Source organism: Sphingorhabdus sp. Alg239-R122 (assembly GCF_900537065.1).
Taxonomy (GTDB): Bacteria; Pseudomonadota; Alphaproteobacteria; order Sphingomonadales; family Sphingomonadaceae; genus Alg239-R122.
In genome coordinates this window covers 1-55,006 of record NZ_UNRC01000009.1, presented here as the reverse complement: position 1 = coordinate 55,006, position 55,006 = coordinate 1, and the positions used below count along the sequence as shown (strand labels likewise).

At 54.2% G+C, this 55,006-nt stretch carries 64 protein-coding genes, 1 tRNA gene, 1 pseudogene and 1 riboswitch (1 of these 67 cut by a window edge); of the genes and pseudogenes, 36 read left to right on the top strand and 30 right to left on the bottom strand.

The features are described from left to right. The 3 genes in view from G6Q15_RS09900 to G6Q15_RS12305 are tightly spaced (each overlapping or abutting the next) and all read left to right on the top strand, a layout consistent with a single transcriptional unit that may run on beyond the window. Positions 1-251, top strand: the 3' end of a protein-coding gene (locus G6Q15_RS09900; protein ID WP_164118290.1) for a DUF2975 domain-containing protein. The gene continues 274 nt to the left of window position 1, outside the view; 251 of the gene's 525 nt are visible here — the last part of the coding sequence; the start codon falls outside the window, past its left edge; its stop codon occupies positions 249-251. Continuing rightward, complete coding sequence (locus G6Q15_RS09895; protein WP_164118288.1) at positions 251-472, top strand: helix-turn-helix transcriptional regulator; 222 nt, start codon at positions 251-253, stop codon at positions 470-472. Before G6Q15_RS09900 ends, G6Q15_RS09895 begins: the two co-directional genes overlap by 1 nt. Continuing rightward, positions 469-591, top strand: a complete 123-nt coding sequence (locus G6Q15_RS12305) for a hypothetical protein (protein WP_275897599.1) — start codon at positions 469-471, stop codon at positions 589-591. Before G6Q15_RS09895 ends, G6Q15_RS12305 begins: the two co-directional genes overlap by 4 nt. Positions 592-701: 110 nt before the next feature. Here G6Q15_RS12305 and rplL read toward each other — a convergent pair whose 3' ends face one another. The 3 genes from rplL to G6Q15_RS09880 form a co-directional block, all read right to left on the bottom strand. Further along, positions 702-1,076 (bottom strand): 50S ribosomal protein L7/L12, encoded by a 375-nt coding sequence (gene rplL, locus G6Q15_RS09890; protein WP_164118285.1) that lies wholly within the window; start codon positions 1,074-1,076, stop codon positions 702-704. 89 nt (positions 1,077-1,165) lie between these two features. Then, positions 1,166-1,678, bottom strand: coding sequence for a 50S ribosomal protein L10 (gene rplJ / locus G6Q15_RS09885; protein WP_164118283.1), 513 nt, complete (start codon positions 1,676-1,678; stop codon positions 1,166-1,168). A gap of 380 nt (positions 1,679-2,058) precedes the next feature. Beyond that, the gene (locus G6Q15_RS09880) at positions 2,059-2,892 is read right to left on the bottom strand and encodes a hypothetical protein (protein ID WP_164118281.1); all 834 of its coding nucleotides are present in this window, start codon (positions 2,890-2,892) and stop codon (positions 2,059-2,061) included. A gap of 199 nt (positions 2,893-3,091) precedes the next feature. On the opposite strand from G6Q15_RS09880, the gene G6Q15_RS09875 reads away from it, so the two are divergent. Further along, entirely contained in the window at positions 3,092-3,868 is a 777-nt protein-coding gene (locus tag G6Q15_RS09875; protein WP_164118279.1) for a P44/Msp2 family outer membrane protein, read from the top strand. A gap of 96 nt (positions 3,869-3,964) precedes the next feature. On the opposite strand, the gene rplA is transcribed toward G6Q15_RS09875, so the two are convergent. The 6 genes from rplA to G6Q15_RS09845 all read right to left on the bottom strand — a co-directional run bounded on the left by rplA (position 3,965) and on the right by G6Q15_RS09845 (position 8,515). Beyond that, on the bottom strand, positions 3,965-4,660 hold the full coding sequence (gene rplA, locus G6Q15_RS09870) for a 50S ribosomal protein L1 (RefSeq protein WP_164118277.1): 696 nt from the start codon (positions 4,658-4,660) through the stop codon (positions 3,965-3,967). Positions 4,661-4,664: 4 nt separating this feature from the next. After that, positions 4,665-5,096, bottom strand: coding sequence for a 50S ribosomal protein L11 (gene rplK / locus G6Q15_RS09865; protein WP_164118276.1), 432 nt, complete (start codon positions 5,094-5,096; stop codon positions 4,665-4,667). Between the two features lie 257 nt (positions 5,097-5,353). Beyond that, entirely contained in the window at positions 5,354-5,890 is a 537-nt protein-coding gene (nusG, locus tag G6Q15_RS09860; RefSeq protein ID WP_164118274.1) for a transcription termination/antitermination protein NusG, read from the bottom strand. A gap of 29 nt (positions 5,891-5,919) precedes the next feature. Further along, positions 5,920-6,114, bottom strand: a complete 195-nt coding sequence (gene secE / locus G6Q15_RS09855) for a preprotein translocase subunit SecE (protein ID WP_164118273.1) — start codon at positions 6,112-6,114, stop codon at positions 5,920-5,922. A gap of 148 nt (positions 6,115-6,262) precedes the next feature. Then, positions 6,263-6,655, bottom strand: coding sequence for a VOC family protein (locus G6Q15_RS09850; RefSeq protein ID WP_164118272.1), 393 nt, complete (start codon positions 6,653-6,655; stop codon positions 6,263-6,265). A gap of 132 nt (positions 6,656-6,787) precedes the next feature. Beyond that, positions 6,788-8,515, bottom strand: coding sequence for a fatty acyl-AMP ligase (locus G6Q15_RS09845; protein ID WP_164118271.1), 1,728 nt, complete (start codon positions 8,513-8,515; stop codon positions 6,788-6,790). Between the two features lie 222 nt (positions 8,516-8,737). Here G6Q15_RS09845 and G6Q15_RS09840 point away from each other — a divergent pair, with 222 nt between their 5' ends. The 4 genes and pseudogenes from G6Q15_RS09840 to G6Q15_RS12320 all read left to right on the top strand — a co-directional run. Then, on the top strand, positions 8,738-9,364 hold the full coding sequence (locus G6Q15_RS09840; protein WP_164118331.1) for a RecX family transcriptional regulator: 627 nt from the start codon (positions 8,738-8,740) through the stop codon (positions 9,362-9,364). Then, positions 9,352-9,876 carry a DUF192 domain-containing protein gene (locus tag G6Q15_RS09835; protein WP_164118270.1) on the top strand — a complete coding sequence of 175 codons (525 nt, stop codon included), beginning with the start codon at positions 9,352-9,354 and terminating at the stop codon, positions 9,874-9,876. Before G6Q15_RS09840 ends, G6Q15_RS09835 begins: the two co-directional genes overlap by 13 nt. Positions 9,877-9,985: 109 nt before the next feature. Continuing rightward, positions 9,986-10,381 carry an NADH:ubiquinone oxidoreductase subunit NDUFA12 gene (locus G6Q15_RS09830; RefSeq protein WP_164118269.1) on the top strand — a complete coding sequence of 132 codons (396 nt, stop codon included), beginning with the start codon at positions 9,986-9,988 and terminating at the stop codon, positions 10,379-10,381. A 20-nt stretch (positions 10,382-10,401) separates the two neighbouring features. Further along, positions 10,402-10,788: pseudogene (locus G6Q15_RS12320) on the top strand (DUF2155 domain-containing protein); the annotation flags it as partial. A gap of 35 nt (positions 10,789-10,823) precedes the next feature. On the opposite strand, the gene aat reads toward G6Q15_RS12320, so the two are convergent. Beyond that, complete coding sequence (gene aat, locus G6Q15_RS09820; RefSeq protein WP_164118268.1) at positions 10,824-11,672, bottom strand: leucyl/phenylalanyl-tRNA--protein transferase; 849 nt, start codon at positions 11,670-11,672, stop codon at positions 10,824-10,826. 70 nt (positions 11,673-11,742) lie between these two features. Next, entirely contained in the window at positions 11,743-12,105 is a 363-nt protein-coding gene (locus G6Q15_RS09815) for a PilZ domain-containing protein (protein WP_240330839.1), read from the bottom strand. Positions 12,106-12,301: 196 nt separating this feature from the next. Between G6Q15_RS09815 and G6Q15_RS09810 the strand changes: the two genes are divergently transcribed. From G6Q15_RS09810 to G6Q15_RS09790, 5 genes are all read left to right on the top strand, one after another. Beyond that, positions 12,302-12,377, top strand: a tRNA-Trp gene (locus G6Q15_RS09810). 120 nt (positions 12,378-12,497) lie between these two features. Then, the gene (locus G6Q15_RS09805; protein WP_164118267.1) at positions 12,498-13,286 is read left to right on the top strand and encodes an alpha/beta hydrolase; all 789 of its coding nucleotides are present in this window, start codon (positions 12,498-12,500) and stop codon (positions 13,284-13,286) included. A 183-nt stretch (positions 13,287-13,469) separates the two neighbouring features. Then, positions 13,470-14,651 (top strand): toxic anion resistance protein, encoded by a 1,182-nt coding sequence (locus G6Q15_RS09800; RefSeq protein WP_240330841.1) that lies wholly within the window; start codon positions 13,470-13,472, stop codon positions 14,649-14,651. Between the two features lie 100 nt (positions 14,652-14,751). Next, the gene (locus tag G6Q15_RS09795) at positions 14,752-15,468 is read left to right on the top strand and encodes a hypothetical protein (RefSeq protein ID WP_240330838.1); all 717 of its coding nucleotides are present in this window, start codon (positions 14,752-14,754) and stop codon (positions 15,466-15,468) included. 15 nt (positions 15,469-15,483) lie between these two features. After that, a complete protein-coding gene (locus tag G6Q15_RS09790) occupies positions 15,484-15,969 on the top strand; it encodes a group III truncated hemoglobin (protein ID WP_164118265.1) in 486 nt (161 codons plus the stop codon). Positions 15,970-16,019: 50 nt separating this feature from the next. Here the strand turns inward: G6Q15_RS09790 and G6Q15_RS09785 are convergent, their stop codons facing one another. Continuing rightward, a complete protein-coding gene (locus G6Q15_RS09785) occupies positions 16,020-18,089 on the bottom strand; it encodes a S9 family peptidase (protein ID WP_164118264.1) in 2,070 nt (689 codons plus the stop codon). Between the two features lie 205 nt (positions 18,090-18,294). Between G6Q15_RS09785 and G6Q15_RS09780 the strand changes: the two genes are divergently transcribed. From G6Q15_RS09780 to G6Q15_RS09765, 4 genes are all read left to right on the top strand, one after another. Further along, entirely contained in the window at positions 18,295-18,948 is a 654-nt protein-coding gene (locus G6Q15_RS09780; protein ID WP_164118263.1) for a YqiJ family protein, read from the top strand. 159 nt (positions 18,949-19,107) lie between these two features. Continuing rightward, a complete protein-coding gene (locus G6Q15_RS09775) occupies positions 19,108-20,913 on the top strand; it encodes a flotillin domain-containing protein (protein WP_164118262.1) in 1,806 nt (601 codons plus the stop codon). A 119-nt stretch (positions 20,914-21,032) separates the two neighbouring features. After that, positions 21,033-21,374, top strand: coding sequence for a DUF962 domain-containing protein (locus G6Q15_RS09770; RefSeq protein WP_164118261.1), 342 nt, complete (start codon positions 21,033-21,035; stop codon positions 21,372-21,374). A 42-nt stretch (positions 21,375-21,416) separates the two neighbouring features. After that, a complete protein-coding gene (locus G6Q15_RS09765) occupies positions 21,417-22,334 on the top strand; it encodes a hypothetical protein (protein ID WP_164118260.1) in 918 nt (305 codons plus the stop codon). Positions 22,335-22,349: 15 nt separating this feature from the next. Here G6Q15_RS09765 and G6Q15_RS09760 read toward each other — a convergent pair whose 3' ends face one another. Next, complete coding sequence (locus G6Q15_RS09760) at positions 22,350-23,294, bottom strand: hypothetical protein (RefSeq protein ID WP_164118259.1); 945 nt, start codon at positions 23,292-23,294, stop codon at positions 22,350-22,352. A gap of 150 nt (positions 23,295-23,444) precedes the next feature. Beyond that, a riboswitch (TPP riboswitch) is annotated at positions 23,445-23,553 on the top strand. 53 nt (positions 23,554-23,606) lie between these two features. Here G6Q15_RS09760 and thiC point away from each other — a divergent pair. From thiC to G6Q15_RS09740, 4 genes are all read left to right on the top strand, one after another. Next, positions 23,607-25,532, top strand: coding sequence for a phosphomethylpyrimidine synthase ThiC (gene thiC, locus G6Q15_RS09755; RefSeq protein ID WP_164118257.1), 1,926 nt, complete (start codon positions 23,607-23,609; stop codon positions 25,530-25,532). 52 nt (positions 25,533-25,584) lie between these two features. Continuing rightward, the gene (locus tag G6Q15_RS09750) at positions 25,585-26,061 is read left to right on the top strand and encodes a hypothetical protein (protein WP_164118254.1); all 477 of its coding nucleotides are present in this window, start codon (positions 25,585-25,587) and stop codon (positions 26,059-26,061) included. 25 nt (positions 26,062-26,086) lie between these two features. Then, the gene (locus tag G6Q15_RS09745) at positions 26,087-27,412 is read left to right on the top strand and encodes an NUDIX hydrolase (protein WP_205518146.1); all 1,326 of its coding nucleotides are present in this window, start codon (positions 26,087-26,089) and stop codon (positions 27,410-27,412) included. Positions 27,413-27,572: 160 nt separating this feature from the next. Further along, positions 27,573-28,598 carry a hypothetical protein gene (locus G6Q15_RS09740; RefSeq protein ID WP_164118249.1) on the top strand — a complete coding sequence of 342 codons (1,026 nt, stop codon included), beginning with the start codon at positions 27,573-27,575 and terminating at the stop codon, positions 28,596-28,598. Positions 28,599-28,725: 127 nt separating this feature from the next. On the opposite strand, the gene G6Q15_RS09735 is transcribed toward G6Q15_RS09740, so the two are convergent. Both G6Q15_RS09735 and G6Q15_RS09730 read right to left on the bottom strand, forming a co-directional pair. After that, positions 28,726-29,133, bottom strand: coding sequence for a globin (locus G6Q15_RS09735; protein ID WP_164118247.1), 408 nt, complete (start codon positions 29,131-29,133; stop codon positions 28,726-28,728). Positions 29,134-29,324: 191 nt separating this feature from the next. Beyond that, the gene (locus G6Q15_RS09730) at positions 29,325-29,582 is read right to left on the bottom strand and encodes a hypothetical protein (RefSeq protein ID WP_164118245.1); all 258 of its coding nucleotides are present in this window, start codon (positions 29,580-29,582) and stop codon (positions 29,325-29,327) included. A gap of 377 nt (positions 29,583-29,959) precedes the next feature. On the opposite strand from G6Q15_RS09730, the gene G6Q15_RS12300 reads away from it, so the two are divergent. The 4 genes from G6Q15_RS12300 to G6Q15_RS09710 all read left to right on the top strand — a co-directional run bounded on the left by G6Q15_RS12300 (position 29,960) and on the right by G6Q15_RS09710 (position 33,842). Then, positions 29,960-30,958 (top strand): hypothetical protein, encoded by a 999-nt coding sequence (locus G6Q15_RS12300; protein WP_164118243.1) that lies wholly within the window; start codon positions 29,960-29,962, stop codon positions 30,956-30,958. A 19-nt stretch (positions 30,959-30,977) separates the two neighbouring features. Further along, positions 30,978-31,730: an amino acid racemase gene (locus tag G6Q15_RS09720; protein ID WP_164118241.1), complete on the top strand. Its 753-nt coding sequence runs from the start codon at positions 30,978-30,980 to the stop codon at positions 31,728-31,730. Positions 31,731-31,938: 208 nt separating this feature from the next. Further along, positions 31,939-33,222 (top strand): hypothetical protein, encoded by a 1,284-nt coding sequence (locus tag G6Q15_RS09715; protein WP_164118239.1) that lies wholly within the window; start codon positions 31,939-31,941, stop codon positions 33,220-33,222. A 2-nt stretch (positions 33,223-33,224) separates the two neighbouring features. Then, a complete protein-coding gene (locus G6Q15_RS09710; protein WP_164118237.1) occupies positions 33,225-33,842 on the top strand; it encodes an SOS response-associated peptidase family protein in 618 nt (205 codons plus the stop codon). Here G6Q15_RS09710 and G6Q15_RS09705 read toward each other — a convergent pair. The 5 genes from G6Q15_RS09705 to G6Q15_RS09685 all read right to left on the bottom strand — a co-directional run bounded on the left by G6Q15_RS09705 (position 33,839) and on the right by G6Q15_RS09685 (position 36,062). Next, the gene (locus G6Q15_RS09705) at positions 33,839-34,354 is read right to left on the bottom strand and encodes a lipocalin family protein (protein ID WP_205518145.1); all 516 of its coding nucleotides are present in this window, start codon (positions 34,352-34,354) and stop codon (positions 33,839-33,841) included. The two genes, G6Q15_RS09710 and G6Q15_RS09705, sit on opposite strands and share 4 nt — an antisense overlap. 53 nt (positions 34,355-34,407) lie before the next feature. Then, entirely contained in the window at positions 34,408-34,560 is a 153-nt protein-coding gene (locus G6Q15_RS09700) for a hypothetical protein (protein ID WP_164118235.1), read from the bottom strand. Between the two features lie 61 nt (positions 34,561-34,621). Further along, entirely contained in the window at positions 34,622-35,053 is a 432-nt protein-coding gene (locus G6Q15_RS09695; protein WP_164118233.1) for a DoxX family protein, read from the bottom strand. 78 nt (positions 35,054-35,131) lie between these two features. Then, on the bottom strand, positions 35,132-35,452 hold the full coding sequence (locus G6Q15_RS09690; protein ID WP_164118231.1) for an alkylphosphonate utilization protein: 321 nt from the start codon (positions 35,450-35,452) through the stop codon (positions 35,132-35,134). Between the two features lie 37 nt (positions 35,453-35,489). Further along, entirely contained in the window at positions 35,490-36,062 is a 573-nt protein-coding gene (locus G6Q15_RS09685) for a thermonuclease family protein (protein ID WP_164118229.1), read from the bottom strand. Positions 36,063-36,187: 125 nt separating this feature from the next. Here G6Q15_RS09685 and G6Q15_RS09680 point away from each other — a divergent pair, with 125 nt between their 5' ends. Continuing rightward, positions 36,188-37,096, top strand: coding sequence for an alpha/beta hydrolase (locus G6Q15_RS09680; protein WP_164118227.1), 909 nt, complete (start codon positions 36,188-36,190; stop codon positions 37,094-37,096). Here the strand turns inward: G6Q15_RS09680 and ung are convergent. After that, positions 37,093-37,788, bottom strand: a complete 696-nt coding sequence (ung, locus tag G6Q15_RS09675) for a uracil-DNA glycosylase (protein WP_164118225.1) — start codon at positions 37,786-37,788, stop codon at positions 37,093-37,095. The two genes, G6Q15_RS09680 and ung, sit on opposite strands and share 4 nt — an antisense overlap. 10 nt (positions 37,789-37,798) lie before the next feature. After that, entirely contained in the window at positions 37,799-38,416 is a 618-nt protein-coding gene (locus G6Q15_RS09670) for a hypothetical protein (protein ID WP_164118222.1), read from the bottom strand. 130 nt (positions 38,417-38,546) lie between these two features. Here G6Q15_RS09670 and G6Q15_RS09665 point away from each other — a divergent pair, with 130 nt between their 5' ends. Further along, complete coding sequence (locus G6Q15_RS09665) at positions 38,547-39,404, top strand: helix-turn-helix domain-containing protein (protein ID WP_345940295.1); 858 nt, start codon at positions 38,547-38,549, stop codon at positions 39,402-39,404. Between the two features lie 12 nt (positions 39,405-39,416). Here the strand turns inward: G6Q15_RS09665 and G6Q15_RS09660 are convergent, their stop codons facing one another. From G6Q15_RS09660 to G6Q15_RS09650, 3 genes are read right to left on the bottom strand one after another with little or no spacing between them, the layout of a single operon-like run. Then, complete coding sequence (locus G6Q15_RS09660; RefSeq protein ID WP_164118217.1) at positions 39,417-39,794, bottom strand: hypothetical protein; 378 nt, start codon at positions 39,792-39,794, stop codon at positions 39,417-39,419. A gap of 8 nt (positions 39,795-39,802) precedes the next feature. Continuing rightward, a complete protein-coding gene (locus G6Q15_RS09655; RefSeq protein ID WP_164118215.1) occupies positions 39,803-40,624 on the bottom strand; it encodes a DUF1295 domain-containing protein in 822 nt (273 codons plus the stop codon). After that, positions 40,624-41,262: a lysophospholipid acyltransferase family protein gene (locus tag G6Q15_RS09650; RefSeq protein ID WP_164118213.1), complete on the bottom strand. Its 639-nt coding sequence runs from the start codon at positions 41,260-41,262 to the stop codon at positions 40,624-40,626. The genes G6Q15_RS09655 and G6Q15_RS09650 overlap by 1 nt, the downstream gene beginning before the upstream one ends. A gap of 189 nt (positions 41,263-41,451) precedes the next feature. On the opposite strand from G6Q15_RS09650, the gene G6Q15_RS09645 reads away from it, so the two are divergent. Further along, positions 41,452-42,579: a beta-ketoacyl-ACP synthase III gene (locus G6Q15_RS09645; protein WP_164118211.1), complete on the top strand. Its 1,128-nt coding sequence runs from the start codon at positions 41,452-41,454 to the stop codon at positions 42,577-42,579. Positions 42,580-42,847: 268 nt separating this feature from the next. On the opposite strand, the gene G6Q15_RS09640 is transcribed toward G6Q15_RS09645, so the two are convergent. Genes G6Q15_RS09640 through G6Q15_RS09630 form a run of 3 tightly spaced genes read right to left on the bottom strand, consistent with a single transcriptional unit; the run spans position 42,848 to position 45,027 of the window. Then, positions 42,848-43,750: a MipA/OmpV family protein gene (locus tag G6Q15_RS09640; protein ID WP_164118209.1), complete on the bottom strand. Its 903-nt coding sequence runs from the start codon at positions 43,748-43,750 to the stop codon at positions 42,848-42,850. Positions 43,751-43,802: 52 nt separating this feature from the next. Continuing rightward, positions 43,803-44,261 carry a DUF2141 domain-containing protein gene (locus G6Q15_RS09635; RefSeq protein WP_240330836.1) on the bottom strand — a complete coding sequence of 153 codons (459 nt, stop codon included), beginning with the start codon at positions 44,259-44,261 and terminating at the stop codon, positions 43,803-43,805. Between the two features lie 31 nt (positions 44,262-44,292). Beyond that, positions 44,293-45,027: a sterol desaturase family protein gene (locus G6Q15_RS09630; RefSeq protein ID WP_164118320.1), complete on the bottom strand. Its 735-nt coding sequence runs from the start codon at positions 45,025-45,027 to the stop codon at positions 44,293-44,295. Between the two features lie 100 nt (positions 45,028-45,127). Here G6Q15_RS09630 and crtY point away from each other — a divergent pair, with 100 nt between their 5' ends. The 7 genes from crtY (at position 45,128) to G6Q15_RS09595 (ending at position 51,124) form a co-directional block, all read left to right on the top strand. Beyond that, on the top strand, positions 45,128-46,282 hold the full coding sequence (gene crtY, locus G6Q15_RS09625; RefSeq protein ID WP_164118207.1) for a lycopene beta-cyclase CrtY: 1,155 nt from the start codon (positions 45,128-45,130) through the stop codon (positions 46,280-46,282). A gap of 15 nt (positions 46,283-46,297) precedes the next feature. Next, positions 46,298-47,776, top strand: coding sequence for a phytoene desaturase (locus tag G6Q15_RS09620; protein WP_164118205.1), 1,479 nt, complete (start codon positions 46,298-46,300; stop codon positions 47,774-47,776). Then, a complete protein-coding gene (locus G6Q15_RS09615) occupies positions 47,776-48,357 on the top strand; it encodes a TIGR00730 family Rossman fold protein (RefSeq protein ID WP_164118202.1) in 582 nt (193 codons plus the stop codon). The genes G6Q15_RS09620 and G6Q15_RS09615 overlap by 1 nt, the downstream gene beginning before the upstream one ends. A 3-nt stretch (positions 48,358-48,360) precedes the next feature. After that, positions 48,361-49,296, top strand: coding sequence for a phytoene/squalene synthase family protein (locus G6Q15_RS09610; protein WP_164118200.1), 936 nt, complete (start codon positions 48,361-48,363; stop codon positions 49,294-49,296). A 70-nt stretch (positions 49,297-49,366) separates the two neighbouring features. Continuing rightward, positions 49,367-49,900 (top strand): peptide-methionine (S)-S-oxide reductase MsrA, encoded by a 534-nt coding sequence (msrA, locus tag G6Q15_RS09605; RefSeq protein WP_164118198.1) that lies wholly within the window; start codon positions 49,367-49,369, stop codon positions 49,898-49,900. Positions 49,901-49,910: 10 nt separating this feature from the next. Beyond that, positions 49,911-50,783 carry a UTP--glucose-1-phosphate uridylyltransferase gene (locus tag G6Q15_RS09600; protein ID WP_205518149.1) on the top strand — a complete coding sequence of 291 codons (873 nt, stop codon included), beginning with the start codon at positions 49,911-49,913 and terminating at the stop codon, positions 50,781-50,783. Positions 50,784-50,824: 41 nt separating this feature from the next. After that, the gene (locus G6Q15_RS09595; RefSeq protein WP_205518144.1) at positions 50,825-51,124 is read left to right on the top strand and encodes a hypothetical protein; all 300 of its coding nucleotides are present in this window, start codon (positions 50,825-50,827) and stop codon (positions 51,122-51,124) included. A 137-nt stretch (positions 51,125-51,261) separates the two neighbouring features. Here the strand turns inward: G6Q15_RS09595 and aqpZ are convergent, their stop codons facing one another. Continuing rightward, entirely contained in the window at positions 51,262-51,975 is a 714-nt protein-coding gene (gene aqpZ / locus G6Q15_RS09590; protein WP_164118194.1) for an aquaporin Z, read from the bottom strand. Between the two features lie 100 nt (positions 51,976-52,075). Next, entirely contained in the window at positions 52,076-53,035 is a 960-nt protein-coding gene (locus tag G6Q15_RS09585) for an L-threonylcarbamoyladenylate synthase (RefSeq protein ID WP_164118192.1), read from the bottom strand. A 68-nt stretch (positions 53,036-53,103) separates the two neighbouring features. Here G6Q15_RS09585 and G6Q15_RS09580 point away from each other — a divergent pair, with 68 nt between their 5' ends. Beyond that, positions 53,104-54,858, top strand: a complete 1,755-nt coding sequence (locus G6Q15_RS09580) for an acyl-CoA dehydrogenase (RefSeq protein WP_164118191.1) — start codon at positions 53,104-53,106, stop codon at positions 54,856-54,858. Positions 54,859-55,006: the final 148 nt, after the last annotated feature.

The following is a 55,006-nucleotide window of genomic DNA, read 5'->3' as shown; positions in this document are numbered from 1 at the left end:
AAAAAGGTGAACCATTTGACCCTGAAAATGCGGACCGCATAGCACGCATGGGCTGGATCACGCTTGCCGTGCAGGGCGTATCCATGGTTTTGTTACCTCTGGCATTGTGGCTGAAATCCCATTTTGAAGCGTTGAATGTCGAAGATACATTTTCACTCACCGGTTTCCTGCTGGCACTTGTTCTCTTTGTCCTCGCCCGTGTGTTCCGTCACGGTACCGAGATGCGTGAAGAGCTGGAAGGGACTATCTGATGTCCATCAATGTAAAACTGGACGACCTGCTCCACGACAACCGCATGACGCTGACTGAACTGGCAGAACGGGTGGGCATCACTATCGCCAACCTGTCCATACTGAAAACCGGCAAGGCGAAAGCCATCAGGTTTTCCACGCTGGAGGCAATCTGCAAAGAGCTGGGCTGCCAGCCGGGTGACCTGCTCAGTTTTGAGAATGAACCGGAAGGAGAAGCATGATGCGCAATCTAACCATGGCCGCTTTGGCAGCTGCTATTTTCACCCTGCCCCTTTTGCTGGCACCGCCAACACATGATACCCAGGTGTTTAGTTATCAAAGCTCTGCCTATCTGGCCTAACCCGCACCCAAGCAAAGCACGTAAGGAAAAAGGGCGGCTCCACTTAAGGAGGCCGCCCTTCTTTTGTCTGTAAGACAGACGAAGCCTTGAAAGCTCAGTATGCGCTCAAATTACTTGAGTTCAACTGTACCGCCAGCAGCTTCGATCTTGCCTTTGATTTCTTCGGCTTCTGCTTTGTTAACGCCTTCTTTAACCGTTTTCGGTGCGCCTTCAACCATGGCTTTCGCTTCGGTCAGGCCCAGGCCGGTGATCGCACGAACTTCTTTAATCACCTGGATTTTCTTGCCACCGTCGCCGGTCAGAACAACGTCAAACTCGTCTTTCTCTTCAGCAGCTTCGCCGCCACCAGCAGCAGGTGCACCAGCAACAGCAACAGCGGCTGCAGCGGAAACGCCCCATTTTTCTTCAAGAGCGGTTGCCAGTTCAGCGGCTTCCAGAACAGTCAGCTCAGAAAGCTGGTCTACGATTTTTGCAATATCTGCCATTTTAAAATTACCTTTTCAAATTCGGGCGTATTTTTCAAACGCCCATAGTTGGATGTGTGTTAAATATCTGAATAGTTAAGCGTCTAAGCTCACGCGCCGCTGGCGGCATATGCGCCTGCAACCCGTGCAACCTTGCTCGCCGGTGCCTGAACAACCTGGGCAACTTTGGTGGCTGGTGCATTCAGCAGGCCAACAAGTTTGCCGCGCAGTTCGTCAAGTGATGGCAGTGCTGCCAGCGCTTTAACACCTGCTACGTCCAATACGGTGTCACCCATTGCGCCGCCGACAATTTCAAGTTTGTCGTTGGATTTCGCAAATTCGACAACTGCCTTGGCGGCAGCCACCGGATCCGGTGAAACTGCAAGGGCGGTGGGCCCTGTCAGCAATTCACCAAGGGAATCATAATCCGTGTCAGTAATAGCGAGCTTGGCAAGACGGTTTTTTGTGACTTTATAGGAAGCACCCGCTTCACGCATTGCCGACCGCAGTTCAGTTGACTGAGCAACGGTAAGGCCGAGGTTGCGTGTGACCACAACAGCTCCGGCGTCGGACAACATGGCGCTAAGCGAAGCTACTGCTTCCTTTTTCTCGTCGCGATTCATGCCATTCTCCTTTTTGGATCGGCCTTTTGACGGACCAATCCGCTACATAATCGCCGCCTCCACATGGTGGAAACGACGGGCGATGACCGTTCTGGCTTACACCATAGGGTCTTTGTCCAAGGGGGTGGGTTTCGCGCCGAACCAAAGCCGATGGCTTTTATCTGGCAGACCTGCAAAGAACGCGAGGCCGGTAAAACTTTTCCCCGTCTAGGCTGGCAATTAAGAGGGACATATTTCCCTCACCAACTGTCTCGGACGGAATCACATGGGCGATGCCTACATGATTTCGTGGGGCGTAATAGCGGGAATGGCAGCGAAGTCAAGCCAATTCCCGCAATCCTGCCGGTTATGGCTGTACCAGCGCAAAGCGCGCACCTGGCTCATTCGGCATTCTGGTCAACCAGAGTGATGCTGGGCTCACCAGAAAATATCTCGATCAGCCAGAGAAGGCCATTCTGCTCGGTTTTTACATAGAGCGGTATACCCATGGAAAACACGGCAAAAACTTGCGCTTCAGTGGGCGCGGAGTCGAGCGAATGGGTGAACATCAATGCTTCGGGCGCTGCATTGTCACCCTGCGCTTTCGTCCGGACATTGACGCAGGAATTGGTAAATGACCTGAACGATTGCACCCGGTCACCCGCTATTTCAAACCGGTAATGCCCGCCCAGCGGAAACAGGTCACCACGCATCTGCGGAGTCAGATAATATACCAGGTCAGCGCCGCCCGGAACATCGGCTGGTAATATTACAGGATTGAATGGCAGGTTGCTACAATTCTTCAGATTCACGGCCGACGCGCTGTCACCCGCTGCGATCAGGCGTAGCTGCATATCGGTCAGTACAGCATCATCCGACTGCATGAGTAACTGCCGATCCAGCACTTGGCCCACCCCGTCCCACAGCGCCGAATAGAACGGATATACGGCATCATCGCGTATGCCGTAATAGGTGACGAGCAGACCCTCACGCTGCCGTGTCACTACCCAGCCGCGCACTTTGGCAATATCCTGCGCCGCGACATCCTCACGCAAAGCGGCAGCCGTATAACGTGCGGCCTGGTCATATTCGTACAGCGCCTTCCCGCGCGTTTTGGCCAGGTCAAGGGCCAGCTGGTATTGTTTATCTGCTGGCGTAGCTATCGGACCACCAGTTTGTGACCATGCCGCTACAGGCAATGCGTATAACAATATGGCTATAATCAGTAACCGCATAATCATCCCCCCGCCCCGACTGAATACTCGTTGAATACAGGCCTACAGCAAATGTTCCGAGACACAAGGTCAGGCGTAACAGATTCCCACTAAGCACCCCACAAGGGCACCAGCAATATCCAGTCATGTAACCTTTTGTGCAGGACATGCGAATGAAAGGGCATCCTCCCTATCAACTCTCTCACCATAGGAACTCCTTATGCAACCTGTTCGTAACCGTTTGACTATTTTTGCAACCATGCTGCCGTTGAGCTTAAGCCTGACCGGCCAAGCCATGGCACAAGAAGCAACCGAAATTGATCATGAAGGCTTTTATGTCTCATCCAGCATCGGGGCCGAGTTTTTGAATGACAGCAGTTTTCGTGGTGTCCAGAACCCCGATGCCGGTGTGCCGGGTATACCGGGCGGTCCCGCCGACATAAATGTCGCTTATGACACGGGATTTTCCGTTAACGGTGCAGTCGGCTATAAAATTCAGGATAGCCTGCTGTTCGACTTTTTGAAATCACGGGTTGAAGTCGAAGTTGGCTACAGCGAGTCTGATGTCAGTGGTGGTACATTTAATGGCGGCAACCAGACTTTCAGCGGCGATGTTTCCACGTTTACGGCTACCGCTGGCCTGTACAGCGATGTGGTATGGTCCGCAAACCAGAAGATCATCCCATATTTCGGAAGCGCCATTGGCCTCGCGGTACTGGACACAGATGTTCAGTATTTTCCCAACAATGGCGTGGCGACAGCGCCTACATTTGGCGTGCGAGGTTCAAAGACAGCATTCGTAACGCAGTCCAGGCTGGGTTTGACAATCAAGGCGACGGACAAGGTCGATGTGTTTGCAGAAGGCAGGTACCAGAAAATTTATGGCCGCAACTTCGACCGCCGTTTTATCGCCAATGGCAATGACGGATTTAATGCCAGCGTTCGCGACGATACGGAAAGTTTTGGCGCAGGGCTTGGCATCCGCTTCAATTTCTGATCACATGATATAACCGTGTACACTGTACATAGCGAAAAGGCCGGAGGTTTCCCTCCGGCCTTTCAGTTATCTTGATATATGAAATGCGATTGCGGCTTACGCGCCTTCGATCTCAGATGTGTTGATTTTCAGACCCGGACCCATGGTCGAACTGATCGCAACTTTTTTGACGTATTTGCCTTTGGCGCCTGACGGCTTGGCTTTGACAATAGCGCCGACAAACGCGTCGAAATTCGCGCGCAGGTCTTTTTCGCTAAAGCTCGCTTTGCCGATGCCGCTGTGCACGATACCGGCTTTTTCCACACGGAATTCCACCTGGCCACCCTTGGCATCACCAACAGCTTTGGTGACATCAGGGGTCACGGTGCCAAGCTTCGGGTTCGGCATCAGGCCCTTTGGACCCAGAACCTTACCCAGACGGCCCACAACGCCCATCATGTCGGGTGTTGCAATCACGCGGTCAAAATTCAGGTCACCGCCCTGCATGGTTTCCATCAGGTCTTCTGCGCCAACGACGTCTGCGCCTGCTTTTTTCGCTTCCTCAGCTTTGTCGCCTTTTGCGAAAACAGCCACACGCATGTCTTTGCCTGTGCCTGAAGGCAGCGATACCATGCCGCGCACCATCTGGTCTGCATGACGTGGATCCACGCCCAGGTTCAGAGCGATTTCAACCGTTTCGTCAAACTTCGAACTGGCAAATTCCTTCACCGTCTTGATCGCGTCATCCACGCTGTGCAGCGCATCACGGTCAAGCTTTTCAGCAATATTCTTCTGTTTTTTGTTCATGGCCATCTGCTTAACCCTCCGTCACTTCAAGACCCATAGCGCGTGCGCTGCCTTCGATAATGCGCGTTGCCGCTTCGATATCGTTGGCGTTCAGGTCTTTCATCTTGGTTTCTGCAATCTGAGCCAGCTGCGAACGCTTGATCTGGCCCGCAACCGTTTTGCCAGGCTCGCTTGAACCCGATTTAAGCTTTGCTGCTTTCTTGATCAGATAACTGGCTGGCGGTGTTTTTGTGGTGAAAGAAAAGCTGCGATCCGCATAAACCGTTATGGTTGTCGGGATCGGCGTGTTCTTTTCAAAATCCTGCGTCGCGGCGTTGAAGGCCTTACAGAATTCCATGATGTTGACGCCGCGCTGACCCAGGGCAGGGCCGATTGGCGGAGACGGATTGGCGGTGCCAGCAGGCACCTGTAGTTTAATATAGCCATCAATTTTCTTGGCCATAGTCTAGCTCCTTCATTCTGTCAGGATGCATATACTGCACATACACCCCTCAAATTAAGCGGTCAGACGGATTGCCTAAAAGCGCACCTCCCGCACGAGATCTATCGCCCAAAAGCGACAGAAGGCGCGGCATTAACCGATTCTGCGGATAATGCAATGGTTTTATGTAAACGGTGAGAGAGAGAACCTTTATATTAGGGTTCGCCCTTATTCTTTATTCTTTTGCCCGATGGCCTCTCGGCGATCAAACCAAACGCTTATTTCTGTAGTTCGACCTGTTCAAAATCGAGTTCCACAGGCGTCGCACGGCCAAAGATAGAGACCGAAACCTTAACGCGGTTTTTCTCGAAATCCAGTTCCTCGACCACACCGTTAAAGCTGGCGAATGGACCGTCGAGTACCTTGACGCTGTCGCCAATGTCATATTCGACGCTGATTTTCTTCTTGGGTGCGTTGGCGGCTTCTTCCCTGGTATTCAGGATACGGGCAGCCTCGGCCTCGCTGATGGGCTGTGGCTTGCCGCTTGAGCCCAGGAAACCAGTCACTTTCGGCGTATTCTTGACCAGGTGATAGACATCATCGGTCATGGTCAGTTTCGCCAGCACATAGCCGGGGAAAAATTTCCGCTCCGACTGCACTTTCTTGCCGCGGCGTACTTCGGTGACGGTTTCGGTGGGTACTTCCACTTCATCCACCAGCTGGGTCAGCTCAAGCCGCTGTGCTTCGGAAAGGATGTTTTCCTTTACCTTGTTTTCAAAGCCGGAATAGGCGTGAATAATGTACCAGCGCGACATGGGCGAAACTTTCTATATTAAATCTGTAATTACGCGAGCGAGAGCAGCGATTGCACGACCCAGCCAAAGACCGAATCGACACCCAAGAAAAACAGCGCCAATATCGTCATCATAATCATGACCATGATAGTGGTGGTGATGGTTTCCTGCCGTGTCGGCCATACCACTTTTGACGATTCAGCCCGTACCTGACGGACGAATTCACCGGGTGTTGTCTTTGCCATAAACTGCCTGCTTCCAAACTATAATTCGTGTCTCACCGGTAAGGGCCGTTAAGTGCCAACCGGATGGTTGTGCCTGTGATATATGACCGATGTAATGAGATGGAAGGCCTTTACCCACAGATTCGTGTTTGCGCAAGCAAAGATTGCTCTACAGTGCCCTTTCAATCAGGTCCCATTTATTCCCGAACGGATCACGGAAAACGGCAACCTTCCCATAAGGCTCCTCCCGCGGCTCTTCGAGAAAATCAATACCGGCCTGCTGCATCAATGCATAATCCGCATCGAAATCATACGTTTCCAGAAGCAGGAAAACACGGCCACCCGCCTGATTCCCAATCGCTTCTTCCTGATTTTCATTGGCCGCTTTCGCAAGCAATAACCGCGTTTCGGTTGAACCTGGCGGCGCAACCAGCACCCAGCGTTTCTCGTCGGAAAGCTGCGTATCCTCAATCAGATCAAAGCCAAGATGCCCAACATAAAATTCAATCCCCGCGTCATAGTCAGGCACGACGAGAGTGATCGCAGCAATAAACCGGGTCATTAGAGTATGATTCCTTTTTTCATTTGATTGCTTCACGGTGTCAGGCGGTGGGATCCCTGTCCCTCACGGCTACTTTTCGCTTACACGAAAAGCCTGCGGGAGCACGGTACCGTGCGCTTCACCGCATAAAAATCAAGCAGCTATAGCGTAAGGCTGTATTTCACCCGATAGATACAGGTTGCGCGCCTTTGCACGGCTCAGCTTGCCAGAACTGGTGCGCGGCAATGTGCGCGGCGGCACCAGTTCGATGACGCAGTTCATGCCGGTTATAGAGCGCACTTTGTCACTGATCTCATCGCGGATACGCAGGCGCTCTGCCTCATCAGAGGTACGGCACTGCACCAGCACGGCCGGTGTTTCTTCACCGCCTGGCGTAGTAACACTGAACGCGGCAATATCACCGGATTTGAAACCGGGAAGCTGTTCGACCGCCCATTCGATATCTTGAGGCCAGTGGTTTTTGCCGTTGATGATGATCATATCCTTGGCCCGGCCCACGACATAGAGATAGCCGTCCGACATATATCCCATATCACCGGTATCGAGCCAACCATCGACCAGACATTCATTGGTGGCTTCCTCATCGCGGAAATAGCTGTGCATGACGGACGGACCGGCGGTCCATATCTTGCCAATCGCATTTTCAGGCAACACTTCGCCATGTTCACTACGGATTTCGATTTTCATATCAAGGCAAGGCTTGCCGCAATTTACAATCGCGCGATAGCGCGTCGGCTTACTGGTATCATGCACTTGGCCAGACAGCTTGGTTTCTTCGACCAGTTCGACAACAATGCCCTCTCCCGGCGGCATCAGCGTGACGGCGAGCGTAGCTTCGGCAAGGCCGTAGCTCGGCAAGAACGCTTTGGCATCAAAGCCGGCATCCGCAAAGGCGTCAACAAAACTCTGCATCACATCAGGACGGATCATGTCCGCACCATTGCCCGCAATACGCCAGCGTGACAAATCGAACCGTTCCGCCACATTTGACTGACTGCTGATGCGGCGGGCACAGATGTCATAGCCAAATGTTGGTGAATAAGAACAGCTATTGCCCGGGTTGCGGCTGATCATGTCAAGCCAAGCCAGCGGGCGGCGGGCAAAATCTTCAGTTTTCAGATAGTCGGTCGATACCTGGTTGGCGACCATCGACAGCATGCAGCCCACCAGACCCATATCGTGATACCAGGGCAGCCAACTGATGCAGCGGTCGGTGCCGTTAATATCCATGCCGTGCGCATGCGCTTTCAGATTGCTGAGCAGCGCATGGTGCGTCACCGCCACGCCATGAGGGAAACGGGTCGAACCGCTGGAATATTGCAGGTAACAGATGTCATCCGGGTTGGCTTCTGGCAATTCCGCCTCAGGCGCATCATGTTCTGCGAAGCTGACCCAATCCAACCCTTCAACATTGCAATGTTCCGCCGCGGCACCCGCCATTTCGGCTAGTTCAGGTGGGAAGAACAAGACTTTGGGATCGGAGCTGTTAAGCTGCACCGACAACTGGTCAATATAGCTGCCTTTGCCGCCAAAGCTGGTCGGCAGCGGCAGCGGCACAGGCCAGGCACCGGCATAGACTACGCCAAAGAAAAGCGCCGCAAATTCGGCGCCGGTTTCCGCGCAAAGCGCAATCCGATCGCCCGGCTTGATGCCATGGGCCATCAGGCGGTAAGCCGCCTGTAGTGCGTCTTCGCGCATCTCGCTATACGGATAGGCCCGCACCAATGTGCCGCGGGGATCATGAAAGTTGAAACCGCGGACACCCTGCGCGGCATAATCAAGTGCTTCGCCCAAAGTGGTAAAATCGGAATATCGCCTCGGCAGATCATCCAGTGATGGCGTGGCTTGCAATTCTGTCATTTTTGACCCGTTTCTTTGTCCTGTCGGGCTATTTTGCCCGTTTATCCCTGTAAACGGCTGTGCTGCCATGCATTGCCGCATCTATTACATTATTTTCCAAATCCTTGATTTACCTAATTATTGTTCAAAAATAGCAGTCAGGATTTGTGCATGATGTGTTTTTGGGCATGACAAGCGTTCAAATTTGGCCGTGAATGTGGCACAAAAATGACAATGGCTGGAATGGATGATTTTGAAGATGAGGCGCGGCATGGCTCTGCCCGCACGCGGCGATCGCGCAAACCGCGCGTTAAAAAGCCGCCCAAGCCCCTGAATGAAAGGCTACTCAGGGATCTTGCACTGCATTATGTTGGCAGATATGCGACCAGCGCGCACAAGCTGAAACTCTATCTCGCCCGCAAACTGCGCGAGCGCGGATGGGAGGATGAAAAGCCTGCTGATTTAGACATCCTGGTGGCGCGTTTTGCGGAGCTCAAATATATTGACGATGCGCTTTATGCCAGCCAGAAGGCGGCATCGCTTATCGCCCGCGGCTATGGCAGTCGCCGCGTGGACACGGCGCTTTATGCCGCAGGCATTTCGGAACAGGACAGCACGGCAGCGAAAGCCGCCTCAGACGCTGCAAAAACGCAGGCCGCCATCACCATGGCGCGCAAGCGCCGCTTTGGTCCATTTGCACGCGAAGCCCACTCACCTGAAAAAAGACAAAAACAGTTGCAGGCCATGCTGCGCGGCGGGCATGATTTTTCCATTGCACGCACCCTGGTTTTTGCCGATAGCATGGACGAAATTGCCGACCTGGAACAGGATATCGGCCGATATGAGGATATGGAACCATGGCACGAGTAAACTGGACGCGCTGGATAGCCATTTGCGCCGCTGCAAGTCTGGCCGCATGCACTGCCCCCGGCACAGCGCAGGGTGAGAGCGCACAGGGCGAGGCGCCAGATTATACCGTTAACGCGCAATCAGGGCTGGAGGTTGTCCCGCTTACCATTACCGACGGCGACAAAGTACATACATTCAGGGTCGAGGTTGCCCGCACCCCTGCACAGCAGGCCAAGGGGATGATGTTCCGCACCGAAATGGCCGATGATACAGGCATGATTTTCCCGTTTCAAATCCCGAAAATGGCCAGTTTCTGGATGCGCAATACCGTTATATCGCTAGACCTGGTTTTCGTCCGGCAGGACGGAACAATTGAAAGCATTGCCGCTAATGCGGAGCCATATTCACTTGAGGGCATTCGTTCTGGCGAGCCGGTTGCCATGGTGCTGGAAATACGCGGCGGCCTTGCCAAGGAACTGGGCATCAGTGCAGGTGATACGGTGCATTGGGAAGACAGCCGCAAAGCTCGGTAGCCGCAGGTTTAAGTGTTTTGGCCTCACCGTTTCACAAGTACCGCCCGGCAAGACACATCCTTTCATTTTCCCATTGCCCTCCCCCACCCAAAACGGCTAAGCGGTCGCTATGGGAATCTTAGGCAAATTATTCACATGGTGGGATGGCGCGACAATCGGCACGTCCCTGTTCAGCGCGCTGAATGGTGAGAAAGTCGGCGAGGATGCCGAGGGCAACACCTATTATCGCAGCAAGAAACAGCGCAGCGGCCGCGAACGCCGCTGGGTAATCTATCAGGGCGCGAATGATTCGAGCCGTGTGCCCGCCGAATGGCACGGCTGGCTTCATCACAGCTATGATGAAGTACCCGAAAGTCATCTGCCGCCGCCGCATATCTGGGAAAAAGATTATACCCCCAATGTAACGGGCACACCGCAGGCATATCGCCCTGCTGGCGCGCTGGAACGTGGCGGCAAGCGCGCCGCATCGACTGGTGATTACGAAGCCTGGAGCCCTGGTGAGTGAAACGCGCCTTTGCCTTTGTCATGCCTTCGGCGTTGCTGCTCGCTGCGTGCAGTCAGGGCAGCGATAGCGCACAGAAAGAGGCCGCAGGCGACACATCTGTGATTGAGGCCGAGGATGATACACCCGTAGAACCTCTTGTCACCGGTGAAGGCACACCGATGGAAGACCGCGTGGCGACGCTGGGTTTCCTGAACAAACGTAACGGCATCACTCAGGACCTGGAAATGAAACCCGGGGAATCACAGCGGATTGGGCCCGCCATTGTGCGCCTGCGCGCATGTGAGCGTACCGCTCCATGGGAACCGGTTCCCGAAACCGGCGCTTTTGTACAACTGTTCGTTGAGACCCGCACCAGCAAGAATGAAGAACCGAAATGGCTGAAAGCTTTTTCGGGATGGCTGTTCAAGGAATCACCATCGGTCAATGTCGTTGAACACCCGATTTATGATGTCTGGGTCAAGGATTGCGCGATGCGCTTCCCGGGTGAGGAAGGCCTGCCGAAACCGGCCAGATCGCGCCCTGCATCTGATAATGCGCCCTCAGCCGCTGCGCCTTCCAGCAATGCCGATAGCGCATCGGGCAGCGGCAGTACCGGTTCGAGCAACCCTGCCCCGCCAGCACCTGCGGAAGAAACGCCCGCAGAGCCATCAGATACGGCAGAGCCAGAAGGCTGAACCGCGCGGCTGTTGCCGCTTGCATCCACACCATATAATGCCTTTGCGAGCAGCCGAAGATATTCCCCCTGCGATATCTCTCGTGCGCCGAGGCTGGCCAGGTGGCCGGTCATGAACTGGCAATCGAGCAATTCATAACCCGCCATCCGCATCGCCGCGACAAGTGCCGCCAAAGCGGCTTTGGAAGCATCGGTCACACAGCTGAACATGCTTTCACCGCAAAAGGCGCGGCCAATCGAAACGCCATATAGACCGCCCACCAGTTCACCATCCTGCCAGCATTCAATGCTATGCGCATTGCCCTGCTGGTTGAGTTTTATATATGCGGCCTCAATTTCATGGTTGATCCAGGTTTCGGCGCGGTCCTTTGTCGCCGCCACGCTTGATGTTTCGGCGCAGGCAGCGATAACTTTCGCAAATGCCGCGTTGCAGGTGAATTCAAAACGGTCCTGCCGCAGTTTTTTGGCAAGCGATCGCGAAAGATGGAACCTGTCCAGCGGAAAAATTGCCCGTAGCTGCGGCTCTACCCAGAAAACATCCGGGTCATCACGGCTGTCCGCCATCGGGAACACGCCAATCGCATAGGCCTTCAGCAGCAGATCGGTATCCAGCATCATGGGATTGACTATGATATGCGCCGCCCCGCCGGGCAAGCCATTAGTGTACCACCAGCAATTCTTTCAGACCTTAGTCTGCTACGCCAAAGCGCGCGATAATCGATTCCAGAACCGCCGGGCTGAGCAGGTTGGCAAAGGCGCATCCAACAATATTGTCGTCATTGCGTACGATTTCCGCTTGCAGCGCCGACAGACCCGGCAGGGTCAGCCAGCACCGCGTGCCGGGATGCATGCTGGTGAGCGCCTTGCATGCAAAACCCGACAGCGACAGGTCAATCACTTCGACCTGAAAACCTTTGTCACCTGATGGCCGCAGCGTAGCCGGAATCGACAGCTTGATGCGCGGTGCGCTCCGGTCCTCCTGCGCTGCCGCTGCATAGCGGATCGGCGGTGTATCGTCAGTGGGCATGTCATAATGGATATTATAGCTCATGGGCCGAAATCCTGAAGTTGATCCTGAAACGCGGTGGAACTGGTAAAGAATATAGGCCCTGTCCCGGTTAAAGCCGTGTTGCAGGGTGCAGTTAACGCAAATACACCATGTTTTATGAGGATCATGCTTGCTCTTCACGCCAAGTGCGGCTAATGGCGCATCTCACCCGCACAATGACGCGGGCATGAATCGGCACAGGGGTGTAGCTCAGTTGGTAGAGCATCGGTCTCCAAAACCGAGGGCCACGGGTTCGAATCCTGTCACCCCTGCCATTTCCATGATGGAACTACCATACCTAATATTATACGCTACTCATCTAGCTTATACATGACTATTGCCAGCAACGCCTTGCTCTATTGAAAATTCATGCCAAATGACCGGAGTATCTGGCTATGAGTGCATCCAGTGAAGCGATCTATTTCTGCCATGGAGTACCTGGCAGCCCGCATGATGTGAGAATTATGCAAAATTCGCATCCCGATATCCCTGTTCTTGCTCCGAACATGCTTCAAGCGGGTACGGGCAATCCGATTATGGATACTCTCGAAAATTTTGTGCAGGCCACATCTGAACTTCCAGATGGACACATCCATCTGATCGGTTTTTCCATTGGTGCAATGGCTGCAATCAAAATCGCCGCCATGCGGTCCGAAAGCATCGGGCGGTTAACACTTATCTCTCCTGCCGCTCCACTCAGCCTAGGGAATTTCCTTCCGTATATGGCCGGGAAGCCTGTTTTCATGCTTGCGAGCAAATGGCCGGCGGCATTGAAATGCTTGACGTTCGGCCAAGGCATTGCCCTGCGCTTTATGCCTGAGTTCCTGATAAAACAGCTCTTTGCAAAATGCGGTGAAGCCGAAAAAGAACTACTGGATAAGCCTGAATACCGTGAAGCCGTGATACACGGCCTGTCAAACAGCTTTCACACAAAACCTTCCAGCTATATCCGCTTCATTCAATCTTACGTGGAAGACTGGTCAACGGACCTTGAGAATATCACCTGTCCAGTCGAAATCTGGCATGGATCCAAAGACACCTGGGCCCCCGTCACAATGTCGGAAAAATTATGCGACATGATCGCCGTGCGCCCTAAATTGAATATTGTGGAAGATGCAGAACATTATTCAACACTTGCACAGTTTTCCATAACACCAATGGGGCTGACAGGTGAAAAGAAATAATTTCACCGTAACAATCAGACTGTCTGTATTATAAATTTAATACACCTCTTCCAATGGGCTTGAAAACCGCGTAAATTCCCTCCATCTATGGAATAGAGACTAGCCGCCAAGGGCACTGGGGATGGAGAAAATACGCATATGGCCACCGAAACCGCAACAAAATTCGCAACCGACACTGATGAAATGAAACTTGACGCACCCTCGCCCGTGCCAGCCGTAAAGCCGGAAAAGGCCTCCGGCTTGGTGCCTGTCACTGACGAGCAGAAAACCAAGCTTGATGAAAAGGTTGATAGCTATATCGATGACCTGATTGCGCAGGACGTAAACAGTCCCGAATTTGGCAAGCGCGTCGATCAGCTCACCAATATGGGCCGCAAGGAAATTATGGATGCAGCGGGCCAGTCAAACCGCTTCCTCGACCGTCCCGTCCGCGCGATGGACGAGAATAATGACGTCGGTAAGGATCTTGCCGAACTGCGCCGCACCGTTGAAGACCTTGATCCTTCCAAAAAAGGCAATCTGCTCGCCCCGCGCAAGCTGTTTGGTATTATTCCGTTCGGCAGCAAGCTGCGCGGCTATTTTGATGGCTATAAAAGTTCGCAAGGTCATATCTCGACCATCCTTGCCCGGCTCGCCGGCGGCAAGGACGAATTGCTGATGGACAATGCCGCAATTGATGTCGAGCGGCAGAACCTGTGGAGCGCCATGGGGCGACTTGAACAGATGATCCATGTATCGAAAACACTCGATGCGCGCCTTGAGGAAAAAGCCGCCGATCTGGACAGCACAGATCCTGCCAAAGCCAAAGCATTGCGCGAAACCGCGCTGTTTTATGTGCGCCAGCGGACCCAAGACCTGCTTACGCAGATGGCAGTGACGGTACAGGGTTATCTTGCGCTTGATCTGGTCAAGAAAAACAATGTCGAACTGGTCAAGGGCGTGGACCGCGCCAGCACCACCACTGTAGGCGCGTTGCGCACCGCAGTGACCGTGGCACAGGCACTGGTGGGGCAGAAACTCGTGCTTGACCAGATTACCGCGCTCAACACGACGACCGCGAACATTATCGACGGTACCGGCACCATGCTGAAAGAGCAGACAGGGCGGATCCACGAACAGGCAGCGTCCTCGACCATACCGCTGGAAACGTTGCAGCGCGCGTTCCAGAATATTTACGATACGATGGACAATATTGACGAGTTCAAGCTCAAGGCGCTCGACAGCATGAAAACGACCGTCGATACGCTGTCGGACGAAGTCGAAAAGTCAAAAGGCTATATCGCCCGCGCGGAAGGCGCGGAACAGGCCAAGCTGGACACGAAAAGCGAAGAAAAGTCGATCCTGACTTCGCTTGCCGAGGAATAGGGCAATCCGAGGAGCGTGGTGCATTTCCACCTCCTCCGCTCAGCCTTGAGCGACCATAAGAGAGACCAAATCCCGGGCTAGGGACATGGAGACAAGACAAGTGAGCAGTGTACAACAGTCTGACCAGATCATGCATGAAGCGAAACAGGCGCTTTCACGGCAGGTACAAAACCGGTCAATCGGCATGAAATCCCGGGCGCTAAAACGCACCCATTTCTGGAAGAAACTCGGCCGTATGGCGATTGCCACTGGCGCGATACTGGTTGGTGCGGGCGTTATTGGTACAATCATAAACGGTCTGGGTTTTGCAGGCGTGATGGCCACTGGCCTCGCTGTTGCTGCCGCGCTGTATGTTTTTGCCAACTTTCCCAAGATGAAAGTACCACGCGCTGAGAACCTGTCGCGCGAAAAGCTAGACGTGCTGGCAGGCAAGACTGAAATCTGGCTGGAGGCACAGCGCCCTGCCCTGCCCGCACCCGCAGCAACGCTGGTCGATGGCATTGGCGTACAGCTGGATGCGCTGGCTCCGCAATTACAGCGGCTTGATGAGCGTGAACCCGCCGCCATGGAAGTGCGCAAGCTGGTGGGTGAGCATCTGCCCGAGCTGATTACCGGTTTCCGGCGCATTCCGCCGCACCTGCAAAAGGAAGAGCGCAATGGCCGCACGCCCGAGGAACAATTGGTTGGCGGGCTCAAGACAATTGAGCAGGAAATAGACACTATGGCGCGCAAGATCGCCAATGGTGAACTCGACCAACTGGCCGTGCGTGAACGCTATCTGGAATTGAAATACCAGCCGGCCGAAACCGCCGAATAACCCGGCAGATCACCCATGCCTGAAAAGAAAATCGTTACTCCTGATGCCGATGTGCGCGGCCATGCAGCAGCCGCCCGGCTGCGCAAGCGCAAAGCCGCCGAGGCGATGGGTATAGACACAGCTTTCATTTCTGAAATGGTTGAAAATTTCTATGCGCGCATCCGCGGCGACGCGCTGCTCGGTCCAATTTTTGCCCGGCATATTGATGATTGGCCGCCGCACCTTGCCCGCATGAAAAGCTTCTGGGCATCGGTGCTGCATAATAGCGGCGGTTTTTCCGGCAATCCGATGGTCAAGCATATTGCCATTGACGGACTGGATCATGCCCATTTTGTACACTGGCTGGACCTGTTCCACCAAACGCTGGAGGGCATGGACGCATCATCCAAAGCGGTGGAACATATCCATGAACGCGCCCGCATGATCGCCAACAGCCTGATGAATGGTGTCGCCATCCACCGCGATGGCCTGTCCGGCGCGCGCAATATGGAAGCGTTTTAGCAAAGCGGGAGACACAGGCTTAATGCCTGTGCTCCGCGCTACATGCCCATTCAGTCTGCTTTTTCCTTCTTCGCACCCGCAAAACCTTCGGGCAGGTCAAAACGCACTGGCGGCATCTCGCCACCCGGGCCCTTCAGATAATTATCCATCCAGCGCATCATGCGGATATTATAGTCATATTGCGCCGCTGCCTTGCGGTTACCATGGCCTTCACCCGGATAGAGTACGAGGCGTACCGGTGTATCGGGCTGACGCACCTTGATATTGCGGTAAAGCTCATAACTCTGGCTCGGCGCAACGCGCGTGTCGTCTTCACCGTGCAGGATCAGGATTGGCGTTTTCGCCTTGTCGACATGATAGATCGGGCTGCGTTCCAGCATACCCTGCCAGTTTTCCCACGGCCATTTGCGTGAGTGGACGAGGAACATCTCATTGGGAATGTCGGTCGTGCCAAATTTGGAAATCTGGTTGGAAATGCCGACAAACATAACGCTCGCGGCAAAATGTTCGCTGAGCGCTGTTGCGCCCCAGGCCGAGGCATAGCCGCCATAGGAGCCGCCAGTGATGCCTACTTTGTCCTTGTTCGTGATCCCCATATCCGAAAGGGCACCTATGGCATCGACAAGGTCATTGAATTCCTTGCCCGCATAGTCATTCTGGTGCTGTTTGGAAAAAGCCGTGCCATAGGCGGTCGAACCGCGATAATTGGGCAGAAACACGCTATAACCCTTGCCTGCCGCAACCTGACCCGGGCCACCATAATTGGTAACCCAGCCATTGGATTCATGCGCTTCGGGGCCGCCATGCACGTCGAAAATAGTGGGCGCACCACCCGAGGGGGCACCGCCAACCGGTTCGACCAGAACACCTTCGACTTCCTGTCCGTCACGCGCGGTGTAGCGGATGGTACGCTGCCGCCCCATATCGATTTCCGACAACCAGGGATTATGACTGGTCCAGCGTGTGAACTTGCCGCGCTCCAGCAGGAACGCCTCACGCGGATGCTCTGGTGTATCTGCGATCACGGCCAGCTTGCCGCCATCTGCATCAATACTGCGCAATATCAACGCACCCGGGTCTATGGTTTCGCGCAACCGCCCCGCCGCATTATAGAAACGAAGCTCGCTCTGCGCACCGACATGCATCGCCACAGCCAGGCGCCCGTCGTCCATCCATTCAGTATCGACCGCGGCATTGGCCTGTCCTTCCGTCACACCGCGAAAAGCGCCATTTGCCGTATCAACCATATAGAGCGTGGTTGCCGCCGGATCATTTTTGTCCACTGCCGCGACCAGCGACAATGTGCGGCCATCGGGCGAAATTTCAAAATCGCCAATCTTGCCCGGCGTTGCCACCACGGCACGGCGGGTTCCATTGGCTGCGTTGATAATATGCACACGTGTGGATGTCAGGCTGTCATCCACCTGCGTCGTCGGTGCAGATGATACCGCCAACCAACGACCATCAGGCGAAACGCGCATACCGCTTATCTGACCCTCAACATTTATGGCACGCGGCTCCCCTTCACCCCCCATTGTATCGGCGGCAAAAAGCCGGGAAAATTTCTGCTCTTCCTCATAGATAACAGCGTTGAAACCAGCCTTGCTTTCGGTTTTGCGTTTCTTGTCCTTTGCCGCGCCAACACGCAGGTACAGTGTGCGTGAGTCGGGAGCCCATGCATAACCGGAAACACTCGCATCCTTAATCCCGGCAAGCTTGCGGTGACCACCGCCATCGACAGGAATGCCATAGACGGCAGTCTTCGCATCATCGCCATCCGGCTTCCACAGGAAACTGATCATCCGGCCATCGGGCGAATAGGCAAGACTGCGCACATTCATGTCTTCAGGCAGGAAGGCGCGTGCGGCATTGGCACCACCAGAGCGTGTTGAGGCAACATGCATGGTCCGTTCGGCGCGCCCATTGTCTTCGCCGTTCGCGATATCAGGGGCTTTGGATACGCCAATTACCATTTGCGAACCATCCGCAGTCAGGGCTATTTCCGCCACCTGCTCCACTTTCAGCACATCTTCTGCTGTCATCGGCCGCGCCAGCGCTGGCGTGGCGACAATCATGGCTGGAATAGCGACCATGGCCGCATGAATGGTGTAACGCTTCATATGTAAACTCCCCTTGTATATTTACCGAAACGCTAATGCACAGCCGCGATATGCGCAATAGCGTATGTCAGGATATGGATTGTTACAGTAGGTGCGATAACCGTGCGAAAATCGGTATCGCACATCTTGAAATCGCGCCATGTTCATCCCATATTCATATAGACAGCAGGCGCAAATAGCCGCTGCTTAGAGAGGGTTATAACGCGTGTTTGATTTCTGGTTACTCGATGAAAACCTGATTTTCACCGGGGCGTTACTGCTGATGATTGCGCTGGGCGTACTGCAGGCTATTGGGCTGGGCGACCTCAGTCCCGATCTGGATGTCGACCTGGACATTGACATGGATATGGACGCAGATTTTGATGCGAGCGGTCCTGCCGATGGCCTGCTCGCCATGTTGGGTCTGGGCCGGCTGCCGCTCATGATGCTGCTGGTGCTATTCTTGGCATTGTTTGGCATGATTGGCCTTGCCGGACAACAGTTTATCGAAAACCTGACCGGGGCTCTACTCAGCCCATGGCTGGCTGCACCGATCGCCGCTGTGACAGCGCTCCCGCTCACTGGCTTGTTATCACGGCCCTTGTCGCGCATCATCCCGCAAGATGAAACGACTGCGGTCAATGTCGGGTCGCTGATCGGCCGTTTCGCGGTAATTCAGACGGGCCGTGCGCAAACAGGCTCCCCCGCGCGTGCCAAGGTGACCGATGTGCACGGCCATCACCACTATATCATGGTCGAACCCGATAATGCAGGCCAGATATTGAATGAAGGCGAGGAAGTGCTCCTCACAGCCCGAGAAGGACGCAAGTTCCGGGCAATTTCACGCGGCAATGCAAATGTGCCGCAACTGGGCGACTGACGGACGCTCGAGACCCAAATACGGCCATATGATTAAAGAGTCGCATGGCCACCGAAAATTGTTAGTTTATCAACAACTGCCTTGTCGCAGCACCGATTCTCTTGGCCAAAACCCATTGGAAATCAGACGCAGACAGGCGCAAAATGAAAGAGAGAAAATATGCTTGAGAGTTTATCCAGTTTGACCCTTTTTGTGGGCGTGCCCGTCGTGGCCTTTATCATATTGGCGATCATCATTACCCGGCTATACCGCCGCGCGACCAAGGAAATCGCATTCGTCCGCACCGGTTTTGGCGGAGAGAAAGTCGTGATGAACGGCGGCGCAATGGTACTACCCGTACTGCACGAAACCATGCCAGTGAATATGAATACCGTACGTCTTGCGGTGGAACGCAAAAACGCAGATGCGCTGATTACGCTCGACCGCTTGCGGATCGACGTGAAGGCGGAATTCTATGTCCGTGTGCGCCCCGACAGCGAGGCACTTGCCATGGCGGCACAAACGCTCGGCCTGCGCACCATGCAGCCCGAAGCGCTGAAGGATTTGGTCGAAGGCAAGTTCGTCGATGCGCTGCGTTCCGTCGCCGCCGGCATGACGATGAACGAACTGCACGAACAGCGCGCCGATTTCGTTCAGAAAGTGCAGCAGGTTTCCTCCAACGACCTGGCCATGAACGGCCTGGAACTGGAATCGGTTTCGCTGACCGGGCTTGACCAGACCAGCATCGAACATTTCAACGCCAATAACGCGTTTGACGCCGAAGGCCTGACCAAGCTCACCGAGCAGATTGAACTGCGCAAGAAAGCGCGCAACGATATCGAGCAGGATACCCGCGTGCAGATGGAAACCAAGAACCTTGAAGCCGATCAACGGTCGTTTGAAATCAGCCGTGACAATGAATTTGCACGCCTCGAACAGGAACGTGAAGTCGAAGTTCGCCGCGCGGCACAAACGTCTGAAGTCGCAACGCAGCAGGCAGAGCGCGGACGTGAAGCCGATGAAGCGCGGATTAGTGCTAAACAGCAAGTTGATTCACGGCAGATCGAAGCGGATCGTACCGTCGAGGAAAAACGCATTTCCCAGCAGCAATCGATCGAGATTGCACGTCAGGAACAGCAGATTGCTATCCAGAACAAGTCGCGTGAAGAAAGCCATGCCAAGGCCGAAGCCGACGAGGCGCGCGCCAAGGCAGTGGCTGCTGAAGAACAGGTCGCAACATCGCGTGAAACCGAGATTGCCGATCGTCAGAAACGCATCGAACTGATCGAAGCATCGAAAGAAGCTGAACGTGAGGCTATCTCCGTCAAGGTTGAAGCCGAAGCAGAGAAAGAAGCATCGTCCAACCGTGCCGAGGCATTGCGGCTGGAAGCACAGGGTGAATCCGAAGCGGAAAAACTGCGCGCCGATGCAGCCCGCGTTCGTTTCGAAGTCGAAGCGGCGGGTCAAAAAGCAGTCAATGAAGCGGCAAACATCCTGTCATCTGACCAGATTTCGCTGCAGACCAAGCTGGCGCTGCTGAATGTCCTGCCCAACGTGGTCAAGGAAGCGGCAAAACCAATGGAGGCGATTGACTCGATCAAAATCGTACAGGTCGATGGCATCACGCAAAATGGCGGCGGGGCTGGCAGTGGTTCCGGCAATGCGCCGGCTGGCGGCGGTTCGGGCAATCTTGCCACTGACGCTGTATCCGCGGCGCTGTCCTACCGCGCGCAGGCGCCTGTTATTGACGGGCTGATGAAAGAGCTGGGCCTTGATGGCCAGTCGCTTGACAACCTGGTCGCGGGGGCCACAGCTCAGGGTGATAGTGATGCGGGCAAGGCTACGCAGAAGGCAGAAACAAAGCCATCACCTGCGCTTGCCAAACCGGCACCAGCGAAGCCGCGACCTACGCAACGCAGCAGGCCCCAACCAAAAACCAGCCAATCGGGGCCCAAGGCTACCGATAATGAAAAAGGCAATGGATAGGCCCTGATCACCGTTCCTGCAAAAACGGGTTTAGTAGCCCGCAAGAGCGCGAAACACCGGTTTGTTTTGCGCTCTTTCTTTTTGTGCATATAATACCGGGTAAATAGTACGAGGACATCATGCGCGAATATCAGTCATTTGAAACATTCTGGCCATTCTACCTGCGGGAGCACAGCAAGCCGCGGACCCGCAGCCTGCATTATATTGGCACAACGCTGGTTATCGCCGTGGCTTTTTATGCTGTCCTGTCCGGGAAATGGCTATGGCTGCTGGCTATGCCCGTGGCGGGTTATTTCTTTGCCTGGCTGGCGCATTTTCGTGTCGAAAAAAACCGCCCCGCCACTTTCACATATCCGCTCTGGTCATTGGCCGCAGATTTCAAAATGTATTTCCTGTGGCTGACCGGACGGATCGGGCCCGAGCTGGAGCGCGCAGGTGTAAAAACCGGCGCATCTGGCTAAGCCGCCATTGCGGCAGGTATACAGGCCCGCTAAATATAGCACATGCTGACCATATCCCCCCATGGACATGCCCGCGCGGGCACACTGGCGCTGGTTGTAGCGGTGGCACTGGGCCCGCTATCAGCGCAGGAACAGCCGCCGGAATTTGACTGCAACCGGCTCAACAACAGCATTGCGGAAATTTTCACAGGCATAGCAGCTGCACAGCCTGTCACGGCGCATAATGCGCAGTTCAAAAAGGGCGCAGTGCTGCTCACTGACCAGCGCGCGCTGCAATACCGCAAGTTCCGCCTGTCCGATGATACCATTGCGGCCGCACCCAAAAAGAAAAATCCCACCGTGTTCCGCGAATATATGGTGGGCGCTGAAATCCATATGTGCACACCGGAAAAACGCACCGACCTGACGGGCGAGCCAAAGGGGCGATACCGGATGAACTGCCTGGTCGATGCGGACGATGATGGTAAATATGAGGCGATTGTACCAACCGGCCAGATCGTCCGATATAACCGTATTACCGGTAAGAATGTAGGTTATCCCTACCCCCCGCATCCGGCGCGCACGCTGCCTGCACCTGTTACCGCGATTGAGGATGATAGCCTAGCCGTTCCCAACCCTGGGCTGCAACCGCATGTGAATATCCAGTATAGCGCGGCGGCGCTGGATGGAGATGCCGCCGCCATCCGTATCGACGCCGCCATCAGCATGCTGCCAAAGGAGAGCAGGTTTGAAGGCTGGGCCGACAGCGAAACAATCCCTGTCGCATTGACAGGTACAGATGCCCAGCAGGTCAGAGCCATCAGCCTGACCCTGTCAAAATCCGGCAAGAAATGGTTGATGGACGTCAGCAGTGCCCAGCGCACCAGGGTCACGCTACAATGCGACGGCACGGTCATCGCCCTGCCGCAAAGCTACACCATCCTCTATCCCAAGGGACAGGCGGTGCTGAAACGGCAATAATATGGATGAGATCAGTTATTCTTTGCTGGAATCAGCAGGACCTGTTTCAGCATCGGAACGTTCTGTTTTTTCGATCATGCTCGCAACCCGTCCTAACTGCCTGAATGCCTTATAGTTATTTGATTTGATCTTGTAGAGATTTTTCAGTGTCGCAAATTCCAAATCCGACATCCGCTCGGGCGCAGCATCATTTTCCCGTTCATTAAATAACGTGAGTATCGAATTGCTCTCGGCCCTTTCAGCTGCCTCAGGCGCAATATCCAGCGCAAGGTGAAGCGTCGCAATATCCGCGACCTGTTGGAACGTTTTGCCCTCTATAGCGTCAACGTCGATAACGGCTACTGCGAACACCATGTCGTCACGTGTCCGTTCATAGATGCGGGACACACCAATATCCTCTACGATCAGCACGCCGTCTTTACCGCCAACCGGCCGGCCATTCATCTGAGTTACCCTTTGCAGCTTCTCGCCGCCGCGCCCGCGCTGTTCGATGACCTGCCAGCTATATATCTGCTCGCCGCCTTTCTTGAGCCTTTTGATCTCACGTTTGGGCAATCCGGTAAAAAGTTCATGTTTTCCTTCATGCAAAATCGATATCAACTGTGCAGGTTCTTCGGAAAAGACCAGCAATGCATTCACATCGCAATCCTCCGCATCCAGTTCGATCTCCGCTTTTTCCAGGTTTTCACGGATGATGCGGACAAATGTCGCTGACATGTCGGCAGATATTCCCAATACCCCGGGACATATCTTTTTTTCAAAGCGGCCCAACTGCTTTGTAGTCCCTTTTTCCAGAAGCACCTTGATCTTATCCCGCGTCCTGCCCCTGCGGCCTTCTATGACAATGTCACCGTCATCACCAGTTGCTGCACGCTCTTGCTGTGCCAACACGGGCATGGAAAAACTAAACGCAGTGCAGCCAGCCAATGCGAACAGGAGGGGAAGACGGGATATTTTCATGTCATCAGCTAATATGCAAAGCATTTGGAATGCAAGTAGTTATCACGCCGCCACCAACTGGCTTCGACTAACTGCGTGTAATACGTGTATTATGACCAACATTGTGTATCGGCATTGCTGGACACAGGGCAAGGCTTGCCCTACATTGCATCCATATCCCCGGGGAGCCTGTGTCGTTACGGGTTGAGAGCGGAATAGTCCGCGACCCGTTGAACCTGATCCAGCTAACACTGGCGGAGGGAGGGAGCGGCATCCGCGCCAATATCAGCGCCACCCGTCCCCAGCTCCTCTGTCACCATAAGGAGACTATCCATGGGCGACGCACCCGCAAGAACCGAAAAAGAAGACGGCACGATTGGCGTGACCACCGGCCCCATTCGCGGGTCAAAGAAAATCCATGTCGCCGCCAAATCCGGCTCCGGCATCCGCGTCGCCATGCGCGAAATCCACCTGGAAGGCGGCGAGGACCCGGTGCGCGTCTATGACACATCTGGTCCTTACAGCGATCCTGAAACCAGCATTGATATCCACAAGGGCCTGCCGCAATTGCGTCAGAGATGGATCATGGGCCGCGATGATGTCGAGGAATATGACGGTCGCGCCACCAAGCCCGAAGATAACGGCCAGCTCGGCCCCGACCGCAGCGGCGGTGTCGAACCTTTCCCGCATCCCGTCACGCGGCCGCTCCGCGCAAAGCCGGGCAGGAATGTCAGCCAGATGCACTATGCGCGGCAGGGCATTATTACGCCCGAAATGGAATATGTCGCCGAGCGTGAGAATCTGGGGCGCGAACGCAGACAAGAATATAACCGCGCCAAAATACAGGGGGGCGAAAGCTTTGGCGCCGCCATCCCCGATTATGTGACGCCTGAATTCGTCCGCGATGAAGTCGCGCGCGGCCGCGCCATCATCCCCAGCAATATCAACCATGCGGAAACCGAACCGATGGCGATCGGGCGTAACTTTTTGGTCAAAATCAACGCCAATATCGGCAACTCAGCTGTGGCATCCGACGTTGCCAATGAAGTTGACAAAATGGTCTGGTCCACCCGCTGGGGCGCGGACACAGTGATGGACCTTTCCACCGGCCGCAATATCCACGACACCCGCGAATGGATTATCCGCAACTCCCCCGTACCAATCGGCACCGTACCGATTTACCAGGCGCTCGAAAAAGTGGGCGGCATTGCCGAGGAACTGACCTGGGAAATATTCCGCGACACGCTCATTGAACAGGCCGAACAGGGTGTCGATTATTTCACCATCCACGCCGGCGTGCGGCTCCCCTATGTGCCGATGGCGGCGAAGCGCGTCACGGGCATTGTGTCACGCGGCGGGTCGATCATGGCAAAATGGTGCCTCGCGCATCATAAGGAATCGTTCCTGTACGAGCATTTCGACGACATTACCGAGATTATGAAAGCCTATGACATCGCCTATTCGCTTGGCGATGGCCTGCGCCCCGGCAGCATTGCCGACGCCAATGACGAGGCGCAGTTTAGCGAACTCTACACACTCGGCGAGCTGACCCACCGCGCTTGGAAATCCGATGTGCAGGTGATGATCGAAGGCCCCGGCCATGTGCCGATGCACAAGATCAAGGAGAATATGACCAAGCAGCTCGAAGTCTGCGGCGAGGCGCCGTTCTACACGCTCGGCCCCCTCACCACCGATATCGCGCCCGGGTACGACCATATCACCAGCGGCATCGGCGCGGCGCAGATCGGCTGGTACGGCACGGCGATGCTGTGTTACGTGACGCCCAAGGAGCATCTGGGCCTGCCCGACCGTGATGACGTGAAAGTGGGCGTGGTGACGTACAAGCTCGCCGCGCACGCCGCTGATCTTGCCAAGGGCCATCCGGCAGCGCAGGTCCGCGACGACGCGCTCAGCAAGGCGCGCTTCGAATTCCGCTGGCGCGACCAGTTCAATCTGTCGCTCGACCCCGACACGGCGGAGGAATATCACGACCAGACGCTCCCGGCCGAAGGCGCAAAAACCGCGCATTTCTGCTCCATGTGCGGGCCAAAGTTTTGCAGCATGAAAATCAGCCAGGAGGTCCACGACTTCGCCAGCAAACAAAACCAAAGCGCAGAGGGTTTCATCGCGGCGGAAAAACTGGGCGCTGACACAGCGGCAGCCAGCAAGGCGGCGGCAGAGGCAGGCATGCGCGAAATGGCGGAAGTGTATAAGGAAAAGGGCGACCGGTTGTATTTACCGGCGGATGAGGTAAAGTAGTATTACTTACGCTTTAATTAGATTAGGTATATCCGAAAAAACGGAGAAAAAAATGAAAGAAGGGATGCAACTAAGCGATACAGCGTTTTGGATTTTATTTTGTTTTTTCATCCTCTCCATATGCATAGTTTGTTATTTGTGGGGACAAATTGTGTTGATGGATTCTCCCCCAATCACTATCTCAATGAAGCAAATAGCAGCAGTTACAAGCTATTCATCAATTTGCTTTTCTAGTCTATATTACATTCGCAAACTTTATAAAGACAAGTTCGCTATGACTGTTAAAATAAATTCTTCACCGACTTCACAAGCGGCGACTATCGCTTATTTCTTAACCCGCCCTCTATTTGCTATGTTGATTTCAATGTTTTCTATTGTTGTTATTTGCGGAATAATTGCGAGCAGTGCACACGAATTTAGTGGATTCAGTTGGTTTTTTTGGATTCATATCTCCACGGCATCTGCGTTGACTGCAGCAATAACAGGAACAATGGTCCGGCGTTTTGAGATTAAAGCCGAGGTCGAGTAGGCAGTATCATAGGGGAAATTATACGTTGCTAAGCCTAAATCAAATACCTGAACAGATTGAGCGATTGGAAGCAAAAGCTAAATCTGTGTTGCAAGCAAAACGTGATGTTCGACCTCGTCGCCCAATAATTATTGAGTTTTGTGGCACACCAAAATCTGGCAAAACATCATGCATTAATTCATTGGTCATTTTTTTAAAGCGCAACAAGTTCCGGGTTAAAGTTCTTAGCGAAAGGGCTAGTATTTGTCCTATCAGAGATAAATTTGATCCAAACTTTAATGTTTGGACAGGCTGTCATGCATTGGCTGAACTAGCCCGCATCATGAGCAATGAGAACAAAGAGTACGATGTAGTTATACTCGACAGAGGGCTTTTTGATGCCGTGTGTTGGTTTACATGGCAAAAAGCTAGAAGCTATCTGAACGATGATAATTTTAAAGTATTCACAGACTTTTTCTTGTCAAAAAGATGGACTTCAAAAATTGACGTAGTTTATGCACTGAAAGCTTCTCCTGACACCGCACTACAACGTGAATACGCAAATTTACTTACTAGGCGTTCAGGATCTGTGATGAATAAGAGTGTTCTTTTAAGTTACAATAAGTCTATTGATAACTGTATTGATGAATATTCTGAGCATTTTCAGCAAGTGCAGAGCATTAATACTGATAACGAAGATCAAAACAAAGTAAGTTTGAAAGTAACAACAGATGTTTTACAAGCTCTTGATGCGTTGGTTTCAGAAAAAGTAGCATATTTTGAAAAAGACGATTTTGTGGTGGCTGATGAGATAAGCTGGAAAATCTCTACTGAAAATATCGATTCAACAGAATTGAAATTTGCACACCGGGCTGAAGTTGAAGCGAATAACCAATGGCTTCAACCGATACCAGTCGGTGTCATCGTATCATTGGACAAAAAGAAGGTGCTGGCCGGCAAGAAAGTAAGTCGCGCAACTTCCGAGAAATCTGCTGAAAAGGGAAAAATATTGTTCTATTTTGGCGGACATGTGCGTCGTGAAGACAAATATCATGGAGCCTCCAATTTAGAAGTCATCCAAACTGCACTTCAAAGAGAAATCAAAGAAGAACTAGGGATCGACTATGCACCCAATTTTGAAGACGCACTCTGTATTTTTGATAGGTCAAAAGACCCAAACCCACAACATTTTGCCATAGCGACTTTATGCTTTGTGGATTTTGAAACTATGAAAGTGCGTGTTGATACAAAGGAATTTGGAGAAAGAAGCATCAAAATGCTGTCGCAGGACGATGTTATAAACGGTAAGCTGAAGACTGAGCGATGGAGCCAGGTTATTATTCAACGGCTATTACAATGGTCTCTAATTTGAACCAGAAATTACGGTAAATTACGAGATTACGCCAACAGTTTACTTAACCCCTAAATACCCACAACCACCACCCCGGCTAAAACGACATGCCTAGGAACGCGATAATGCGTGCTATATATCCACTTTCCTACATATAACCATATAGGTTATATGCTGCGACATGACAAAACCATATACACCCGCTCGCCTTGAGGATTCCGCGCCTGTAACGGAGGAATTTGATCCTTTTGACATTCATGCACACGGTGGCGGAGGTGGTTCGGCAGAGCCGCCTCATCCGCATAGTGGCCCTGCGATAGCCTCGCACGGCGCCTCACGCGGCATTGCCGACGCGGCGCAGGATATGATGCCGTCTGATATCGCCGCCCGTACGTCCGCCGATGCCGGTCCCGGTTTTGCCCCTGTCCCACGCAAACGGGTGAGCGCTTCGGGGTGGACGCCGCAGCGGCAACAGGTTTTTATTGCCGCGCTCGCCGACACCGGTCTGGTTATAGAGGCCGCGGCGGATGCGGGGATGACACCGCGCAGTGCGTATCAGCTGCGCCGTGCGCCCGGCGCGGAAAGCTTTGCGAAGGCGTGGGACATGGCGATTGCACAGGCATCGCGGCAGCTTACCGATATCGCCTTTGCCCGCGCTATTAACGGCATACGCGAACCGGTGTTCGACCGCGATGGAAATATGTGCGGCATGAAGCGCAAGATTAACGACCGGCTGCTGATGTTCCTGCTGCGCCATCATCGCCGCGATATTTATGGCGTGGGCACCGAAAGCGTGCTGAGCCTGGACGAACGCGCCAAGGCGGAGGAGTGGAACGCCGGCTATTCACCGCTGCCCGAAGCGCTGGATGCGCTGGGCCGCCCTGATGATGCCCATGCGTGTGCAGAGGGCGAAGATGAAGAGCCCCGGGGCAAGGATTATGAAGACGATGAGAGCTGGGACGATGAGAGCCGGGATGACGAGAGCTGGGAAAAAAATGGCTGGCGTGAGGATTTCGGGGATTCTGAATATGGCCTTGCAGAGCTTGCGGATTTTGTCGATGAATTTGACGCAGAACAATTTGATGAAAGACACATTGATGAAAAACACGGCATCCCCCATGATGATATGGATGATCATGTGGATGACGATGTCCTGCCACATGATGATACGTCAAATGATGATACGCCAGATAGCGGCGCAGCGTAATGGCGGCCGTGCGTAAGGGCCACATATGTTGGGAAAGTCCAACAGGATTTGCCCTACATTGGCGGATTGAACAGCTTCCTGGGTGCGAAGCTAAGGGAAGCTAAGCGCACCCGCCCCGCGCTTGCCGCTATCCCGCCGCTGCGATCATTGCCTTTAGCCGCTGTGCCTGTGTGTGCCATGCGGCCTTGCTCGCGGGCGTCCACGCATCGCCCGCCGCTTCGCCAACCGCCTCCACAACGATATCGACAAAGCCTGCATAAACCCGCTGCGCTATCACGCCATAATCACGGTGCAGGTCGACAAAGTTGATGACCGTGGTTTCGGCCCATGACGCGTTTTCGGACAGGCCGACCAATGCTTCCAGTGTTTCGTTCACCATCCGCTCCGCCGCAGCTTCGAAATTGAGGAACTTCGCGCGTTCTTCGGGGAAGCGAGTAAAGAAACGGTCATAGACGGCGGGCACAATGTCCGTCCCCGCCTCACCAATGGCGAGCAGCGGCGCTTCCATGGCGCTATATGTACAGGCTTTGTCCATGTCGGGCTTTGATAACAGCAGCAGCGGCCATCATCAATTGCGCGGTGTGCAAGCGGGGCAGGAATCCAGCATCCACTCCCACCGCACCAAAAGGGCCGCACCATGGCTGGTACGGCCCCTCTGAATTCCCGGGAACAGGACGGGGAAATGCCCCATGTTGGCCCATCCTGCGCGGGAAAGCTGTTCCTCGCCTACCAATCGAAATCGGAGCCATCGCCATTGTTGACGACCAGCAGGTCATCACCGCCGTCGCCGACGCTTTTGCCGTCATCAATGCCAAGGATATCGCGCAGCACATCAAGCAGCGGATCAAACAATGCCGCCACACCGCCGCTCTTTTGCGTTTCGGTGGTCACGACCTGGCTGCGGCCGCCATCATCGGCATAGGCCGTGCCTGTCATCAAACTGGCGGCAACAATTGCGGTCAATATGGTCTTTGTGGTCGTCATGGTTCGTCTCCTGTGGTTCGAAGACATAGTCACCCCGGACGGCGTGATGATGAGTGACACCGGTCACAGAAAGGGAATAAACCTGCTATTCACCTCAAAACAAAGCCATAAAACTGTATTTCAGTTCGCCATATCACCTGGACATATACAATATGCCAATCAGGGCACGGTTTACCCGGCCGCCCAATTTACCTGACCTGCCGGCACTTTCGCGGCTTTTGGAATATTATTGCTTATGCAGGAAATTATTGCATGTCCGCGTTTCAATGGAAGCCATACAGATAACTTATTGCAAAAAGTGTGGATTTGGCGTTATTCCCGTTCCTGACTGGCTCTACATATCACAGTGCAAGGGGCCAAGATAAAAGGGGAAATCCATGGTGCGTAAAACTTCTTTGGTTGCGGGTTTGTTGTCCACTGTCGCTCTGACCGCATGTGGCGGCGGCGATTCAAGTTCCGGAACGCCCAGCGTTGTCCTGCCCAATCCCAGCCCGGCTCCAAGCCCTACGCCTAGCCCCACGCCTACGCCCGCCCCCTTTACCTACACCAAATTTGATGACCTGACAGGTGACCAGAACTTCGCCACAGCGTGTGAGGCGTTTATTCCCAGGGCCGACAATTTCGCGCCAGGCCGGGAAGCGACACAGGTTTTTGGTGCCGACGGACTCATCACATATTCCGCAGTGGATGAAGCTTACACGGTTTTCACCCCCAATAATGTGCAGCAGATATTCGGACCGGACGACAGGGCGGCCAGCCCCTCCGACCAGATAACCTATGTCAAGAATTCAAGAACACAGGGAGCGTTCGAGACTTTCACGATTTTCCGTACGCTGGCGTTCCCGAACGACTATGTCCGCCGCGCCGAAATCAATATTGAGGGAAGCGCCACATCCGGTACGCAGATACGCAGCCTGGCCACCTGTATTTTCGGTGTGCCAACGCATCCCGATGACCAGCCTTCACAGACGCAGGTTTCCTTTGACGACTTTGTCATCAGTGGCACGGTGTATGATGCGCGCGACGGCACCGGCGTAAAGATACGCGGGATCGTGGGCGGCGATGCCAGCTTGAGTGTCAACCTGTCGACCGGGGTTGTCACATCCTCGCTTCGTTTCGAAGCGTTCGGGTCAGGCGACACAATCGAATTGGGCACTTACTCGGGCGAAAACACCATCACGGTGAACCAGGAGACTTCGGGAATCTTTGGTCTCATGGCAGATGGAAATGGCAACGAAGTCCAGATTAATGGTTCATTTTTTGGCCCCCAGGGTTCGGAATTCGGTTATGTGTTCACCTACTCTGAGGACAAGAATTTTGACGGCCTGAACGAGATGTTCTTTATCGGCACCGTTATTGGCAGGCGGCCGCAATGACCAGACTGTCAAACCGGACATGACGCGATATACTCCCGTACCTAGCAAGCATGTCGGCATATTAGCGCACAGCGCAGAGGGCGCGACGCTGTCTTACCGGACGGTGTGGCAGGAGGGTATCGCGGCGATGGGGCCGCACAACCATCCGCAGATCACGATGTCGGGCATTGCCATGCACCATGCGATGGAGATGTGGGAGGCGGGCGATCTTGCGGGGCTGCGCGCGCTGTTCCTGGAGGATGCACGGCGGCTGGCCGCGGCGGGTGCGGATTTCTTTATCCTGCCTGATAATACAGCACATATCGCGCTGGAACAGCCGGGGGAAGGTTTCCCGATCCCGTGCCTGCATATTGCCGAAGTGGTGGCCCGCGAGGCCAAGGCGCGCGGGTATCGCCATATTGGCGTGCTGGGCACCGACTGGACGATGGAAGGGCCGGTGTACAAGGGGGCGCTGGCACGGCACGGGCTGGAACGCGCGATACCCGGGGACGCGGACCGGGCCTATATTCATGATGCGATATTCGAGGAACTGTGCCTGGGCGAATTCAGGGACGAGACACGGGATGGTTTTGTGCGGATTATAGAAGGGTTGAAAGAAGCGGAATGCGATGCCGCGGCTTTGGTGTGCACCGAAATCCCGCTGCTGGTGACGCCGGATGTTTCACCGCTCCCGCTGCTCGATTCAACAAGGCTACAGGCTGCGGCAGCGGTGCAGGTGGCACTTGGGAACATGGCGATGCCGCAGTGGCGCTGCGGGCCACCACCAGCATGACCTGTTCTAGAAAGAAGCTTCGAGAATGTTCAACTGGATAGCGGAAAAGATCGGCATACGCATAATCTACAACGCGTGGCGAGAAGCTTGTGCAGAAAGCCGCAAAGCTCGGGACAAAAAAAAGGATGTGGAAAGGATATTGGGCAGTTCTGAAATAAGGACAGATGCCAGGGACAAGGAAGCCAAGCTCGTATTGCCGATCGCCATCATGATATTTCTCATATCACTGGTTTCCCTGATCCTGAACCATGAGAATCTGGTGCGAACATTGATTTTTAGCATTCCACTTTCGCTATCAGCATATCTTATCATTTTTGACCTTCTGGCGCGGAAACTGCATACCAAGTCCCTGTTCAGATCAGCGGAAGCCTATATCAACAGGATCAAGATTGTTGATTTTTTCAACTACAGGTTTTCTGAGGAATACCGCGATAAAATCACCCTGCCCCGATTGTACAAGGACGCTGGCTACAACATCATCTGGTTGCACAACGGTTTCGGCGCGTGGAGCGAAAGGGTAAGCGACTGTCTGATCAAGACCCACGGGGCTGGCATAGCCTATTATTGCGACGCGTCGGTTTTCGTTCCGCCTGCCTATGTTAGGAACAAGATACAGCCGCACATAGAATTGAACCGCACACTATCCAGCAAACATTTCCATGACGGCGATAAGGTCCGTTTCTGCACGGACCTGATTATCGATAAGGACGGGAAATTACCGCCAAAGGTACGGTTGCAAAAAGCGCAATATCTTACCAACCTCGCCACGAACGATATTTCGTTCATGCAGGTTATCGACGCCAGGACGCGCAGGATCATTTACAACGGCTTTGATTTCTTTCTGAAAAAACTGAGGGGTGCCAAGTATGAACTCCGCCCGTATCCTGTATCACTCTGCTCAAACCAGATCGGGGTCTCGGTGTTGGCATTCACAAGCGACGGCTATCTCACCCTAGTTGATCAAACAGCGGCCAATATAGAATCTGCGGGACTTCTCGCCCCCAGTGGTTCAGGTTCGCTTGACGGAGCAGATATCACCTCTATCAATGAAGAACAGGATTTTATGGAATTGCTATTCAAAGGTGCAAAGCGTGAGCTTCGTGAAGAGCTTGGCATTGAGGGTCGCGGCCAGGATACGATACAGAGCGTGGATATATTGCCTATCGGGTTTGCCAGCTATTTGTTCCGGGGTGGTAAGCCGGAATTTTTCTTTCTCGCCTCACTTGGCTGCACCTGGCAGCAACTTAGCGAGCAACACCGGCATAGCGATGAAGAACAGGAGCTGTCGCAGCTATTCGCCTCTGATGAAAGTTACCGGATCAAGGGTGAAAAAACAGCCTCGGTCCATGCCGCTCTGGTTCGTATGATGAACGACCTGAAAGACAAGGAAGGCATCCGGCTTTCATTCCAGCTCGAAATGCTCACCGAGATGGTTGAATATGCATGTACCGGGCATCCAGACGAAATTGACCGTTTTTTTAATCGCGCATAAAAATGACACAACTCTACCGCCTCGACACCGACGCCCCTACCATCGCCGCAACATTCGATGCCGATGCGGGAAAGGATCCATGGGCGGGCGGATATGCTGCGCCGGGGCGGCCCGTGCCGGTTATTGTGCAGGGACGCCATGAGAAAAGGCTGGTACCGCGCATCTGGGGCGTACCGCCGCCCAGTTCGTTTTCTTCCATTCCCGATCCGCGTGACTATCGCCCGGTTACCACAGTGCGCAACCTTACAAGCCCTTTCTGGATCGGCAACCTGAGGCACACCGAATTCCGGTGCCTGATCCCGGTAACGCGCTTTGCAACCTGGTCGCGCCATGCAGACCCCCGGACCGGACGAAAGGCGCAGCACTGGTTCTACCTGCCCGCAGAGCCGGTATTTGCCATTGCCGGCATCTGCCGCGACAGCGAAGTTCCGAGCTTTGCCATGCTGACCTGTGATGCGAACGCATTGGTGGAGGAAATCAATCCATCCTACATGCCGGTCATATTGCGCGGCGAAGATCATGACATGTGGCTGCGCGCAGAATGGGACATCGCGCAAAGATTGGTCGAGCCCTATCCGCCGGAATGGATGGTCCGCAAAGTCATGAATGATGCACCCTAGTGCTTCGTCAGGCGCACAAGGCTCCAGTCATAGCCCAGTTCCTTCACCCTGCTTTCAATATGGGCGCGCACTTCTGGGTCTGGTTTGGCTTCGCGGCTAAGCATCCATAAATAGCGCCCACTTGGCTCACCGACAATTGCCCAACTGTAGTCCTGGGCACGGTCAAGCACCCAGTAATCGCCGTAAAAGGGGCCAAAAAACGAGACACGCAGCTTGGCATTGCCACTGTCTTTAACGATCTTGGCCTTACCGGTAGCAGTGCTGAACTTGCCATCTACGCTGCCTTTGCGGCAGCTGTTGACGACCCGGATCTTGCCGTCATCGCGCAGGGTGTAGTCGGCAGTTACGGCTTCACAGCCTTTCTGGAAGCCCGCTTCGTATCGGCCCATTTCATACCAGCGTCCTAGATAGCGGTCGAGATCGACCGTTTTAGCAGGCTGAGGCACAGCAGTATTGCCCACAGGCCCTTTTTCAAAAGTGGCACATCCCGCCAGCATTACAGACCCCGCCATGGCCAGTAGGATCAGGGCAGTCGCCCGGTTTTTCAAAATCATATATATGCAGCCTAGCTCAGCAAGGCCGGGAGGGCCCATGCAATGGTCATTGCAATGATGGCTAACAAAAGCGAGCCAGCGAGCACGTAGCGCACATTGTGCCGCCGCGCACCTGCGCTAGCCTCTTCCGTTGTGACTTCAACTTCGTCTCCGTGACGTTCCATAATTTACTCCATTCTGTAAGGAAGTAACAAAGCCAGGGAGTTTTTGTTCCGCGGGCCAGCTTTAAGGGTCTACCCAGTCAGCAGCATCACCGCGCTGCCCGAATGGCCAGTTTGTGCCGCCGCTTGCCCACAAAGCCCACCATATGATTACGGGTTGCAATAACAGCCTTGGGGCGTGATAGCCCCAACCCAGCGTCCGGCCACCAACAGCTATATCATTCACGGCATGGTTGATATTGGCGGGCCACACACAGAATGCATAAAGTGCCAGACCAATGCCCGCAGCCCGGCGCCAGTGCTGTGTCATCAGACCTATGGCTCCTGCAATTTCCGCAACCCCCGTGATGAAAACCACCTGCTCTGGATAGGGCACCCAATCAGGTGTAATCGCAAGGAAACCGGCAGGTGAGCGAATATGCATAATCCCGGCGGCGAGGTATAGAAGCGCCAATAGCCATCGGAAGAATATGCGGGTACGTGACTGTACCTCCATGAAAACTACCTCCACCCTATGCGTGCGAAAACCCCGCGAACCGATAGCAGTGGGACATGCATTTCCGTAAGCATGTTATTATCTTTTCCGTACAAATTCTGCACGTAACACCAACCCCTTTATACCATCGTGGCGGCAGTCAATTTCCTGTGCGTCGCCTGTTAGGCGTATGGATTTGATAAGCGTGCCGCGTTTAAGCACCTGCCCAGCCCCCTTGACCTTCAGGTCTTTGACAAGTGTCACCGCGTCGCCATCGGACAAACGATTGCCAACGCCATCAAACACTTCCACGCTTTCATCATCGGCATCTACCGTATCTCGTTCTGCAACCTCAGCGGGACTTAACCACTCTCCACTAGCCTCGTCATACACATATTCTTCTTCATCACTGCCTGCCATCGGGTCATCCTCTCAAACTTAAAGTCATCCTAAACCATTACGGCGCATCGGCAGCTCCGGTAAGTTTATGCGGGTTGGAGTCACGCCATTCTCGCGGCATGGTAAATTCACCCTGCCAGATGCCGCGCTTCGCATTTTTCGCCTTCTGCTCGGCATCGGCATAGGTCGGCGTCACCAACCCGCCCGCAAAATTGCCGCCACTTGCCACCGCCATGCCCCGGTGCACCATAGTCTGCGCAATGTCATAGGTACGGTCAGTGCTACATGTGGCGATGCCACGTCCAAAATTGTCGCGCGCGCTTAGCGTGCAGCTGAGTCCATCCTCACGCAGCAACGCAGCCAGTGCACCCCGGGCTGTCTTGCCGCAGTCCCAGCTGCCGCCTGACGCATCATGGCATGTCTGGCGATATTCGGGCGCATCCATCCCGGTAAGCCTAAGCTCATCCTCGCCCATGCGGAAACTGTCGCCATCAATCGCGCGCACAGCCGTGCCTTTGGGCTCAAGACTGTTTTCTTCAGGGTCACCGCCAATGGGCAAGTAATCAATGGCAAAATAGACACCGATAAGCAGGCCAAAAAACAGCAGGGTGCGAATAAAATTACGTGTCATATATTCACGTCTAGCCTGCGTGAGCTGACATGCCAAACAGTATCGGCCAAACAGTATCGGCCAAACAGTATCGACTGGCCATATCTGATATGGCCATGCGCTGTAGCATCTGATAGCAATCTCCCATGCCAAGCCTATCTGCCCGTATCGTCAATCTTTTCCTGCCCATGCTGGGTATAAAGTCTTTTTTCTCAGAACCTGAAAAAGTAGCGGCCCGTATTCGCAAAATGCGCGAAAAAGGCCCTGACCTGCCCGGAAAATACATCCACCGCGATTTTGACATTCATGTAGCGCATGACCGCGGATATCCAGTCTATACGTTTACGCCCAAAGGTGGTGTAACGCCCGGTGCACCGCATATTCTCTACCTGCATGGCGGCGGTTATATCATGGACGTTGCGAGCGCGCATTGGGGTTTTGTCGCGCGGCTGTGCAAAGCGGTGGGGGCATCGGCCACTGTCCCGCTCTATCCGTTAGCCCCCGAAAGCAAGGCAGAAAAAACCTTGCCCAAAATGCAGATGCTTTATCAGGACCTGGCCGCTGCCCATGGCGCGCAGAACATAACCGTTATGGGCGACAGTGCAGGCGGCGGCATGACGCTCACACTATCGCAGATGCTGCGCGATGAAGGTGCTCCGCTTCCCGCACAGCTTGTGCTGCTTTCACCCTGGCTTGATGCCACTGGAACCCATCCGATGCAGCCGGAGCTTGAAAAGCGTGACCGTATGCTTGCGCTGGTTGGGCTGAAGGAATCTGGCAGGATGTATGCAGGCAACCTGCCCGTCACCGACCCGCGCGTTAGCCCGCTTTTCGGCGATCTGCACGGCCTGCCGCCAATCCAGATGTTCGCAGGGACATGGGATATCCTGCTGCCTGACGCCCGGCGGCTCAAAGAAAAAGCCGATACCAGCGACAACGCACCCACTGTCGAATATCACGAATATAAAGATATGTTCCACGTCTGGATGCTGCTGCCAATCCGCGAAGGTAAAAAGGCAATGCGGCAGATAGTGGAATTTATGAAACGCGCTTAACCGGAACTGATATCCGGCATGCTCCAATCGATCGGCGCCAGTCCCTTACTTTCCAGAAAGGCATTTGCCTGACTGAAATGTCTGCAACCCATAAAGCCGCGATGTGCGGATAGCGGCGATGGGTGCACGGCGCGCAGCACTTTGTGCCGGCCTTCACCGACAAACGCCGCTTTTTTCTGGGCATAGCTGCCCCACAACATGAATACCGCTGGTTCATCGCGCGCGGCGATCAGGCGGATGACGGCATCGGTGAACTTCTCCCAGCCCTGTCCCCGATGTGAAGCCGCCTCACCTGCGCGGACGGTGAGTACACTGTTGAGAAGTAGCACACCCTGCTCTGCCCAATGTTCCAGAAAACCGTGTGAAGGCCGTTCTATGCCCAGATCATCCTGCAGCTCCTTGTAGATATTCTGCAAGGACGGTGGCGGACGGACACCAGGCCGCACACTGAAGCACAGCCCGTGCGCCTGTCCTGGGCCATGATAGGGATCCTGTCCCAGTATCACGACCCGCACCTTGCCGAGTGGTGTTAGATCCAGTGCCCGGAAATATTCACTGCCTGCAGGATATACTGTCTTGCCCGCGGCCTTTTCCGACAGCAGGAACTGCTTGAGCGCCTGCATATAAGGAGAGTGAAATTCCTCCAGCAAGGGCTGTTTCCAGCTGTGATGCAGCTTAATGGCGTCACTCATCTTAGTGCTTTCAATTTTCGGCTTCACTGCCCCAGGGCGGCGGCGGTGCCGTGACTGGATCGGTAATGTCGAATTTCACCCGGAAATTCCGATTTTCCCGCGACAGTTCATAAGCGAACAGCTTGTCCGTGACTTCCACAGCCCAGATATTGGTCACCGACTGATCCAATCCTTCTTTTCTGAAAAGCGCAATGGACTCCGCGTCGACAGGAAATTCCTGACGTGTGGCGCTGCCATTATCTGCCGTATCGCCGCCATACCAGGTCACGGCGTCCTTGCTACCATCTTCATGCCGGTGGTCATGCTTCAGGCGCAGGCCATTTTTCGTTTTGCTGATGACCCAGGTGCGCGATCTGTCTTCGCCAACATAAAAGGGAATACGCACATTATCATCGCCGCATTCACGCACGTGCATAACCATATCGGCTTCTGCCATGTCTGTATCAGCGGGGTCTTCAGACACCATTTGCCCAGCATATGCATTGCCGCACAGTGTACGCAGATTCTGCATGAATTGCTGTTGGAAATTGTCGGTGGAAGCCTTCTGGGCGTCCTTATATGGTTCGCTGGAACAGCTTGTGAGAACTGTGGCCGTGATGGCCATGTACAATATATATGCCGGTTTCATGCTGGGCATGTTAGGGTGCCGATGCACGGTGCGCAATGCTGCATTTGACTTGCAGTTCAAGGGTAAGCACGCATGCAACATCTTTTTATGCTATGATCATGATAGAAAAGAAAAAGGATCACGTTTATAGATGCTGGTTTCACACAATTACCCGCCGCCTGATGACCTTTCGGAATGCATTGCCCGATTCTATGTAATGGCTGCCGAATTACCGGCTGATATGGTGATGCCGGACAGGCTGCTCTCTGAAACTGCCTTTGGCAGGATATTGATGCGCGGCGACTGGGAAGCCATGGGCCCTGACGGGGAATGGCATCGCCATCAAGAAGCGCTCCTGTTCGGAGCCAATTCGCGGCCCATGCCAGTCCGGGTCAAGGGACCGTTCACAGTTGTCGGTTTTGCATTGCGCCCTTGTGGGTGGCCACAACTTTTTGACAGGGCCGCGCGTGAATATGCGGACACTATGGGCCAGCTGGAAAGCATATGGGGCGATACAGGAAAAAAACTATGGGCCGATATACAGTCCGCTGAGAGCGATGATATGATTGTGACGGCAATGATATCTGCAATTCGTGCACGCAAGGCCGAGCTTGGAGATATCGATGTTTCCGAGGCTATTGCAAAATTCGAGCCCATCATCATAAGCGACAGCACACGCAAGGTAGAGGATATTGCCGCCGATCTTGGCCTTTCGCTGAGGCAGCTGGAGCGGCTTTGCATCAAACATTTCGGCCATACCCCGAAAATGATCATGCGCCGCAGCCGTTTTCTTGACATGGCAGCGGTGATACGTGGGCTGAGCACCCCCAGTGAGGCGGAACTCGCCGAGCTCAGCTTTTTTGATCAGTCGCACCTGATCCGTGAATTCCGGCAGTTTATCGGCATGACGTCAGCCGAGTTTGAAAAAGCACAGACGCCGCTGCTGGATGCGGGGCTGGATCTGCGTCAGAAACGCAAGGTGATGCTACGGAAAATGGCGGCGGCATAACCAGAGCAGTGATTACAGGGCTTTGGGTCTTGTTTTTTCCCATCCGAGATAACAAAGCCAGAGCATAACGGCATTTCCAGCAGCATCAAGCAGCCCGAACATGGTGAAAACAGGATCCACAAATGTGAACCACCAGTTGAAAACAAAAAATGGTAACAATGCGAGCCCGTAAATAAGGAAAGTCGTGGATGTAAAGCGGGCGAATGCCGCAAATAACCCGGATATCATGGCCTGCGCGCCGAAACAGGCCATTACGAATGGCAATAATTTTCCGTCACGCAGTTCAGGCAGGAAGACAGTATCTATAACCGATTGCGGCGCCAGCAGCGCCCAGCCTCCCAGAATGAAAAACACTGCCGCAATAAAATACTGGATATGCCGCGCTGTCATAATTTCCCCTACCCCTTCGGCGGCATAGGGAAAAATGCTGATGTCCGTTTAACGTAATCCGCATATTTCGGGCGTGTCTTTTTCATGCCGCGTTCAAGCAATGGCCCGCCGCTCCATTTCATAAGTGTAAAGGACAGGAAAAGCGGGCCGATAACAGTGACGAGACCCAGCCAGATACTGAGGTCGCAGGCAACCAGCCAGATACCCCACCATGCGCAGAAATCACCGAAATAATTGGGATGCCGCGTATAACGCCATAGCCCGGTATCAAGCACCTTGCCCCCATTGTCCGGGTTGGCGCGAAATTTCTTCAGCTGCCAGTCACCGATGGTTTCAAATGCGATCCCGACAAGGGACAGGATGATGCCGATCACCGCAATGAGGCCAAGTGCCTGCCCATCATCCGCCAATATGCCTGCCTGCGCAGGCAGGCTGGTGATGAAAAGAAGCGGCGCTTGCATCAGGAACACCATGATAAGAGAGGCCATGGCAAAGCTCCAGCCGCGTTTTTCCATGGCATGGCCGATAATCTTTTTGTAGCGCGGGTCCTCGCCTTCCTGCATCCAGCGGGTCAGCAAATGCAGCCCAAGCCGCATACCCCAAAGTGTCGTCAGGGCAAGCAGCGCAAGCGCATGGGGGCCTGTTGCACCGCTGCTACGCGCGGCAAGCAGGTAGCTGAACAACGCAAGCATCACCATGCCAAGCGCCCAGAATGCGTCAATGAATGAGACGTCTTTCAGCGCAAGTGACAGGCCCCATAACCCGACAATGACTGCCATTAGCAGCGCAAAGTTAATCCCGAGCAGGGGCAGGATATCGCCAAAACTCATTACGATTTCTCCTTCTGCTCCAGCGCCACCGCAACAATGTCATCCATCGTCTTGTCGGGGTGCCTGGGGGTGACACTATTATAGAAGGCCCCGATTTTCTTCATGTCAGCTTCATAATCGCCCGTAGGCATTACAACCGCACCCAAACCTCCGGTTTTCTTGCCATAATCCATCATGCCGACAACGATAGGCACCCCTGCTCCGTGTGCGATATGATAAAAGCCGGTGCGCCACTGCTTCACATTACTGCGCGTGCCTTCGGGTGCGATGGTCAGGATAAATTCATCGCGCCGGCCAAATTCATCTATCATCTGCTGCACATAATTATGCGAGCTTTTGCGCTTCACTGGAATGCCGCCCATCTGCAGCAGGAAATTCCTGAACGGCCATTTGAACAGCGAGGATTTGGCCATGAAATGGGAGTGAATACCAAGCGCACCCGTCAAACCGATAAAATAGAGGAAATCCCAGTTGCTGGTATGCGGGGCAGCCACAATGACGAAGCGGCGCGGTTCAGGAATTTCACCCACTGCGGTCCATTTCTGCCGCCGGTAAAACCAGAGCAACGCGCGGCGCATGAACCGCGACAACAGGCTGGGCGACGCATCTCCATATTCATCCTGTTTCGCCCCTGCCATATCCCGCTCCTCATTATATTTTCTTTTCCCAAGGCATAGAGCCAAGCGGGCATGGTTGGCAATCCATTGTGTTGAAAGAGGGGCTGTTGTGGAAAGAGGCGTGTTCGCTGCTTGTAACGGCCCGGATGCGGCGATAGAATAATGACAGAGAAAGCGGAAAACTCCCAACAGCTAGCAGGATACCTCCCCATGAATGCCATTCCCGTCATATCCTCCACCGGCCTGTTCACGCCGGAAAACAGCATATCAAACGAAGAGCTGGTCGAAAGCTACAATGCCTATGCCGACCTGCATAACCGCGAAAATGCGAACGCCATCGCGGCAGGCGAAACAGAGCCACTGGATCATAGCTCAGTCGAATTTATCGAAAAGGCAAGCGGGATAAAATCGCGCTACGTGCTATCGAAAGAGCCGATACTGGACCCGGAAACCATGTGCCCGCGCTTGCCCGAACGCAGCGACGATGAAATCAGCATATTGGCCGAAATCGGTGTCGCCGCGGCGCACCAGGCGCTCAAACGTGCAGGCCGTAAGGCCGGGGATGTAGACGCTGTGCTATGCGCTTGTTCCAACATGCAGCGTGCATACCCCGCCATTGCTGTCGAAATACAAGATGCGTTGGGCATGGAAGATGGTTTCGGGTTTGACATGAACGTTGCATGTTCCTCTGCCACATTCGGCATACAAACTGCGGCGGACTATATCCGCTCTGGCAGCGCAAAGTCAGTGCTGGTCATCAATCCTGAAATCTGCAGCGGGCATCTGAACTGGCGCGACCGGGACAGCCATTTCATTTTTGGTGATGTGGCTACTGCCATATTGGTCGAGGCAAAAGACATGGCACCCGCTTCACACTGGGAAATACTGGGCACGAAGCTGAAGACCAGATTTTCGAACAATATCCGCAACAATTTTGGTTTTCTCAACCGCACCCATCCCGAAACACGCGATGACATTGACAAGCTGTTTATCCAGGAAGGCCGCAAGGTTTTCAAAGAAGTTGTGCCAATGGTTGCCGCGATGATACTCGACCAGATGGAACGTTTCAGCCTGCAAAGCACCGATGTGCGCCGACTCTGGCTACATCAGGCAAACACCAATATGAACCGCCTGATTGCATCCAAAGTACTGGGCCATGAGGCTAGCGCAGACGAGAGCCCGACTGTGCTCGACACCTATGCCAACACATCGTCAGCAGGTTCGATTATCGCATTTCACAAGCATAGCGATGACTTGTCTGAAGGCGATACCGGCCTGATCTGTTCGTTCGGCGCAGGCTATAGCGCTGGCACGGTTTTCGTGCGCAAAATGGGATAGATAAATTCTACCGAGATTGCGATTTTAAGCGTTAAAGTGTGACGATGCCGGGGTCTTTATTGGCTCACTCTCCTTCGCAGAGCGGTACCAGCCCTCTCCCCCTCCCAACCTCCCGATATACTAGTGGTATTACATATCGGGAGGTTGGGAGGGGGAGAGGGCTGGTACCGCAACGTGAGCGTGAGCGAACAAAACAGATTTTTCAGCAGCGAAAAATAGCCGTGAGGGAGAAAACGACCTGTCCCCGGAAATATCCCCGCCGGATATACTAAAACGTATAACTCACGCCAGCCGCGCCAAACCATTGGTCCGCATCGCCGCGAATGGATGTCACCGGGCTAGCCGCCGCATCATTTTGCAGGCGTGAATAGTTTCCGAGCAGAAAAAGGCCCCAGCCGCCATCAAGTGCATTGCCGGACAAGTCATAGGCGCCGATAATGGATGCGCCAATGCTTTTCAGGCCGCCTTCGGCCTCAAAAACCGGAAGCCCGCTCGCCGCATTGCCTTCGGGCGTGATGGAAAAATACGTGTCGGCATAATTGTCATCCACAAACTCTGCTGATGCAGACAAAATCACGAACATGGCTCTGCTGAGCGGCGTGTTATAGCTGATGGAAGGGCTGATGACTGTGCCATCATGTGCGCCAGCCACATCGAAAAGTACGTCCGTTCGCACACTGATCGAGTCAAAACGATGCAGGATCTGATTGAATTCAAGGCCGAATGAACCGCCTAGTTCGATTCCTACATCTTCTTCACCCAACGCGCGTACAATCGGGTCCTCAATATTCGAATTGCGGTCCAGCCGCGCACGCACCATTGGTCCTGCAATGATATCGACTTTCGCGCGGTCCTTGTCACGCGCCAGATCTACAAACAGGCCTGGACCGCGTGCCGCAAAATCAAACCCATCGACACTGCCCTGGATCAGGGGAGCGGGGAAAAAATTATAATTATCCGACCCATCATAGGACGGGCTGTATCCGGCACCAATGCCCAAAGTGACATAATCGCCGTCAAAAACGCTTGCCGGGCGTCCCGCACCTTCAGCGGATTCAGGGGCCTGTGCATCCTGCGCGAATGCAGGCATGGCACCAGCGGTCAAGGCAATGGCAGCAATAGGTAATAGAGTTTTCAAATGAAATTCTCCGGCGCTTTGGGATACGTTCATATCTAACGCCGGGCTCTGCAAAAAGTTGCATGCCTAAAGCATTTTAGGCCAGTTACAGGAAATATTTCATCCGCACATTCAGTTTGGTCTCGCCTGCCTCTGCACTAAACAGCGCTTTGGCAAATTTGGGCGGCCCGAATGTGAATTTGGGATTACGTGAAAAACCGATCCCTTCCTTGGGAATGCCGGCGAAAGTATCCAGTTTCTCATTGGCATTCTCGTCATGGAAAACCGCCAGAGCATAGCTGCCCTTGGGCAGGCCCTTGAATGTCACTTTTGCCGTGCTGGCTTTGACGCTGGTAAAGCGGGCATTCGGGTCCTTGTCGCAATCCGGGAAATATTCCTTCTGCGTGGTCAGGCATAGACGCACCATGCCTTTGACAGAACGCAATTGCTCCACACTGACAGTCAACTCTCCTGTCGGAGTAGCAGCCGGCAATAGCGCCATTATGGCAATTGCCGCACCGCATGCCATTGCCGTGCCAATACGTGTTTGCTTGCTTGTCGTCATTCAGATTGCCCCATTCTGGCCTTGCGCCGGATTATTTTTGCGGTCCAGGTTCCGTAAAACTCCCGACACCTTCGTCCGTGCCACATAGACGGTCCCAGAAGCGGAAATAAAGCCCATAATTGCAATTATACTGTTCATGGTGCCGTTGATGATGGCTTGCCGTTATCAACCCTTTCCCTAACACCCCATGAACCAGAAAACGCGGGAATATTTCCCAGCCCATATGATTGGTGACGCCCATAAAGGTCATGATAAACAGCACCAGCCCCAGAACCGCGATATGAATGGGAATGAAGAACACCAGCAGCGGAATGACAATCGCACCAGTTATTGCCTCGACAGGATGAAAACTCATCGCAGCCCAGGCCGTGGGCGGGCGGCTTTCATGATGCACGGTATGGGCAATGCGGAACCATTTGGGTATGTGCATCCACCGGTGCGTCCAGTAAAACCAGCTATCATGCAGAAACAGGTAGGTAAAAAGCGACAGGGGCAGATACCAGAGCGGATAGGCACTGATATCCGTATATATCCGCGTCCAGCCGAGATTCTGCCAGCCCCATGCGGCAATGCCCGCCGGAATGCCATAGATTGCGGCTGAATAGAGCGACCAGCGTATCTCGCGGTCAATCTGGGGCCACAGCCCCTCATATAAGCCCGGACGGATCAACCGCGTCAGCCACGCAAATCCGCCGCTGGTCAGCAGGTAGCGAACACCGACAATCAGCGTCATGGCCAGCGCAGAAACAATGATGGCGAACAGCATGTCCATCCCTATCGCCTAGCCTATCCCGATTCCTTGCGCAAAGCCCAATCGCGGCAATTGCGGCTTTCCCTCTCCGCGATGCTGGGCTAGGCGATGATACATGGATGCACAGCAATGCGATGTGGCGATATTGGGCGGAGGACTTTCCGGCTGCCTGGCCGCGCTTGCGCTGTATCACAAGCGATCCGATCTTGATGTTCGTATTGTTGAAGCAGGCCTGAAATTTGGCGGCAACCATATCTGGTCCTTTTTCGACAGCGACATTGCAGACGAAAACAGGTGGCTCATTGAACCGCTTATCCACCATAGCTGGGATGGGTATGATGTCATCTTTCCAGAATATCTGCGTACATTGGACGCACGTTATAACAGCATTACTTCGCAGCGGCTTGATGCTGTAATGCGCAAGCGCCTGCCGCAGCCTGCGCTTTTGACAGGATGCACTATTGCCTCTGCCACATCCAGTCAGGTGACACTGGAAAATGGTGAAACCATCGCCGCCAAAGGCGTTATCGACACACGCGGCAATGGCAATCTTGATACGCTGGACTGCGGTTGGCAGAAATTTATGGGGCAGCAGCTTCGCCTGGCCAAACCGCATGGCTTGAAACGCCCTGTCGTAATGGATGCCGCCGTAGAACAGGTTGACGGTTACCGGTTTGTCTATTGCCTGCCCTTTGGCCCGAATGACGTTTTCATTGAAGACACGTATTACAGCGAGACCCCTGATCTTGATACTCAGATGCTTGCGACGCGTATCTCCGCCTATGCCGCCGGCAGAGGTTGGGACGTGGTGAGTGTGGAACGCAGTGAAACAGGGGTATTGCCCGTTGTCACCGGTGGTAATTTTGAAAAATACTGGGCATCAAGCGGTCCGGACATGGCCAAGGCAGGCGCACGGGCAGGTCTATTCCATCCGCTGACCAGCTATTCCTTGCCGGATGCAGTGCGGTTTGCCGCATATATCGCTGACCAGGATGATGTATCGGGGAAAGCGCTTGCTGCTGTCAGTCATGATTATGCAAAACGTCAGTGGAAGCGTGCTGGCTATTACCGCCTGCTCACCAAAATGCTGTTCCATGCAGCAGAGCCGGAGCGGCGCTATATTATTTTACAAAGATTCTATACCTTGCCTGAAAAGCTGATAAAGCGCTTTTATGCAGGCCGGTCCAGTATGCTGGACAGGCTGCGGGTGCTTGCGGGGAAACCGCCCGTACGCATCAGTCGCGCCATTGCCGCCCTGTTGAAACGATGATCAAAGGATAACTCCGTGAAAACAGCAGCAGTTATTGGCGCCGGATTTGGGGGATTGGCGCTTGCAATTCGGCTCCAATCTGCGGGCATCAAGACGACAGTTGTTGAAGGCCGCGACAAACCGGGTGGCCGCGGCTATTTCTGGGAAAAGGACGGTTTCACATTCGATGCTGGCCCCACAGTCATTACCGACCCGCCATGCCTGCAGGAATTATGGGCCCTGTCCGGCCATGACATGGCAAATGATATCGAACTGATGCCCGTTATGCCGTTTTACCGGCTGAACTGGCCCGACGGTACGAATTTCGACTATTCCAATGACGAACAGCAGCTGCGCGAAGAAATTGCAAAACTGAACCCTGATGACGTGACGGGTTATGACAAATTCCTGACTTATAGCGCAGGCGTGCATGATGAAGGTTATGTGAAGCTTGGCACCAAAGCGTTTCTTGACTTCAAATCGATGATAAAAGCAGCACCGGCGCTCGCCAAATATCAGGCATGGCGATCAGTCTATTCGATAGTCTCTTCTTTTGTGAAATCGGAGAAACTGCGCGAGGCGCTATCCTTTCACACGCTTTTGGTGGGCGGTAGTCCGATGAAAACCAGCGCGATTTATGCGCTGATCCATAAGCTGGAAAAAGATGGCGGTGTGTGGTTTGCAAAGGGCGGAACCAACCGGCTGGTCGCGGCGATGGTCACGCACTTTGAAAGGTTGGGCGGGGAAATCCGCCTGTCCGATCCCGTTACTGGTATCCAGACACTGGGCGACAAGGTTACCGGCCTCACCACAAAAAACGGATGGACACAGGAATTTGACGCTGTCGCCTCCAATGCCGATATCATGCACAGCTACCGCGACCTGCTCAGCGGGACAGTTCGCGGGCAACAGGCGACAAAATCGCTGGCGAAGAAAAAATACTCGCCCTCATTGTTTGTCGTGCATTTTGGTATCAAGGGTACCTGGCCGGGCATTCCGCATCACATGATCCTGTTCGGGCCGCGTTATAAAGGCCTGCTTGACGATATTTATGAACATGGCGTGCTGCCACAGGATTTCTCGTTATATCTGCATCACCCTACCGTGACGGACCCGGACATGGCTCCTGAAGGCCACAGCACATTCTATGCGCTTGCCCCTGTTGCGCATCAGGGCAAGCTGCCGATCGACTGGGATGAAGTGGGGCCAGTGCTGGAAAAACGGATATTGGATGAAGTTGGGCGGCGGCTTATTCCCGACATTCATGACCGCATTGTTACCAAATTCCACTATACGCCCAAAGATTTCGGACAGGATTTGAACGCGCATTTGGGCAGTGCATTCAGCCTGGAGCCAACATTGCAGCAAAGCGCCTATTTCCGCACGCATAACCGCGATGACGTGATACCCAATCTCTATTTCGTGGGCGCAGGTACACACCCCGGAGCGGGTATTCCAGGCGTTGTGGGCAGCGCAAAAGCAACCGCAGAATTAATGTTAGAGGATATGGTTTAATGAAAAGAATAGCAGTTTATTGCGGGTCGGCAACGCCCGAAGATACAGATTATATCGAAGCAGCGATGGCCGTGGGCGAAGGCCTGGCCAAGCGCGGTATCGGCGTTGTTTATGGCGGCGGACGGCTCGGCCTGATGGGTGCAGTGGCCGACAGCGCGCTAAACGCTGGCGGTGAAGTTATCGGGGTAATACCCGAAGCTTTGCGCGGCGCGGAAGTCGCGCATCTGGGCTGCACCGAATTGCATGTTGTTGATAACATGCATCAGCGCAAGGCGATGTTCACCGATCTGTCCGATGGCTTCATCAACCTGCCCGGCGGGGTTGGCACTATGGACGAGCTTTGGGAAGCGATCAGTTGGGCCCAGCTTGGCTATCACCAAAAACCGGTCGGTGTGCTCAATATCAAGGGGTATTACGATCACCTGATCCGCTTCAACGCGCATATGGCTGATGTTGGTTTCGTGCGTGATCAGCATAAGGGCATTATGGTCGTTGATGACAATTTGGACGGCTTGCTCGGAAAAATGGAACGCTATGAACCGCACAAGACAATCTTTTCCATGAAAGCGGATGACCTGTAAACCATGGCAATGACGCGTGCAGACATAGTAGCGCATGCCCGCGATAGCATTGCCAAAGGCTCCAGATCCTTTGCGCTTGCTTCAAAACTATTCGATTCTGAAACACGTGAACATGCCTGGCTGCTCTACGCCTGGTGTCGGCGCTGCGATGACCTGGCCGATGGGCAGGATATGGGGCATGGCATGTCACATGTGGACGATCCAGAGGCACGGCTGGAGGAAATCCGGTACGAGACACAGCGCACCCTGTCCGGTGATAGCTGCAAAGACCCTGCCTTTTCAGCGCTTGGCATTGTGGCAAGTGAATGTAACCTGCCCCGCCGCTATATTGATGATGTCATAGAAGGTTTCGCGCTGGATGCGCGCGACTGGCGGCCACGCACAGAACACGATCTCTACCAATATTGCTATCATGTGGCGGGCGCGGTCGGGCGGCTGATGGCCATCATTATGGGCGTGCCGCCGCAGGATACGAAAACACTCGACCGTGCCACCGATCTTGGCCTTGCCTTTCAGCTCGCCAATATTGCCCGTGACCTTGAGGAAGACGACGCGGCAGGACGCTGCTACCTGCCCGAAGAATGGCTGGCAGAAATGGATATGCCGCCGGGCCAGCATATGAAACCGCCCTTTCGTGACCGTTTGGTGCTACTCGCGCAAAGGCTGTGCGACAATGCGGAGCTGTACGAAGCATCGGCGCGGGTCGGGGCTGCACGGTTACCCTTTCGCTCGCGCTGGGCCGTACTGGCTGCGGCGGGTATCTATGGCGATATCGCCCGCGAAGTGCGCACGCGCGGCGGCGCAGCATGGGACCACCGTACCGTTACCAGCAAGGCATCGAAAATCGGTTGGGTGGTTAAAGCTTTTATGCAGGCACAGCAAAAACCCTCCAATATCTCACGCGAGATGCTCTGGACATATGATGATGCACGCGGATAACAGGCCTGCACTTGCCGGCCTTCCCTGTCATTCTTACCTATAGCTAGCGGAGGCAGGAAAGGACCCGAATATGACTGAACAAACGGCGATTTTGGCAGGTGGTTGCTTTTGGTGCACCGAGGCGGTGTTTAATGACGTGATTGGCGTTACCAAGGTCGAAAGCGGCTATATTGGCGGCGCGACCGAGAACCCGACGTACAAGCAGGTGTGCAGCGGTACGACCGGTCATGCAGAGGCCATACGTGTGACATATGACAGCAATCAGGTCAGCTATGGCAATCTACTCGACATATTTTTCGCAACACATGACCCCACCCAGCTCAACCGGCAGGGCAATGATGTGGGTACACAATATCGCTCCGCCATTTTTCCACTGGATGATGCGCAGGAAACCAAGGCCAAGGCCGCTATTGAACGCGCCGCGTCCGACTGGCCTGCACCGATTGTCACCACCATCGAACATGCCGATAACTGGTACGATGCAGAGGACTATCATCAGGAATATTGGGAAGGCGATGGCCAGCGCAATCCATATTGCCTTGCCATTATCCCGCCAAAGCTGCAAAAACTGCGCAAGAGTTTTGGAAATAAAGTAAAGTCCTGATCGGAGAGACATCCAGATGAAGCCAATTCGTACCGCCGTTTTCCCTGTTGCGGGCCTGGGAACGCGCTTTCTGCCAGCCACCAAGGTTGTGCCAAAGGAAATGCTACCGATAGTCGATAAACCGCTGATCCAATATGCGGTCGATGAAGCGATTGAGGCCGGTATTGAACATATGGTCTTTGTCACCGGACGCGGTAAGGACATTATCGAGGATCATTTCGATATTGCCTATGAGCTGCAGCACACCATGGAAGTACGCGGCAAGGATGTCAGCATATTGGATGGTACACGGCTCAAACCCGGCAAATCGACCTTTACCCGGCAGCAGGAGCCGCTTGGTCTGGGCCATGCCATATGGTGCGCGCGCGATGTGGTGGGTGATGACCCTTTCGCCATACTGCTTCCCGATGAATTCATGCATGGCAGTCCGGGCTGCATGAAACAGATGGCCGCCGCCTATGAAAGGCTGGGCGGAAATCTGGTTTGCGCGCTTGAAATTCCCATGGAAAAAACGTCCAGTTACGGCGTGATTGATCCTGGCAAGCGCGATGGAGCGATCACCGAAGTCAAAGGCCTGGTCGAAAAGCCTGCCCCCGGCACCGCGCCATCCAACCTGATCCTGCCTGGCCGCTACATCCTTCAACCCGAAGTGATGAAGATACTGGAAACACAGGAAGCCGGCGCAGGCGGCGAGATACAGCTGACCGACGCGATGGCGCAGATGATAGGTAAACAACCTTTCCACGGCGTGACATTTGATGGCCGCCGCTTTGATTGCGGCTCAAAAACCGGCTATATTGAAGCCAATCTGGCTCTCGCGCTCGACCGGGCGGAAATGCGCGATGGTATACGCGAAATGGCTTTGCGCCTGCTGAACGAATGATCGTTCAAGCGGCGTTCACTGCGAAATTGTAAAGAGGCAGCATGATTAAGACAGCACATGGCACCCTTATCCTTGCCGCAGCCCTGCTCACGAGCGGTTGTGTGTCGAGCATTGTGACCGCGCCTTTTAAAGCCGCTGGCACAGTTATTGAAACCGCCGTCGATGCAACAACCCAGACACAGCAGGAAGCCGATGAGGATCGCGGAAAGCGGCTTCGCATGGCAGAAAAGAACGAAGAAAAACTGCGTAAAAAATGTGCGAAAGACCCGGAGCATGAAAGTTGCGATACACTGGCCGAACTGGAGCGCGAACGCGCCCTTATAAAACGTAGAGACGACTAACACCGCTTACGGCTTAACGTCACCCAATATGCCCAAAATAAAAGGCCGGAACCATTGCTGGCACCGGCCTTCTCCCCCGTTCACTAAGGCGTCACATCATTTTGACGTGCCGCCCTGTGACGATCCTATTCAGGCACTCATTCACCCTCGATATTCGGTTTTGCGCTCTTGTCTTCACCCAGGAATTTGTAGAACAGGCCGCCAATGATGCCGCCCACAATAGGGGCCACCCAGAACATCCAGAGCTGTGACAGGTAAATACCACCCTCCAACAAGGCTGGCCCTGTGCTGCGCGCAGGGTTAACCGATGTGTTGGTGACCGGAATACTAATCAGGTGGATCAGTGTCAGGCCCAGACCAATCGCGATAGGCGCAAATCCTGCGGGTGCACGGCTATCGGTGGAGCCCATGATAATCATCAGGAAAAAGAATGTCAGCAGGACTTCGATCATCAGGCCTGATTTGATATCAAAACCGCCAGGTGACGCCTCACCCATGCCATTGGAAGCAAGCCCGCTTACTTCGCCTGCACCCGATGCAATCATGTACAGCGCACCAGCGGCAAGGATAGCGCCAACAACCTGCGCAATCACATAGGCGGGAATATCCTTCGCTTCAAAGCGTCCGCCTGCCCACAAGCCGAATGTCACAGCGGGATTAAGGTGACAGCCGGAAATATGACCAATGCTATAGGCCATGGTCAGAACGGTCAGGCCAAATGCCAGCGATACGCCGACAAAGCCAATGCCAAGCTCCGGAAATGCTGCTGCAAGAACTGCGCTGCCACAGCCGCCAAAGACCAGCCAGAACGTGCCGAACAGCTCGGCCAGACTACGTTGCATTATGGACATATTTTTCTCCCCCAGTATTGATGTGTGTTACATAGCATTTCTACCGCACTTGAAATGTAAATAGATGTCAAATCAAATAAAGTGATTTGATAAAAGCCGTTTATATGGCTGCGCGGCGCAGGCGGTCATTTATAGCGCGCCCTATGCCGCTGTCAGGTACAGGCGCTATAGCGATAGTTTTTTTATCGCTGGCATCGGCCAGATGTAGTGCAGCGTAAAACCGTGCTGCGGCCTCGGCAAGCGAAGCTGTATCAGAAAGGTTATAGTCCCCGGCAATATCTCCGAACCCGATATGAAATTCATCCGGCCCCGTTTGCGCTGCGTCAATGCGGACTTTTTTGGATGGTGCATAATGGCTGGCGAGTTGTCCGGGTGCTTCAATCTTATCGGCCATTACTGCCACCGGCTCGCTACCTGTCACAGCTTCGAGCCGCGCAGTGTCAATAGGGCCAGGCCGCAATATCTGCCACTCACCATTGTCACGGACGGCGACAATGGTTGATTCCAGTCCGGTCTCGCATGACCCGCCATCAAGAATTAACGAAACCGTATTGCCCAGGCTGTCTGCAACGTGCCGCGCGCTTGTTGGGCTGATCGAACCGCTGCGGTTGGCCGATGGCGCTGCGAGTATAAGACGGCTTTCGCCCAGCACCGCCTGCATGACAGGATGTGCAGGTACACGTACGGCAATGGTGGCCAGCCCCGCCGTCACCGCAGGGGCGATTCGCGCATCCCGCCTGAGTGGCAGAACCAGCGTCAACGGACCGGGCCAGAAATTTTTTGCAAGTTTCTCAGCTAGCGGCGGGAAGTCCGCAACCTCCCGCGCGATATCAATATGTGCTGCATGGACAATAAGCGGGTTAAAGCTGGGCCTGCCTTTCGCAGTATAAATGGACGCTACGGCATCTGCACTACGGGCATTGGCGGCGAGACCATACACTGTTTCGGTTGGCAGTGCGACAAGGCCCGCTTCGCGCAAAAGGTGCACAGCTTCCACCAGTGCATCTTCATCCACGTTGCGAATATTTGACCTGTTGCAAGGGTTTGAACCTACCGTCATAACCGCGCTATAGAGCGTTTAAACATTACGCGCAAAACATGAATGATTAAGAGCGAAAGCAGCATTTTATGAATTATACACCACCCATCAAGGAACAGCTTTTCGTTCTGGAGCATATTGCGGATATTGACGCACTGACCCGGTATGAAAGATTTGCGCACAGCACGCCTGATGTGGTCGAAGCCGTTGCCGAAGGCCTGGGCCAGTTTGCGGCGCAGGAATATGCCCCACTGAACCGCGACGGCGATACCATCGGCGCGAAATGGGATGATGGCAAAGTCACCATGCCCCCGGGTTTTCGCGAAGCTTATCAAAGTTTCGTGGAAACCGGTTTTGGCGCAATAGACGGCCCTGAAGAGTTTGGCGGACAGGACCTGCCCTTTACACTGGCGGCGCTGGCGCTGGAGGATCTGGGCACGGCCAATATGGGCTTCTCACTCGTCAACATGCTGACCCCCGGATCCATTGAATCACTGATCGCACACGGGTCACAGGAACAAAAAGAGCGCTGGCTACCCAAGTTGCTTACGGGTGAATGGACCGGCACAATGAACCTGACCGAACCGCAGGCGGGCAGTGACGTCGGCGCATTGCGATCGACCGCAACACCCATCACCGATGGTCTTGATGCCGGGAAATACAAAATCAAGGGTACCAAGATATTCATTACATTCGGCGAGCATGACCTGACCGAAAATATCGTCCACCTCGTACTGGCGCGCACGCCGGATGCGCCGGCGGGCACGCGCGGGATATCGCTGTTCATCGTACCCAAAAAACGCGTCGGGGAAGACGGCAGTATCGGTGTAGATAACGATGTACACTGTGCTTCAATCGAACATAAGCTCGGCATCCATGCCTCCCCCACCTGCGTATTGTCGTTCGGCGATAATGATGATTGCATAGGCGAAATGGTGGGGCAGGAATTTGGCGGCATGCGCGCGATGTTCACGATGATGAACAATGCGCGGCTCAATGTCGGCAGCCAGGGCGTACAGATAGGCGAACGCGCCACGCAGCAAGCCATGGCCTATGCACGCGAACGCATCCAGTCAGCAAAAGCAGGCGCAGACAGCCGGGAACCGGTGGCGATTATCGAACATGCAGATGTACGGCGCGTGCTGTTGCGCATGAAGGCCGGCACTGAAGCCGCCCGCGCACTGCTTTACTATGCCTGTTCAATGGTGGACCGCAAAAACTGCGGTGATGATGCCGCAAAAGCACGGCTCGAACTGCTCACCCCTTTGGTCAAGGCTTATGGCACCGATATGGGCTGCGAAATCGCATCGCTGGGTGTGCAGGTGCATGGCGGCATGGGCTTTGTTGAGGAAACAGGCGCAGCGCAGCACTACCGCGACATCCGCATTGCGCCCATTTATGAAGGCACGAACGGTATTCAGGCCGCAGACCTTGTCGGCCGCAAGCTGCCAATGGATGGCGGCGCGGTAGTGGATAGCCTGTTGGCCGATATCCGCACCGATGCGCAGGAAGAACATGCGCTCGCCGCGCTGCTTGGCGATGTGGAAGAAGCGCTGAACTGGATGCGCAGCGAAGCATCGGTGGACGGCCAGATGGCGGGGAGTTACCCAATGCTCACCATGCTGTCCGTGCTGACCTGTGGCTGGCTGATGCTGCGGCAACACCACATTGCAGAACAGCAGATTGCATCCGGTGAAGGCGATGGCGCTTTCCTGAAAGCCAAGCATGTCACCACGCGTTATTATCTGGACCACATGGTGCCTGAAGCACGCGGTCTGAAAACTGCCGCGATAGGCGGTGCAGAGCTGCTCTATAGCCTATCGGCTGACGAACTTGCGGGTTAAGAATCTGGAGGGTCCAGAAACTAGCGAACCCAGAAGCTGGACCTACCTTATTCGGCGGAGGAAACGATGTCTTCATTGCCGGTCTTTCCGGCCTGAACCCGCCAGATAATGCCGCTTACATCATCGGTGACGAGCAAGGCACCGGTGC

Excerpts from the sequence above, each read along its gene's own strand:
- G6Q15_RS09895 (WP_164118288.1), top strand. The coding sequence starts at position 251 with ATGTCCATCAATGTAAAACTGGACGACCTGCTCCACGACAACCGCATG.
- G6Q15_RS12305 (WP_275897599.1), top strand. The coding sequence starts at position 469 with ATGATGCGCAATCTAACCATGGCCGCTTTGGCAGCTGCTATTTTCACC.
- rplL (WP_164118285.1), bottom strand. The coding sequence starts at position 1,076 with ATGGCAGATATTGCAAAAATCGTAGACCAGCTTTCTGAGCTGACTGTT.
- rplJ (WP_164118283.1), bottom strand. The coding sequence starts at position 1,678 with ATGAATCGCGACGAGAAAAAGGAAGCAGTAGCTTCGCTTAGCGCCATG.
- G6Q15_RS09880 (WP_164118281.1), bottom strand. The coding sequence starts at position 2,892 with ATGCGGTTACTGATTATAGCCATATTGTTATACGCATTGCCTGTAGCG.
- G6Q15_RS09875 (WP_164118279.1), top strand. The coding sequence starts at position 3,092 with ATGCAACCTGTTCGTAACCGTTTGACTATTTTTGCAACCATGCTGCCG.
- rplA (WP_164118277.1), bottom strand. The coding sequence starts at position 4,660 with ATGGCCATGAACAAAAAACAGAAGAATATTGCTGAAAAGCTTGACCGT.
- rplK (WP_164118276.1), bottom strand. The coding sequence starts at position 5,096 with ATGGCCAAGAAAATTGATGGCTATATTAAACTACAGGTGCCTGCTGGC.
- nusG (WP_164118274.1), bottom strand. The coding sequence starts at position 5,890 with ATGTCGCGCTGGTACATTATTCACGCCTATTCCGGCTTTGAAAACAAG.
- secE (WP_164118273.1), bottom strand. The coding sequence starts at position 6,114 with ATGGCAAAGACAACACCCGGTGAATTCGTCCGTCAGGTACGGGCTGAA.
- G6Q15_RS09850 (WP_164118272.1), bottom strand. The coding sequence starts at position 6,655 with ATGACCCGGTTTATTGCTGCGATCACTCTCGTCGTGCCTGACTATGAC.
- G6Q15_RS09845 (WP_164118271.1), bottom strand. The coding sequence starts at position 8,515 with ATGACAGAATTGCAAGCCACGCCATCACTGGATGATCTGCCGAGGCGA.
- G6Q15_RS09840 (WP_164118331.1), top strand. The coding sequence starts at position 8,738 with ATGGATGATTTTGAAGATGAGGCGCGGCATGGCTCTGCCCGCACGCGG.
- G6Q15_RS09835 (WP_164118270.1), top strand. The coding sequence starts at position 9,352 with ATGGCACGAGTAAACTGGACGCGCTGGATAGCCATTTGCGCCGCTGCA.
- G6Q15_RS09830 (WP_164118269.1), top strand. The coding sequence starts at position 9,986 with ATGGGAATCTTAGGCAAATTATTCACATGGTGGGATGGCGCGACAATC.
- aat (WP_164118268.1), bottom strand. The coding sequence starts at position 11,672 with ATGATGCTGGATACCGATCTGCTGCTGAAGGCCTATGCGATTGGCGTG.
- G6Q15_RS09815 (WP_240330839.1), bottom strand. The coding sequence starts at position 12,105 with ATGAGCTATAATATCCATTATGACATGCCCACTGACGATACACCGCCG.
- G6Q15_RS09805 (WP_164118267.1), top strand. The coding sequence starts at position 12,498 with ATGAGTGCATCCAGTGAAGCGATCTATTTCTGCCATGGAGTACCTGGC.
- G6Q15_RS09800 (WP_240330841.1), top strand. The coding sequence starts at position 13,470 with ATGAAACTTGACGCACCCTCGCCCGTGCCAGCCGTAAAGCCGGAAAAG.
- G6Q15_RS09790 (WP_164118265.1), top strand. The coding sequence starts at position 15,484 with ATGCCTGAAAAGAAAATCGTTACTCCTGATGCCGATGTGCGCGGCCAT.
- G6Q15_RS09785 (WP_164118264.1), bottom strand. The coding sequence starts at position 18,089 with ATGAAGCGTTACACCATTCATGCGGCCATGGTCGCTATTCCAGCCATG.
- G6Q15_RS09775 (WP_164118262.1), top strand. The coding sequence starts at position 19,108 with ATGCTTGAGAGTTTATCCAGTTTGACCCTTTTTGTGGGCGTGCCCGTC.
- G6Q15_RS09770 (WP_164118261.1), top strand. The coding sequence starts at position 21,033 with ATGCGCGAATATCAGTCATTTGAAACATTCTGGCCATTCTACCTGCGG.
- G6Q15_RS09765 (WP_164118260.1), top strand. The coding sequence starts at position 21,417 with ATGCTGACCATATCCCCCCATGGACATGCCCGCGCGGGCACACTGGCG.
- G6Q15_RS09760 (WP_164118259.1), bottom strand. The coding sequence starts at position 23,294 with ATGAAAATATCCCGTCTTCCCCTCCTGTTCGCATTGGCTGGCTGCACT.
- thiC (WP_164118257.1), top strand. The coding sequence starts at position 23,607 with ATGGGCGACGCACCCGCAAGAACCGAAAAAGAAGACGGCACGATTGGC.
- G6Q15_RS09750 (WP_164118254.1), top strand. The coding sequence starts at position 25,585 with ATGAAAGAAGGGATGCAACTAAGCGATACAGCGTTTTGGATTTTATTT.
- G6Q15_RS09740 (WP_164118249.1), top strand. The coding sequence starts at position 27,573 with ATGACAAAACCATATACACCCGCTCGCCTTGAGGATTCCGCGCCTGTA.
- G6Q15_RS09735 (WP_164118247.1), bottom strand. The coding sequence starts at position 29,133 with ATGGACAAAGCCTGTACATATAGCGCCATGGAAGCGCCGCTGCTCGCC.
- G6Q15_RS09730 (WP_164118245.1), bottom strand. The coding sequence starts at position 29,582 with ATGACGACCACAAAGACCATATTGACCGCAATTGTTGCCGCCAGTTTG.
- G6Q15_RS12300 (WP_164118243.1), top strand. The coding sequence starts at position 29,960 with ATGGTGCGTAAAACTTCTTTGGTTGCGGGTTTGTTGTCCACTGTCGCT.
- G6Q15_RS09720 (WP_164118241.1), top strand. The coding sequence starts at position 30,978 with ATGACGCGATATACTCCCGTACCTAGCAAGCATGTCGGCATATTAGCG.
- G6Q15_RS09715 (WP_164118239.1), top strand. The coding sequence starts at position 31,939 with ATGATATTTCTCATATCACTGGTTTCCCTGATCCTGAACCATGAGAAT.
- G6Q15_RS09710 (WP_164118237.1), top strand. The coding sequence starts at position 33,225 with ATGACACAACTCTACCGCCTCGACACCGACGCCCCTACCATCGCCGCA.
- G6Q15_RS09705 (WP_205518145.1), bottom strand. The coding sequence starts at position 34,354 with ATGGCGGGGTCTGTAATGCTGGCGGGATGTGCCACTTTTGAAAAAGGG.
- G6Q15_RS09700 (WP_164118235.1), bottom strand. The coding sequence starts at position 34,560 with ATGGAACGTCACGGAGACGAAGTTGAAGTCACAACGGAAGAGGCTAGC.
- G6Q15_RS09695 (WP_164118233.1), bottom strand. The coding sequence starts at position 35,053 with ATGGAGGTACAGTCACGTACCCGCATATTCTTCCGATGGCTATTGGCG.
- G6Q15_RS09690 (WP_164118231.1), bottom strand. The coding sequence starts at position 35,452 with ATGGCAGGCAGTGATGAAGAAGAATATGTGTATGACGAGGCTAGTGGA.
- G6Q15_RS09685 (WP_164118229.1), bottom strand. The coding sequence starts at position 36,062 with ATGACACGTAATTTTATTCGCACCCTGCTGTTTTTTGGCCTGCTTATC.
- G6Q15_RS09680 (WP_164118227.1), top strand. The coding sequence starts at position 36,188 with ATGCCAAGCCTATCTGCCCGTATCGTCAATCTTTTCCTGCCCATGCTG.
- ung (WP_164118225.1), bottom strand. The coding sequence starts at position 37,788 with ATGAGTGACGCCATTAAGCTGCATCACAGCTGGAAACAGCCCTTGCTG.
- G6Q15_RS09670 (WP_164118222.1), bottom strand. The coding sequence starts at position 38,416 with ATGAAACCGGCATATATATTGTACATGGCCATCACGGCCACAGTTCTC.
- G6Q15_RS09665 (WP_345940295.1), top strand. The coding sequence starts at position 38,547 with ATGCTGGTTTCACACAATTACCCGCCGCCTGATGACCTTTCGGAATGC.
- G6Q15_RS09660 (WP_164118217.1), bottom strand. The coding sequence starts at position 39,794 with ATGACAGCGCGGCATATCCAGTATTTTATTGCGGCAGTGTTTTTCATT.
- G6Q15_RS09655 (WP_164118215.1), bottom strand. The coding sequence starts at position 40,624 with ATGAGTTTTGGCGATATCCTGCCCCTGCTCGGGATTAACTTTGCGCTG.
- G6Q15_RS09650 (WP_164118213.1), bottom strand. The coding sequence starts at position 41,262 with ATGGCAGGGGCGAAACAGGATGAATATGGAGATGCGTCGCCCAGCCTG.
- G6Q15_RS09645 (WP_164118211.1), top strand. The coding sequence starts at position 41,452 with ATGAATGCCATTCCCGTCATATCCTCCACCGGCCTGTTCACGCCGGAA.
- G6Q15_RS09640 (WP_164118209.1), bottom strand. The coding sequence starts at position 43,750 with ATGAACGTATCCCAAAGCGCCGGAGAATTTCATTTGAAAACTCTATTA.
- G6Q15_RS09635 (WP_240330836.1), bottom strand. The coding sequence starts at position 44,261 with ATGACGACAAGCAAGCAAACACGTATTGGCACGGCAATGGCATGCGGT.
- G6Q15_RS09630 (WP_164118320.1), bottom strand. The coding sequence starts at position 45,027 with ATGCTGTTCGCCATCATTGTTTCTGCGCTGGCCATGACGCTGATTGTC.
- crtY (WP_164118207.1), top strand. The coding sequence starts at position 45,128 with ATGGATGCACAGCAATGCGATGTGGCGATATTGGGCGGAGGACTTTCC.
- G6Q15_RS09615 (WP_164118202.1), top strand. The coding sequence starts at position 47,776 with ATGAAAAGAATAGCAGTTTATTGCGGGTCGGCAACGCCCGAAGATACA.
- G6Q15_RS09610 (WP_164118200.1), top strand. The coding sequence starts at position 48,361 with ATGGCAATGACGCGTGCAGACATAGTAGCGCATGCCCGCGATAGCATT.
- msrA (WP_164118198.1), top strand. The coding sequence starts at position 49,367 with ATGACTGAACAAACGGCGATTTTGGCAGGTGGTTGCTTTTGGTGCACC.
- G6Q15_RS09595 (WP_205518144.1), top strand. The coding sequence starts at position 50,825 with ATGATTAAGACAGCACATGGCACCCTTATCCTTGCCGCAGCCCTGCTC.
- aqpZ (WP_164118194.1), bottom strand. The coding sequence starts at position 51,975 with ATGTCCATAATGCAACGTAGTCTGGCCGAGCTGTTCGGCACGTTCTGG.
- G6Q15_RS09585 (WP_164118192.1), bottom strand. The coding sequence starts at position 53,035 with ATGACGGTAGGTTCAAACCCTTGCAACAGGTCAAATATTCGCAACGTG.
- G6Q15_RS09580 (WP_164118191.1), top strand. The coding sequence starts at position 53,104 with ATGAATTATACACCACCCATCAAGGAACAGCTTTTCGTTCTGGAGCAT.